Origin of the sequence: Microbacterium sp. NPDC019599, from assembly GCF_040632175.1 — a bacterium.
Classification (GTDB): domain Bacteria; phylum Actinomycetota; class Actinomycetes; order Actinomycetales; family Microbacteriaceae; genus Microbacterium.
This window is the reverse complement of record NZ_JBEYBL010000003.1, coordinates 1-56,557: the sequence shown is the minus strand read 5'-3', so window position 1 is coordinate 56,557 and position 56,557 is coordinate 1. Positions and strand designations below refer to the sequence as shown.

Sequence of the window (56,557 nt, the reverse complement as noted above, 5' to 3'; positions counted from 1 at the left end):
ACAGCATCCCGTCCCCCTCGATCTGCTCGACGGATGCTGTGCGCTCGTCGCGCAGGCCGCTCATGCGTCGCTCCGATCGCCGCGCGGCCGTCCCGGGCTTCGTCGCGTCTGCTTGGTCGGCATGGGGATGATGGGGGCGCCGCCGTCCGACCGCGACGACGCCGTCGGTTCAGGCTGGGCCGCGCCGCTCTGCGTCGCACCCGTGATGGCGGCCACGAGGGTCTCGCTCGTCGCGTCGACGGCGTTGAAGACGCCGTTGTTGCGGCCCAGTCGCAGGACGACGACGCGGTCGGCAACGGCCAGCACGTCGGCCATGTTGTGGCTGATGAGGATGACGCCGTGCCCGCGTTCGCGGAGGCGCTCGATGAGGTTGAGCACTTCGGCGGTCTGCGCGACGCCGAGCGCTGCGGTCGGCTCGTCGAGGATCACGATGCGCGGATCGCCGATGAGCGAGCGCGCGATCGCGACGGTCTGCCGTTGCCCACCGGAGAGGGAGGCCACCGGGATGCGCACCGACGGCACCTTCGCCGAGAGCTCGCGCAGGAGCGTCCACGTGCGCTGCTCCATCTCGACCTCGTCGAGGCCGCCGCTCGCGGTCAGCTCGCGCCCGAGCCAGAGGTTCGCGACGACGTCGAGGTTGTCGCACAGGGCGAGGTCCTGGAAGATCGTCTCGATCCCGAGCTCCTGCGAGTCCGCGGGACTCGCGATCACGACCTCCTCGTCGTCGAACTCGATCGTGCCCCCGTCGGGCGGGTGGACGCCCGCGAGGATCTTCACGAGCGTCGACTTGCCCGCGCCGTTGTCGCCGATCAGCGCCACGACCTCGCCCTCGTTGACCCAGAAGTCCACGTCGGTGAGCGCCTTGACGGCTCCGAAGTGCTTGCTGACCCGGCGCATCGTGAGGACGCGCTTGCGGTACGGCGGGGAGCTGACGGGGTTCGACATCGCCCTACAGGATGCCAGCCGATTCGCATGCCGCCGCGTAATCGGGCGTGCAGATGTCCTCGACCGTCCAGAATCCGTCCGCGACGACCGTCTCGAGGATGTTGTCGACCGTCACCGCGACGGGGTCGAGCAGCGTCGCGGGCGTCCCGTCGATGTCGAGCGCGCCGGTCACCTCCTGGCCGTGCACGAGGGCGACGGCGACGTCGGCGGCGCGCTCGGCCTGCGGCTTGATCGCCTTGTAGACCGTCATGTACTGGTCGCCCGTCACGATGCGCTGGAGAGCCGCGAGCTCGGCATCCTGTCCCGTCACGACCGGGAAGGGATCGACCGCCGCCGCCTTGAGCGCCGAGACGGCGCCGCCGGCCGTGCCGTCGTTGGCGGCGTACACGCCGGCGATCCGGTCGCCGTACTGCGCGATCTGGCCAGCGACCCATTCCTGCGCCTTGTCGGGGCTCCAGTCGGGGGTGTCGTACTCCGCGAGGATCTCGAGGCCGCTCAATTCCAGTACGGCGTCCGCGCCCCCGCGGAACGCCGCCGAGTTGCTGTCGGTCGGTGAGCCGTTGACCATCAGGATGCCGCCGCCCCGCGTCCCCCGCTCCTCGAGCGCCTCGACCAGGCCCGTCGCCTGGAGCTGCCCGACCTTCTCGTTGTCGAACGAGACGTAGTAGGCCAGGCCCCCGCCCGAGATGAGCCGGTCGTAGGACACGACCGGGACGCCCTGCGCGGCGGCGTCCGCGACGATCGTGGCGGCGGCCTTCGTGTCGACGGCGTCGAGCACGAGCACCTGCGCCCCGGCGGCGAGCGCCGACTCGGCCTGCTGCTGCTGCTTCGCGGCATCCTGATCGGCGTTGGAATAGAGCACGCGGTAGTCGCCGAGCTCGGCCACGCGCGCCTCGAAGAAGGGCCGGTCGAACGTCTCGTACCGCGCCGTCTTCACGTCGGGGAGGAGGAGGGCGATCGTCCCTTCCTCACCGGCCGCCGGCCCCCCTGGGGTGCACGCCGCGAGCGCGGCAGCCGCCAGCGCCGCGCCGACCGCCAGGGCGACCGCCCGGACGGGCGCCCTCGTACCTCCTCGCCGTGCGCGCGGCATGGTCTCACTCCCGGCTCACGCCGAGACGGGGATGACTTCCGCGTCGACGGTGACGTGGTCGAGGGCGATCGCGATGGCGCCGCGCGTCTCGGCCCACTCGCCGAACGAGGCGCCGACGATCTCGGGGAGGCCGCCGGCCGATGCGAGCGCCGACCGCTCGAGCGAGTGCCGCATGGGCGACATCAGGATCTCGCCAGCCTGCGCGAGCTCGCCGCCCACGACGATGAGCTCCGGGTCGAAGAGATTGCACAGGCTCGCCGCGGCGATGCCGATGTGGCGCCCGGCATCCGCGATGACCCGGCGCGAGCTGCCGTCGCCGTCCTCCGCCGCCTGCAGCAGGTCGCTGATGCGCTGCATGCCGGCGCTCGGCGGGAAGAGCGAGAGGAGCGCCGGTCCGCCCGCGTACGTCTCGAGGCAGCCGCGGTTGCTGCAGCGGCAGATGGGGCCGTTCTCGTCGATCGTGACGTGGCCGATCTGGCCCGCCTTGCCGTTGACGCCGCGGAAGAGATCGCCGCCCACGATGAGCCCCGCGCTGATGGTGTGGCCGATACGCAGGAACACCGACGACGACGCCGAGCGTCCGCTGCCCTCCCGCGCCTCGGCGAGTCCGCCGAGGTTGGCTTCGCTGTCGACGTAGACGGGGCGCGCGATGCGGCCCGAGAGGCTCGCGGCGACATCCACCCCCTCCCACCCCCGCAGCAGCCCGGGGGTCGAGACCATGCCGGTCTGCGGATCGATGGGCGCGGGCAGCGCGAGACCGACGGCGAGGAGGTCCTGCACCGAGCCGCCGAGCGACTCCATGAGCTCGCCGAGGAGGATCGCGAGCCGGTCGAGCTGCGCGTCGTGCCGGTGGTCCAGCGGGAGCGGGAGCGACGTCTGGCTCACGATCGTGCGGGTGACGTCCGCGATCGCGATGTGCAGCTGCCGGGACGTGTAGTGGACGCCCGCGACGAGGCCGAGCTGCCGCGCGAGCGAGACGAGCGTCGCCCGGCGACCGCTGCGGGACGTGATCGACGTGTGCAGGAGTCCGGCAGCTGTCAGCTCCTTGACGATGTTCGAGACCGTCGCGGGCGACAGCCCCGTGCTGCCGGCGAGCTCGACCTGTGTCAGCCGTCCGTGGCGCTTGAGGGACTCCACCAGGCGCGCCCGATTGGCCTCGCGGAGCGAGCTCTGCGAGCCGGGCGGGGACATGCGGCGCACCACATCGCTCACTGTACCTGACGGGTGTTTTCCCTGGTCGGCCCGGGATCGCCGGAATCCCGCGGCTCGAACGCCCATCGACAGGGAGTGGGATGCCGCGTCCCCGGGTCGTCCTAGGCTTGAACCCATGCGCCTGGCAACGTGGAACGTCAACTCGATCAGGGCCCGCGTCGACCGCATCGTCGACTTCGCGGTGCGAGAGAGCGTCGACGTGCTCGCGATGCAGGAGATCAAGTGCAAGGCCGAGCAGTTCCCCTTCGACGCGTTCGCCGAGGCGGGCTATCACGTCGAGGCGCACGGCTTCTCGCAGTGGAACGGCGTCGCCATCGCGAGCCGTGAGCCTCTCGCCGACGTGCGGACGTCGTTCCCCGGCATGCCCGGGTTCGCCTCCGGGAAGTTCGGCACCGACATCGCGCCCGAGGCGCGTGCGCTCGGCGCGACGGTCGGCGGCGTCGAGGTCTGGAGCCTCTACGTGCCCAACGGCCGCGCACTCGGCGACCCGCACTACGACTACAAGCTCGAATGGCTCGAGGCGCTGCGGGCCTACGTCGACACGACCCTCGGCGCGCGCCGCGACCTTCCGCTCGCGCTCGTCGGCGACTTCAACATCGCACCGACGGATGCCGACAACGGCGACCCCGCCGTCGTCCCGGGCTTCTCGACCCACGTGTCGCCGCTCGAGCGCGAGGCGTTCGCCGCGCTCGAGGCCGCGGGACTCGTCGACACCGTGCGGCCCCTCGTGCCGACCGGCTACACCTACTGGGACTACAAGCGGCTGCGCTTTCCGCGCAACGAGGGCATGCGGATCGACTTCATCCTCGGCTCGCACGCCTTCGCCGACGCGGTCGCCGGCGCCTCGATCCACCGGGACGAGCGCAAGGGCGAGGCGCCGAGCGACCACGTCCCCGTCGTCGTCGACCTGGACTTCACGAGCCCCGAGGACGACGACGATCGCCCGATGATCTGGTAGGGCTGCGTCGCACCCCGGACGGGTCAGACGCCCCGGTCGGGCTCCGACATGTCGCCCGTCGTGGGCTTGCCGTTCGGCGCGTAGCGCAGGAGCACGGCGCCGGACTCGCCGGTGACGGGCGGTGCGAGGAGCTTCAGGTTCGCCGGAGTCGCCCCGTCCGGGAAGACCTTCTTGCCCTGGCCGAGCACGACGGGGTAGACCCACAGCGCGAGCTCGTCGTACGCCTCCGCGGCCAGGAGCGTCTGGACGAAGTCGACGCTGCCGATCACCTGGATGCTCTCGTGCTTCTCGCGCAGCGCCGCGACCTCGGCTGCGGCATCCGGTCCCAGCTGGGTCGTGCCGCGCCACTGCGGATCGAGCGTCGTGCGCGAGGCCACGTACTTCGGGATCTCGTCGAACTTGCGCCCGATCATCCCGTCGCCGTCGCCCTCGGTGTGGTTCGGCCAGTACGACGCGAAGATGTCGTATGTGCGGCGTCCGAGGACGAGCGCGTCGATGTCGGCGATGCCCGCCCCGATCTGCTCGCCGACGACCGAGTCGAAGAGCGGCGCCTGCCACCCGCCGTACGGGAATCCGCCCTCGGGATCCTCCTCGGGTCCGCCGGGCGCCTGGGCGACGCCGTCGAGGGTCGTGAAGAGGACGATGGTGATGCGTCCGGTCATGGCCGGTCCTTTCGTTTCACGCCGCGAGAGACGGCGCAGCCGATTCGTCGATGTGGAAGGTCGCGGCGAAGCGGTCGAGCAGCGTCGCGTCGCCGTAGACGACCGCGATCACGTCCTGGTCGATCGCCGCACCGGGAGTGAGCTCGCCCGAGATGAGCCGACGGATGCCGGGCCCCGCCGCGAAGACGAGCTCGGGTTCGCCGACCGGGCGCCGCGCCGCGTCGCGCGGATCCACGGGCCGCCCGGACGGCGCGAGCTGCACGATCCGGAGGTCGGCGCCGTCGACGTGGACGCCGAGCACGATATCTCCGAGGTGGAGCTCGTAGGCGGCGGCGGGGAGCTCCGCGGCGACCTCGGGCTGGAAGGCAGTCCGCAGCGCCATCGTGAGCGAGTCGGCCGTCACGACGTCGTCCTCACCCGGCTCGCCCATCGCGGCGAAGCCCCACCGCCCGAGTGCGAGGACGATCGGCTCCAGCATCCGTCCGTACTCGGTGAGCTCGTACACGAGCCCGCAGTGCAGGAGCGGGACGCGCCGCACGACGCCGCCCTCCTGCAGCTCCTTGAGCCGCGTGGAGAGGATGTTCGTCGGGATCCTGGGCAGTCCCTGCTTGAGATCGGTGTACCGGCGAGGCCCGACGAGCAGATCTCGGACGATGAGCAGGGCCCACCGCTCGCCGATCAGCTCGACGGCCGTCGTCACTCCGCAGTACTGCCCGTAGCTGCGGGAGCCCACGTCAGGCCTGGGCCTGCTCCGCCATGTAGGCCTCGGGGCCCTTCGCGGCGGCCACCGGGTCCATGTAGAGGAACTGGATGCCGTAGCCGTCCGGGTCGATGAGGTCGCGGCTGTACATGAAGCCGTAGTCCTGGGGGTCGCCCGGCGCCGTGCCGCCGTTGGCGACGCCGGCCTCGACCGTCTTGTCGACGTCCTCGCGCGAGTCGCGGCTGATCGACAGCAGCACCTGCGCGTGCGTCCTCGGGTCGGCGAACTCCTTGTCGTTGAAGGTCGAGAAGTACTCCTTCGTGAGCGCCATGAAGTAGATCTCCTCACTCCACACGAGGCACGCGGCGTTGTCGTCGCTGAAGTTCGGGTTGAGCTCGCAGCCGAGGGCCGTGTAGTACGCCTTCGCGCGCTCGAGGTCGGTGGTCGCGATGTTGACGAAGATGCTGGTCATTGCCTTCTCCTGCCGGTCACCCGGGGCGTCCATCGCCCTGGCCCGCCTCGATACTTGCAAAAAGCAATCATGCTTGTCAATAGCAAGTACGGCGGATGCTTCGGACAGCGACGCGCAGTCACGTAGCTTGGAACCGGGGGATGCGGACAGGAGAACGGATGCTTCAGCTGGCCGGCGTCACGAAGGCCTACGGTGGACGGCTCGCCCTCGACGGCGTCTCGTTCAGCGTGCGCCCCGGGCGCCTCACGGGATTCGTCGGCGGCAACGGCGCCGGCAAGACGACGGCGATGCGCATCGTGCTGGGAGTGCTCTCGAAGGACGCCGGCACCGTGACGCTCGATGGTGCGGAGGTGACGGCATCCGATCGCCGTCGCTTCGGCTACATGCCGGAGGAACGCGGACTCTACCCGAAGATGAAGGTGCTCGAGCACATCGTGTACCTCTCGCGCCTGCACGGCTTCTCGAATGCGGATGCCACCGCCCGCGCCCGTGCGCTGCTCGACCAGCTCGGACTCGGAGAGCGCCTCGACGACAGGGTCGAGACCCTCTCGCTGGGCAATCAGCAGCGCGCGCAGATCGCCGCGGCCCTCGTACACGACCCCGAGGTCCTGATCCTCGACGAGCCCTTCTCGGGCCTCGATCCACTCGCCGTCGACGTCGTGGCGGGCGTGCTGCAGGAGCGCGCCGCGGCGGGAGCCGCCGTCCTCTTCTCGTCGCACCAGCTCGACGTCGTCGAGCGGCTGTGCGATGACCTCGTCATCATCGCGGCGGGCACGATCCGCGCCGCGGGCCCGCGCGACGAACTGCGCGCGACCCACTCCGCCCGTCGCTTCGAGCTCGTCGCCGCGAGCGACACGGCGTGGCTCGCCGGCCAGCCGGGCGTGACGGTCCTCCAGGCCGACGGCGGCTACGCCGTGTTCGACGTCGACAGCGACGACACGGCTCAGGCGGTGCTGCGGCGGGCCGTCGCACAGGGGGATGTCGCGAGCTTCGCGCCACAGCATCCGACCCTCGCCCAGATCTTCAAGGAGGTCATCCAGTGAGCGCCCAGCCCGCGGCGCGCGTCCCGTCGCCGCCCGCCGAGCCCTCCGCCGCGCGAAGCGTCTGGCTTGTGACGCAGCGCGAGCTCGGATCGAAGCTGCGCAGCAAGGCTTTCGTGATCTCGACCCTCATCCTCCTCGGCCTCGCGCTCGTCGGCGTCGTGTGGGGCGCCATCGCGGCCAGCAACGTGCAGGGGATGCCCGTCGCCGTGACGGCCGAGACCGCGAGCGTCGTCGAGGGCATGACCGGGATCGACGCGAAGCCCGCCGATTCGGTCGACGCGGCGCTCGCGATGGTCGAGGACGGCTCGGTCGACGCCGCGGTCGTGCCGGACGACGAGCCCGTCGGCCCGTACCCGTACAAGATCGTCGCGAAGGACTCCTACCCCGAGACGCTCGTCGCGATGCTGAGCGTGTCTCCGCGCGTCGAGCTCCTCGACTCGTCGCCGCAGGACTCGATCCTCCGCTACCTCGTCGCGGTCGGATTCGGCGTCGTGTTCCTCATGGCGGCGAGCATGTTCGGCGGCACGATCGCGCAGAGCGTCGTGGAGGAGAAGCAGACGAGGGTCGTCGAGCTGCTCATCGCCGCGATCCCCGTGCGTGTGCTCCTGGCGGGAAAGGTCATCGGCAACACGATCCTCGCGATGGCCCAGATCATCGCCCTCGCCGTCATCGCCGTGGCCGGCCTCGTCGTGGCCGGGCAGACGACTGCCGTCGAAGGGCTCGGCGGACCGCTCGTGTGGTTCTCGGTGTTCTTCCTGTTCGGGTTCGTGCTGCTCGCGGCGCTCTTCGCCGCGGCCGGCGCCATGGTCTCGCGGCAGGAGGACATCGGCTCGACGACGACGCCCCTCACGATGCTGATCCTCGCGCCCTACCTGCTCGTCATCTTCTTCAACGACAACCCCCTCGTGCTCGCGGTCATGTCGTACGTGCCGTTCAGCGCGCCGGTCGCGATGCCGCTGCGCATCTACCTGGGCCAGGTCGCGTGGTGGGAGCCGGTCCTCTCGCTCGTGATCCTCATCGCGACGTGCCTCGCCGCGATCCTCGTCGGATCGCGCGTGTACGAGAACTCGCTTCTTCGGATGGGCGCGCGGGTCAAGCTGCGGGAGGCCCTCGCGGGCTGACGGATGCTGTCGGCCCGGGCCTGCCCCGGCGTTCCCGCGAGCGGAGCGAAGCGGTGCCGAACTCCGGCTGAGTGGTGCGAGCACGCACCGCAGACCGCAGAATCACGCGGGAGTCGGTGAGAGGTCCGGCGATTCTGCCGGAGTTGCGCACGCAACGCGCCGAGCACACGTCCGGGACGGGCCCGGATCGGGCGTCGCCGTGCCTAAGGTGGACCATGACCGCGAGCATCCTGTCGATCGGCACGGCCGTTCCGCCCGCTCGCGTCTCGCAGTCGGCCGCTCGAGACGTCTTCGCGGCCCAGCCCGGACTGTCGCGGATCTCGCAGCGCCTCATCCACGCCGCCTTCGACGCGTCGGCGATCGACCACCGCAACACGGTGCTCGCCGACCTCGTCGCGGCGGCGAACGGCGACACCGATGCAGCGGGAGACGGGATGCCGGCAGCCGGCGCGGGAGGGACGATCCTCGTCCCTTCGACCGGCGAGCGCAACGACGCGTACATCCGGCTCGCGCCGCCCCTCTTCGCCGAGGCGTCCGCACGGGCGCTGGCCGAGGCATCCGTCCCTCCCGACGAGGTGACGCACGTCGTGACGGTCTCGTGCACCGGGATGTTCGCGCCCGGACCGGACTTCCGGCTCGTGAAGGACCTCGGCCTGCCGATCTCGGTCGAGCGGTACCACATCGGGTTCATGGGGTGCGCGGCGGCACTGCCCGGGCTGCGCGCGGCCGCGCGGATCTGCGCGGCACAGCCCGACGCCGTCGTGCTCGTCGCGGCGACGGAGCTCTGCACACTGCACATCCGCTCGTCGGAGGACCCGCAGCAGATCGTGTCGGCCTCCGTCTTCGCGGACGGGGCGGCCGCCGCCGTCGTGTCCGCGCGGGCCTTCCGAGACGGCCCGCGCCTGGACCTCGACCGCTTCGGCACGATCCTCACGAGCGAGGGCGAGTCCGACATGGTGTGGACGATCGGCGACGAGGGCTTCGACATGGTCCTGACCGCCGAGGTGCCTCGGATCATCGGCCGCGAGATCCGGGATGCCGTCGGGTCCTTCCTCGGCGAGGACGTTCCGGACATCTGGGCCGTGCATCCCGGCGGCCGGAGCGTCCTGGACCGCGTCGAATCCGGCCTCGCGCTCGAGCCCGAGGCGCTGGCCGCCTCTCGCGACGTGTTGCGGCGGCAGGGCAACATGTCCAGCGCGACGATCCTCTTCATCCTGCGCGACCTCCTGCTCGACGGCGAAGCCCCGGACGGTGAGCGGATCGCGGCGCTCGCCTTCGGGCCGGGCCTGACCGTCGAGTCGGCGCTGCTCACCCGGGCCGGCGCGGCGTGAACCTGAGCGTCCGCGACGCCGACGTCCTGGAGCTCATGGACGATCCGGACTGCGACCCCGACCGCCTCGCCGCGACGCTTCGGCGGTTCGACGCCGTCAACCGGCTGTGGAGCGGGTGGGGCGCGACCTATCGCCGCCGCCTGCGGCCCTTCCTCGCGTCGCTCGGTCGCCCCGCGCGCGTGTTGGACCTCGGCTCGGGCGGCGGCGATCTCGTCGTGCGGCTCGCGCGGCTCGCGCAGCGCGATGGGCTGGACGTGCGCTGGATCGGGGCCGACCCCGATCCGCGGGCCCACGCGATCGCCGCCGAGCGCGCGGCGCACGGCATCGAGTTCCGCCGGACGGATGCCGCGGAGCTCCTCGCCGAGGGCGCCCGGTTCGACGCCGTCGTCTCCAACCACGTGCTGCATCACCTGACGCCGGCCGGGCTCGCGTCCTTCGCGGCCGAGTCGCTGGACCTCGCCGACGGCATCGTCGTGCACTCCGACATCCGCCGCAGCCGCCTCGCGTACGGGCTGTACGCCGTCGGCGTCACGCCGCTCGCGCCCGGCACGTTCCTGCGGACGGACGGTCTGCGCTCGATCCGCCGCAGCTACCTGCCGGGCGAGCTCGCGGGAGCGCTCGGTCCGCGCTGGCGGGTCGAATCCGGCTCGCCGTTCCGTGTCGTCGCGGTGGGGCGGAAGGATGCCTGATTTCAGACTCCGGTCGTTGAGCGAGCGCAGCGAGACGAAACGCCCCGCACCCCCGCACACGTCGTGCCCCCGGTCGTTGAGCGAGCGCAGCGAGACGAAACGCGCCGGACCCGCGCGCACGTCGGGGTCGCGTTCGTCGAGGCGGCGTTTCGTCTCGTCGCTTCGCTCCTCCCTCAACGACCGGGCAGCGTGCGCGCTGCCGCGTCCGCGGTCCCGATGGGGCGGGTGCATGGGTGGCTGACGTCATCGTGGTCGGTGCAGGGCCGGTCGGCACGCTGGTCTCGGCCGAGCTCGCGCGACAGGGCGTCGACGTGGCGCTCCTCGAACGGCGCTCGGCACCCGGCGAGGGGACGCGCGCCATCGGCATCCACTCCCCCGTGCTCGCGGCGCTGGAGGGCTCGGGCGTGACGGAGCGGCTCCTCGCCTCGGCCGTCCGGGTCTCGCGAGGAGAGGCACGCGCCGAGGGACGGACGCTCGGCGTCGTGCGGTTCGACCGCCTCGACCGCCGGTTCCCGTTCGTCGCGGCGCTGCCCCAGGCCGGGACAGAGGCGGCCCTCGCGGCAGGGGCGCCGCCGGCGAAGCGCGAGGCGGAGGTGACCGCCGTCACACCGACGGGACGCGGCATCCGTGTGTCGCTCGCTCGGGGCGATGAGCTCGAGGCGCCGATCGTCGTGGTGGCGGCCGGCTGGCGCGCACGGAGCCTCGTGTACCGGCCGAGAACCGTGCGCGTGCAGCCCTACGCCGATCGATACCTCATGGCGGACGTGCACCGCAGCCGCGACGGCGACATCGCCGTCGTCAACGTCGACGCGTCGGGCGTCCTCGAGTCCTTCCCGCTGCCCGCTGGGCGGCGCCGATTCGTGGCGTGGGATGCCGCTCCCGGCGCACCCGGAAGTGCCGATCGCCTGCGGACCGCCCTGCGCGAGCGCGGCGAGCACGCGGCGGCGGGCGAGGTCGTCGAGGCGACCGCGTTCGAAGTGCGCCGCGCGGTCGCGCCTGCGCTGCGGCGCGGCGGTCTGTTCGTCATCGGCGACACAGCCCACGAGGTCAGCCCGATCGGCGGGCAGGGCATGAATCTGGGACTCCTGGATGCTGTCACCCTCGCCCCCCTCCTCTCCGCGTGGGTGCGCACGGGCGTCGAGCCGACGCTCGAGCTCCAGCGGTGGGAGCGCCGCCGGGTGGCCTCGGCCCGGACCGCCGCCGCGCTCGCGACGCTCAACACGTCGCTGGGCCGCCCGCTCGGACCCGCGGCGCACGCGGCGCGACGCGCCGCCCTGCGTCTCGCCCTGCTCCCGCCCGGCGCGCGCCTGCTCGCCCACGCCTACTCGATGGGCTTCGACCGCGACGCCTGACCCGGAGTCGGCCGGCGTCAGAGGCCGCGCGAGCACAACGTCGGCAATCCGTCGCGGCACAGCTCCGATCCGGCCTTTCCGTCGGCGTGCCGCCTCGATTTGGCGACGTTGTGCACGGTCGAGCCCGAGTCGCCGCGACCTCACGCCGCGACGGCGCCGCCGGTCGCCGCGAGCTGAGCCGCGAGGAGGAGGGCGGCGAGCATCACGAGCCGGAACAGCGTCCGGGTCGGCGGGCGGACGAGGGCGAGCACGGCCGTCGCGGCGGCGACCCCCACCACCGCCGCGAAGAACGCCCATCCGGCCGGCGAGACGGCGGTGAGCGCGCCGCCGGATGAGCCCAGCAGGACCGCGACGGCGCCCACGACGATCCCGACGGCCGCGAGGACGGCGGACGCGCGTGGTCCGAGCCGGTGCGGCAGTCCGCGCACGCCTGTGCGGCGGTCGTCCTCGAGGTCGGGCAGGACGTTCGTGAGGTGCACGGCGGCGCCGAGCGCGGCGCCCGCGATCCACCCCCACCACGCCGCGATGCGCGGCTCGGGCATGCTGAGCGTCGCGAGCGACGGGAAGATCCCGAAGCTCACGAGGAACGGGGCGATCGAGAACGGCGTCGCCTTCAGGCCCGCGTTGTACGCCCACGCCGACGCGAGGAAGACGGCGTGGGCTGCCAGCATCCCGAACCCGAGCGGTGCCGAGAGGAGAAGTGCCGCCGCGACGGCGCCGATCGCGCACGCCCAGGCCAGCCGCTCGCTCACGTCGCCGCGCGCGATGGGCTTGTCGCCTCGGCCGACCGCTCGATCCCTCGGCGCATCGATCGCGTCGTTGGAGAGGCCGATCGACACCTGCCCCGCGAACACCGCGACGGTCAGCAGGGCGAGACGCCACGGCTCGAGGCCGAGCGCGATCCCCAGCACGAGGGCGAGCGCCGTGACGACGAGCGTGGGACCGGGATGCGTCGACCCCCACAGCGCGCGGATGGCGTGCATGGGCCGTGTCATGCGACGGTGCGCGAACTGCCGAGCGCGGGCCCCGGCTCGGCCCCGGGCAGAGCGCGGCCGAGAAGGGAGACGAGACGGCCCATCCGCATGGTCCGACGGTAGCGGGCGGTCCCCGCGGGTCCAAGCACCACGCAGAGCTCGACGGCTCGGGAATTCTCGTCCGCTGCATGCAGTTGCATACATCTGGGCCGACGGCGTCCCGGCTTGTCGTCACAACCTCAAGGAGACGCCCATGTCCACCCTCACCGACCGCACCGCCGAGACCGCCGCGCCCATCATCGACGTCCTCGCCGAGCGCTGGAGCACCCGCATCTTCGACCGCGAGGCCGTCATCGACGAGGCGGCGCTGGCGAGCGCCCTCGAGGCGGCGCGCTGGGCCCCCACGGCCGCGAACACGCAGGCGTGGCGGATCATCGTCGCCCGCCGCGGCTCGGCCGCGCACGCGACGGTCCTCTCGTCGCTCGCAGGCTTCAACAGCGCCTGGGCCGGCGACGCCGGCGCACTCATCGTGTTCGTCGCGGAGACGACGCGCAACGGCGAGCCCCTTCGCTGGGCGCAGTACGACGCCGGCCAGGTCGCCGCGCACTTCACGGTGCAGGCCCACGCCGACGGCCTCTCGACCCACCAGATGGGCGGCTTCGATGTCGACGCGATCGCCGCCGGCTTCGGCCTCGGGCCTGAGTTCACGCCCGTCACGGTCATGGCCGTGGGTGAGCTCGGCGACATCCGCACCGCGTCGGCGGAGCTCCAGGCCCGCGAGAACGCGCCCCGCGTGCGCCGGCCGATCGCCGAGTCGGTGCTCGTCGACGACTGAGCCCTGACCGCGAGACGGATGCCTCGTCCCCTCGCGGGGACGAGGCATCCGTCGTCTCGGCCGATGGCAGGCGGGCAGACCCGCCGGGATGAGAGCTAGGACGCGGCCTGCCGCCCGCGGACGATCCCGACGATCGCGAGCACGAACGCCGCGAGGTAAGCGAGGCCGAGGACCACGGCCGTGCCGTAGAAGATCGCGGCGGACGTCTCGTACGACATCCCCGTCCACGTGCTGAGCGCCGAGTCGAGGTGGCCCGAGTCGCCGGAGTCCGGGACGGTCAGGGCGCCGACGAGGAGCGCGAGCCACAGGGCAATCGTCGCGATGTCATAACCCGCGCGCGTGCTGCGCTTCTTGCGGCCCTCGGGGTCGAAGAGCGTGAGCAGCGGCGGGACGAGCAGCAGCAGGATCGTGAAGATCCCGTAGACGATGCCGAGGACGCCGAGCCAGCCGACCTCCGCGCCGACCCATCCGCGGCCGAGGAAGAAGAAGACCGGCAGGAGCGCACCCAGCACCCACTGCGCGATGAAGACGAATCGGCCCGTGCCTGCGAAGCGCATGCTCCGACCGTAGCGTCAGGTGCGGCTGCGGTGCGGGACCCCGGCGCGGCGGCGCCCCGCCATGATGCTCATGATCGCCGTCACGACCTGAGCCAGGTATGCCGCGGCGATGACGCACACGGCGAAGACGAAGATGGGCGGGATCCGGCCGTACGCGATCCCCCAGGAGTTCATGAGCGCGGAGTCGCGCGCCTGGTTCGGATCGGGGTTGGGCAGCGTGAGCCCTCCGAACAGGATGGCGAACCACAGGACGAACGATGCGACGTCGTAGGCGACTCGCGTCGCACGTTCGCGGCGACCCTCGGCGTCCAGAAGAGTCAGCAGCGGCGGGATGATCAGGATCGGAATCGTCAGGAACGCGAACGGCGTCCGGACGAAGGGCTCCGACTTCGCCTCGAGCCAGGGTGCGGCGAAGAAGAAGACGGCCGGGAGCAGCGCCGCAGCGACCCACTGGGCGAAGAACACGAAGCTGCCGGACCGGGCGATCCGCATGCTCTGACGCTAGTGCGCCCGCCCCGCGGCGCCAAGGCCCACCACGGCAGCCCGCGAGTGCCGAATCGACCTCCACCATGGGCGGACGGGTCGATTCGGCACTCGCGAGATGCCGGGATCAGTCGTCGAGGAGCTCGGCCTCGATCACCTCGTCATCGGAGGAGGGTCCGGATGCCTCGGCCGGGCCGTCGCTCGTGAGCACGAGCTGCGTGCCGTCGGCGGCGACATCCACCCGCACGCCGTCGCCGTCGCGCACGTGGCCGGACAGGAGCGCCATCGCGAGGCGATCCTGGATCTCGGACTGCATGAGGCGGCGCAGCGGCCGGGCGCCGAACACGGGGTCGTAGCCGCGCTCGGCGAGCCACGTCCGCGCTTCGGGCGTCACCGCGAGCGTCAGGCGGCGATCACGCAGGCGCCTGTGCAGGGCGTCGACGGCGAGCTCGACGATCTGCGCGAGGTCGTCCTCGGTGAGCGCCTGGAACACGACGATGTCGTCGAGACGGTTCACGAACTCCGGCTTGAACGCCTGTCGCACGAGGGCCAGCACCTGCTCGCGCTTCTGGTCGGATGACAGCGTCGGGTCGATGAGGATCGGCGATCCGAGGTTCGACGTCAGGATCAGGATGACGTTCTTGAAGTCGACCGTGCGGCCCTGGCCGTCGGTCAGGCGGCCGTCGTCCATTACCTGCAGCAGGACGTCGAAGACCTCCGGGTGCGCCTTCTCCACCTCGTCGAGCAGCACGACGCTGTACGGACGCCGCCGCACGGCCTCGGTCAGCTGACCGCCCTGCTCGTAGCCGATATAGCCGGGAGGGGCGCCGACGAGCCGCGAGACGGAGTGCTTCTCGCCGTACTCCGACATGTCGATGCGCACCATGGCGTGCTCGTCGTCGAAGAGGAACTCGGCGAGCGCCTTCGCGAGCTCGGTCTTGCCGACGCCCGTGGGCCCGAGGAACAGGAACGAGCCCGTCGGGCGGTTCGGGTCGCTGATGCCGGCGCGCGACCGGCGCACGGCGTCGGACACCGCCTTGACAGCATCCTTCTGCCCGATGAGGCGCTTGCCGAGCTCGGACTCGAGGTGCAGGAGCTTCTCGGTCTCACCCTGCAGGAGTCGCCCTACGGGGATACCGGTCCACGCCGCGATGACGGCGGCGATGTCCTCGTCGGTGACCTGCTCGTTGACCATGCGCTCCTCGGTGCTGCTCGCCTCGGTGCGCTCCGCCTCTTCGATCTCGCGCTCCAGCCGCTTGATCGTCTCGTACTCGAGCTTGGACGCCCGCGTGTAATCCCCTTCCCGGAGGGCACGGTCCCGGTCTGTCACAGCCTGGTCGTACGCCTTCTTGAGGTCGCCGACGCGAGTGAGTCCCGCGCGCTCCCGCTCCCAGCGCTGCTCGAGCGCCTTCAGCTCGCCAGACGCCGCATCCATCTGCTCGCGCAGCTTCGCAAGCCGCTCCTTGGACGCGTCATCCTTCTCCTTCTTCAGCGCGAGTTCCTCGAGGTGCATGCGGTCGAGCCGGCGACGCAACTGATCGATCTCGACCGGGCTCGAGTCGATCTCCATCTTGAGGCGACTCATCGCCTCGTCGATCAGGTCGATCGCCTTGTCGGGGAGCTGGCGGCTCGGGATGTAACGCTGCGACAGGGATGCCGCCGCCACGAGCGCGCCGTCGCTGATCGTTACGCCGTGATGTGCCTCGTACCGCCCCTTGAGCCCGCGGAGGATCGCGACGGTGTCCTCGACGCTGGGCTCGCCGACGTACACCTGCTGGAACCGGCGCTCCAGCGCGGCATCCTTCTCGATGAACTCGCGGTACTCGTTGAGCGTCGTCGCGCCGATGAGGCGCAGCTCGCCGCGCGCGAGCATCGGCTTGAGCATGTTGGACGCCGCGACCGACCCCTCGCCCCCGCCCGCGCCCATGAGGACGTGCAGCTCGTCGATGAACGTGATGATGCGGCCGTCCGACTCCGTGATCTCCTTGAGCACAGCCTTGAGGCGCTCCTCGAACTGCCCGCGGTACATCGCGCCGGCGACGAGCGCCGAGATGTCGAGCGTCACGAGCTGCTTGTCCTTGAGGGACTCCGCGACATCGCCCGCGACGATGCGCTGGGCCAGGCCCTCGACGACGGCCGTCTTGCCGACGCCCGGCTCGCCGATGAGGACGGGGTTGTTCTTCGTGCGGCGGGTCAGCACCTGGCTGACGCGCCGGATCTCGGCATCCCGCCCGATGACGGGGTCGAGCTTGCCCTGCCGCGCGCGGTCGGTGAGGTTGATGCCGAACTGCTCCAGGGCGCTCCGCGACTCCTCCTGCCCCGGCTGCTGGGTGGCGTTCATGTGTCTCCTGAAATCCGTGGACCCGAAAGTTGAGTCGTTATGGCTCAAGTTTAGCAAGAGCCGGATGCTGTCGGCAATGCCGCCGCGTGTATCAGGCGCTTCCTGGCGCACTCCTTGACTGCAACACTCGACTCGAGCTGTGGAGTCCCGCCATGCCCTACCTCGCCCGCTTCCTGCCGTCGACGCACGGCCTGCACTTCGCGAACGCCTGGCCGCGCGGCGCGCCGGGGTTCGTCGCCGACGTCGCGCCGGTAGGGCGGCTGCGGTTCGGCGATGCGGGCAACGGACTGTGCGGCGGCATGGCGTTCACGGCGTCCGACCTGTATCTGGCCAAGCGCCGCCCGCCGGCCGATACGACGCCGCCGGGTGAGGACCACCCGCTCTTCCGCTACATCTCGAACCGGCTCATGGACAGCTTCGACATCCCGCTCGGCATCCTCAAGTACTACAGCTGGGCCAACACGCCGGACGCCGACACCGGCATCCCGCCCATCGTGTGGCGCGGCATCGCGAGCCGGACGATCCTCGACCAGCTGCCCAAGATCGCCCGCGAGATCGACGCGGGCCGTCCGGCCAACCTCGGGCTCGTCACGGTGCGCTCACTCGACCCCTCGGCACTCGGGCAGTGCCACCAGGTGGTCGCGTACGGATACTCGAAGCGCGCGAGGATCGCGACCGTGCGCGTCTACGATCCGAACCTGCCCGATCGCGACGACGTCACGATCAAGCTCGACACGTCGCATCCGTCCGAGGAGACGACGATCAGCTCGACGGTGGACTGCCGGCCGCTGCGCGGGTTCTTCGTCTCCTCGTACTCGCGGCGCGACCCCGCCGCGATCGCTGGGCCGCGCTGGCGGTGACGGTTTCCGGGCTCGGCGCGTTTCGTCTCGCTCCGCTCGCTCAACGACCGGGGGCTGCCGGTCGTTGAGCGAGGGAGCGAAGCGACCGAGAAGAAACGCCCCGGGCCTCCGGGCGACGTCGCGTCAGGCGACGGGCTCGAGCACCGCACCCTCGGGCGCGGTCATCGACTCGCCGTGGCACGTGAAGCGGGCCCGGTACGCCGTGGGCGTCGTGCCGAGGACGCGCGCGAAGTTCTGGCGCAGCACGGCCGCCGAGCCGAAACCGCTCTCGTCCGCGATGCGGTCCAGGCCCAGGTCGGTCTGCTCGAGGAGGCGCTGCGCGTGGATGATCCGCTGACGCGACAGCCATGCAGCGGGCGTCGCGCCGAAGTCGGCCTTGAAGCGCCGCGCGAAAGTGCGCGGCGACATGTGCGCCTTCGTCGCGAGCTGATCCACCGTGAGGTCCAGGCGCAGGTTGTCCAGCATCCAGTCCGTCACCGGCGCGAGCGAGAGGCTCTGCACGACCGGCAGCGGCTTGTCGATGAACTGCGCCTGCCCGCCGTCACGCTGCGGCGGAACGACCATGCGGCGCGCGATCTTGTTCGTGATCTCGGCGCCGAGCTCCTGACGCAGCAGGTGCAGGCATGCGTCGAGGCCGGCCGCGGTGCCGGCGCTCGTGATGATGCGCCCGTCCTGCACGTACAGCACGTCCGGATCGACGTCGATCGACGGGTACATGCGCTGCATCGTGTCGGCGTACATCCAGTGCGTCGTCGCGCGGCGGCCGTCCAGCACTCCGGATGCCGCGATCACGAACGACCCGCTGCACACGCTCAGCACCCACGCGCCGCGGTCGACGGCGCGGCGGACGATGTCGAGCACCTTCGGATCGACGCTGCCCCACGTGCGCCTGGGAATCGGCGTCACGACGACGAGGTCCGCCTCGTCCGCGAACGTCAGATCGTGCTCGACGTTGATCGAGAACGCGAGGTTCGACTTCACGGCCCCCGGCTCTGCGGTCACGATGCGGAAGTCGAAGCTCGGGATGCCGTCATCCGACCGGTCGAGGCCGAAGGCCTCGCAGGCGAGCCCGAACTCGAAGGGCGCGAAGCCCTCCTGGACGATGACGGCGACGCTGTGCATCGGGACCCCTCTCGGCGCACCGCCATGGGGGAACGACGGTGGCAGTTTTCCTCTGATTTGTGTCAATCCTGCCACTCGTGGCAGTTCGAGCGCAAGCGTAGCGTGACTGCCATGTTCATGGTGATTCTTCTCGCAGCACTCGCGATCCTCGCGATCGCCTCGACGATCGCCGCCCTCCGCACGGACGGCTACCGCCGCATGCCGACCGACTGGTCGCGCCTCCCCGACCGACCCGCCCAGATCTCCGAGCGTCAGCTCGCGAGCACCCTCCGGTAGACCTCGACCATCGCGGCCGTCCGCGACGACTGCCGGAACCGCTCGGCGATCGTCGCGTCCACGGGCGGCTGCGTACCGGCCTCGATGTCGGCCGCCGCTCGACGCAGCGCCTCGGCGAGCGCCTCGACCGAGGCGTCCGCGACGGGCCAGTAGCCGGACCCCAGCTCGGCCGCGATGTCGGGGTCGCTCACGACGGACGGCGTTCCGAGCGAAGCGGCCTCGAAGGGCGTCATGCCCTGCGTCTCGAAGCCGATCGAGGTCTGCACGAGGGCGTCGGCGCGCGCGAGCCTGCGCAGCGTCTCCGGGTACGGCATCCGCCCCGCGAACACGATCGAGGCTCTGGGCTGCAGCTTCTCGACGAGGCGCTGCGCCGCGCGCCGCTGTCCCCCGCCGCCGAGCACCTCAACCTCGGCGCCGATGCCGGACGCGGCGACCGCCTCGAGGAACGGGAGGAGCCGCTTCTCGGGGCTCATGCGCCCGAGCCACACGAAGCGCGGCGGACCCGGCTCGCGGGGAGGGCGCGTCGCGAGGACGGCGTCCAGGAGGTCGTCGTCGATGCCGTTCCAGACGACGTCGACCCGCCCGGGCTCGCGCGCGGGCAGGACGCCGTGCGCCTCGAGCCGCCGCGCGAAGTGCGACGACGGCGCCGTGACGGCGGCCGACAGCTCGGCGAAGGCGCGGAGGTAGTCCCAGCCGTCCGCACCGCGTTCCCCGCCCACGGCTGCCCGGCGCCACGCGTTGAGGACGCGGAGCACCGTGCCAGGGAAGGGCGCGGTCGCCCGGATGCCGACCTCGACGCGGTTGTGCATCGTGTGCACGACCGGCAGAGAGTGCCGCGCGGCGAACCGGTGGCCGATGAACGCGCCCCAGAAGTCGGCCTGGACGTGCACGACGTCGACCGGCGGGCGGTGCTCGAGCGCAGCATCCGTCCGCCTGTCGGTCCGCGCGCCCGGCCACGCGAGCGAGTACTCACGATCGAGCGTCACGGGGATCGAAGGCAGATCGACGTAGGCAGGGTCGGATGCCGCCGCCCGGCCGCGCGGGCCGTGCATGGCCGGCGCGACGACCGTGACGGTATGCCCGGCCTTCTCGAGGAACCGCCGCTGCAGCCGCATCGACACCTGCGCCCCGCCGAACGACTCGACGTGCTGGTCGCCGAACATCACGACGTGCACGGCGCGGCTACTCCGGCAGCGGTTCGTCGCGGTAGAGCGCCTCGAACGTGTCGAGCGTCCGGTGGATGTCGTGCACCACGACGCCGTCGAGCGAGGCCTGCTGCATGCGGAGGCGGTCCTCGGGAGCGGCGGTGAGCACATCGGTGAGGCGAGCGGTGAGCTGATCGATGTCGCCGGGCTCGAAGAGGTAGCCGTTCTCACCGTCGTGCACGAGGTGAGGCAGGGCGACGGCGTTGGCCGCGACGATCGGCAGGCCGGAGGCCATCGCCTCCATCGTCGCGATCGACTGCAGCTCGGCGATCGACGCGATCGCGAAGACGCTCGCGCGCGTGTACAGCGCCCGCAGCTCCTCCTCCGACGCGTGACCGTGGAACGTGACGCGGCCGTCGATGCCGAGCTCGTGCGTCAGCTGCTCGAGGTTCCGTCGCTGATCGCCGCCGCCGACGATGTCGAAGTGCACGTCGAGCGCGGGATCGAGCCTCTTGACGGCGCGCAGCACCTCGTCGATCCGCTTCTCGGTCGTGAGGCGTCCGACGAACAGGATCCGGTTGGCCGTGCGGGGCGTGAGGTCGGCCGTGTAGTTCGCGCGGTCGATGCCGCAGCTGACCGGGATGACGTTCTCGACGTCGATCGTGCGCTCGAGGAACTCGGCCGCCTTGCGCGTCGGGGTCGTGACGGCGCGGGTCATGCCGAACGTGCGCGCGGCATCCTCCCACGCCAGCTTGACGGCGTAGCGCGTCCAGGAGGCCGGCAGGATCGTGAAGTCGAGGACGTTCTCGGCCATGACGTGGTTCGTCGCGACGACGGGGATGCCGCGCTTGCGCGCGATGCGCGTGAGGCCGCGCCCGATGATGATGTGCGACTGGATGTGCACGACGTCGGGCTTGACCTCGGAGAGCACGCGGCGCGCGTAGAACTTCGACCGGAACGGCATGACGAAGCGCAGCCAGTCGTGCGGGTACCACCGCCAGGACGGAAGGCGGTGGAGCGTCATCTCCTCACCCTCGACGACCTCGCGGAAGCGGCCGCTCTTGAAGTGGGTGACGCTCGGGGCGACGACGTGCACGTCGTGGCCGCGGGCGACGAGCCCTGCGGCGAGGCGCTCGGCGAAGCGCGCGGCGCCGTTGACGTCGGGCGCGAACGTGTCGGCTCCGATGAGGACGGTGAGGGGACGCCCGGCGGGCTGGGGGGCGAGGGGTTCTTCAGTCGCGGGGGGAGTCACGGGATGGGTGGCTGCCTATCTCTGCGGCGCGCCAGGGGGGTGTCAGGGCGCCCGTCCACTCTACCCGAGGCGCCCCCGGCGGCCTTTCGGCCGCCCCGTGCGGCTAGATCTTGACGTCCTGCTTGGGGACGACGACTTCGCGGATTATCAGGAGGATGGATGCTGTGATCGGCAGCGCGATGAGCACTCCGAGCACGCCCATCAGGGTGCCGCCCACCATCGCCGCGATGAGCACGAGCGCCGCCGGGATCTCGACCGCCTTGTTCATGACGCGCGGGCTCAGGACGTACGACTCGATCTGGATGTAGACGAGATATGCGATGAAGAAGATCAGCGCCTGCTGCGGGCTGGAGAACAGCGCGATGATCGACGCCAGGATCCAGAAGATGACCGAGCCGAACAGCGGGATCAGCGTGATGATGAACGCGATGACCGCCATGAGCGCGGCGAACGGCAGGCCGATCACGAGGTGCAGCACGAACACGGCGAGGGCGTTGATCGACGAGAGGGTGACCGAGCCGATGAGGGCCGCGCCGACGGAGCTCGTGATGCGCTCCGTGAGGTCGGTGAGCTTCGGACGGTTGCGCGCCGGCGCGAGTGCGTAGAGGGCACCCTTCATGGCCCCGAGCGACGCGAGGAAGTACAGCGTGAGGGCGACGACGATGAAGCCGCCCGAGATGGCCGCGACGATGCCGGCGCCGACGGCAAGGACGCCGCCTCCGAGCGCCGCGAGGAACGCCGGGTCGGACAAGGTCTGGGCGAGCTGGTCGAGCGCCGTCCCCAGCCCGGCCTGCCATTCGGCGGGCAGCGCCTGGAACCACTCGGAATCCGGGATCTCATCGATCGCGGCAGGGAGGTCGGAGAAGAACTGACCGATCTGGGCGAGCACGGGCGGCAGGACGAAGATCAGGAACAGTGCCATGAGCAGCGCGAAGGCGCCGAACACGATGCCGATGCCGGCGCCGCGCTTGACCTTGTGCCGCTCGAGCAGGCGGACGATGGGGTCGAGCCCCAGCGCGAGGAACAGCGCGAGGACGATGTAGGCGAGGATCGTCGAGATCGAGAGCAGGGCCCCACCGATGAGGAGGGCCCCCAGCACGCCGAGGGTCGCGGCGAATCCCGCGATGAGCGGCCGGTCGAGGGTCGCGAGGATCCGCGCGCGCAGGCTGGTCTCGAGACTCAGCACGGCCGGCTCCGCGTGCGCCGGCAGCGGCACCGCCGGGGCGGTGGCGGTGGGCTCGGACCCCGTCGCCGGGGCGTCGGCCGACGAGGTCGAATCGCTCATGGCGCCACTCTAGGGCGCGAAGGCCCGGGCGACCCCGCGGGGCGCCGCGTGATCCTCACCCCGCCGGGGTGAGCGTGAAACGGCCCCGGACCGGTAGCGTTCCAGGACAGCGGCAGGGGAACCGCGCCCTGCCCCCGAGGTCGGGAGTAACTCGCCGTGGACTCTGCACTGACCGCGAACCTCATCTGGATCGCCGGCGTCGTGGTGAATCTCGCCATCATCCTGGCGGCCCTCATCATCCTTCCGAAGCGGCGCAAGCCGACGGCCGCGATGGCGTGGCTGCTGGCGATCTTCCTCCTCCCCTACATCGGCATCCTGCTGTTCCTGGTCATCGGCAGCATCAAGCTGCCGAAGTCGCGCGTCGAGGCGCAGGCGCAGATCGACGCGCGGATCCGCGAGCGCGTCGCCCTCGCGAAGCTCGATTCACCGCACGCTGACGAGCCCCGGTGGTTCCAGCGCGTGCTGGATCAGGCGGAGGAGCTGACCGGCATCCCGGCCCTCCACGGCAATGCGATGACGCTCAACGGCGATTACAACGGCTCGATCCTCGACATGGCGGCCGAGGTCGACAAGGCGCAGCGCTTCGTGCACGTCGAGTTCTTCATCATCGGCTTCGACGACACGACCCGGCCGTTCTTCACGGCTATGGAGAACGCCGTCAAGCGCGGCGTGACCGTGCGTCTGCTCGCCGACCACATCGCGACGCGCAAGGTGCAGAACTCCAAGGAGATGACCGCGGAGCTCGACCGCATCGGCGTCGAGTGGGCGTGGATGCTGCCGGTCGAGCCGTTCAAGGGCAAGTACCAGCGCCCCGACCTGCGCAACCACCGCAAGATCGTGGTCGTCGACGGCACTGTCGCGTTCACGGGATCGCAGAACCTCATCGACCGCAGCTACGACTCGCCCAAGAACATCAAGCGGGGCCTCAAGTGGCAGGAGCTCGTGACGCGCGTCGAGGGGCCCGCGGCATCCGCCCTCAACGTCGTCTTCCTGTCGGACTGGCTCATCGAGACCGGCCAGCAGCTCTCCGACGAGTACGTCGCCGTCGAGACCATGCCCGCGAAGGGCGACCTGCTGTGCCAGGTCCTGCCCAGCGGCCCGACGTACAGCACCGAGAACAACCTGCGCATCTTCCTCTCGCTCATCTACGGCGCGACCGAGAAGGTCATCCTGACGAGCCCCTACTTCGTGCCGGACGAGGCGATGGTCTACGCCATCACCTCGGCGTGCGAACGGGGACTCGAGGTGCAGCTGTTCGTCTCGGAGGTCGCCGACCAGTGGCTCGTGGGTCACGCGCAGCGCTCGTACTACAGCGTCCTGCTCGAGGCCGGCGTGCGCATCTTCCTGTACCCCGCGCCGTACATCCTGCACTCGAAGCACTTCTCGATCGACGACGACATCGCCGTCATCGGGTCGAGCAACATGGACATCCGCTCGTTCAGCCTCAACGCCGAGGTCTCGGTGCTCGTGCGCGGCGAGTCGTTCGTCGCGGGCATGCGCGAGGTCGAGGAGGGCTACCGGCAGGCCGGCCGCGAGCTGACGCTCGAGGAGTGGCGCCGCGAGCCTCGCTCGGCGACGTTCTACGACGGCGTCGCGCGCCTCACCTCCGCCCTGAACTGACGCTCGGGAAGCGCCCGGAGTGACCGCATAGCCTGGAGGCATGCCCACACTCCACGCCGACGCCGACGCCGCGCTCTGGGTGCCGGTGACCGATTCGCTCGGATTCAAGGGACGCCGCCACCGCAAGGCGGCGATCCGGATGCTGTTGACCCAGGCGAACCGTGCGATGGGCACGTCCGAGCGCCCCGGCAGTGGGGTCCTCGCGTGGGGCATGAGCCAGGCGGCGCCTTTCCTCATGCGGAAGGCCGCGGGCCGCGTGCTGGTGTGGGTGTGGAAGGCCGATCCCGAGCTCGTCGTCGTGATGGCCCAGGTGCAGGAGGCGACGTCGCAGCTGCGTGCGGCGCGCGCGATGATGCCGATGGAGTACGACGACACCGAGGACTTCCGCAGTCCGTACCTCGGGACCGGCGAGAAGCTTGCGATGCCGCTCCCCCGCGACCCGCGCACTCCGCCGTTCGCGACATACACGTGGGACACCGGCACGCACTTCGTGACGGTCACGGCCGTGTGCTCCGACCGCGAGCGCTTCGGCACGGTCATCGCCAGCATCGACGATGTGGCCCGCACCGTGCGCCTGGCCGAAGACCTCACGATCGGCGAATCGCCCACCATGATCGTGATCGAGCCGCCCAAGCCCTGATCACGGGCCCGGGCGACAGCATCCTGTCGTGTCCATGCGTCGGGGGCGGGCGCGGGTTCCGCACATCCCGCCTCTGGTTCGCAACTCAGGCTGAGAGCGGGGAAGCAGCGCGACACGCCGTGAATCGGGGCCGCTGCACGCACCCAGCCTGAGTTGCGAACCTGCTCAGGTTCGCGTCCGGCCGCCCGACTGGCGCGACGAGCTCAGTCGGCGGGCTCGGGTGCCTTGCCGTCGCGCAGCGGTGCCGCGTCGGGGTCGCCCGACAGCCAGCGCAGCCAGCGAGCGTTCGGGTCGCTCTCCAGGACGAGCGCGCGGACGAGGAGCGTCAGCGGGATCGAGAGGATCGCGCCCAGGGGACCGATGACGAAGGTCCAGAAGATGACGGAGAAGAAGCTCAGCGTGAGGCTGAGACTCACGGCGTCGCTGACGAACTTCGGCTGCACGAGCACCTGCAGCGTGACGTTGACGACGCAGTAGATCGCGACGACGGCGAGCATGAGCGGCCAGCCGCCCACGACGAGCGCCAGGAGCGCCGGCGGGATGAGTCCCAGGACGAACCCGATGTTCGGGATGAAATTCGTGACGAACGCGAGGATGGCCCATACGGCGGGAGCCGGCACGCCGAGCGCCCACAGCGCGAGGCCGTCGATGATCGCGACGATCGCGCCGAAGGTCGCGTTGACGACGTAGTAGCGGCGGACGCCGGAGTTGTACACCTGGAACCGGCGCACGGTCGGCCGCACCGAGCGCCCGAAGGACGCCTCGGCGCGCGTGTACCGCGCGCCGTCGGCGGCCATGAATATGACGTACGAGACGACGAAGAAGAACGCCGTGAGCACACCGACGACGGTGCCGCCGAGAGATGTCGCGAAGGAGAGCAGGGTCTGCGGCTGGAGGAGGGATGCCCCGGCATCCGCGGCCTCCGACTCGACGCCGAGCGACTCGAGCAGGTCGAGGACGCTCTGCGCAGACGCCTTGAGCTGGTCGGCGTAGTCGGCGACGAGCTGCGCGAACTGCACGCCCGCGTAGAAGAGCAGCGCCGCCATGACGCCCAGGATGAGGTAGCCGACGACGATGACGGCGGTCGTCGCGGCCCACCGCGGCCAGCCCCGGCGCTCGAGCGGGAATCGGACGGGGTGGCAGATGATCACAATGACGGCGCCCAGGGCGAGCGGCCCGACGAGCTCCCGCGCGAACGAGAGGCCCGCGAGCACGACGACGGCCGCCGCGAGCCCCACGAGGATCCGCAGCATGGGCGAGAGCGCGGGCGGCGCAGTCGGCGGCGCGGGCGTGGCGGGCGGGCGCGAGGGCTTCACGCGCGCAAGGGTAGCCGTGCGGCCCGGCGGGGCGAGCGGGGCGCGCCCTGCCGCGTCGCTATCGTGAGCCCGTGGACCTGAGTGCGCTGCTGCCGACCTCCGTCGAGTGGTGGCAGGTGCTGCTGGCGATCGTGCTCGTCATCGCCGGCTGGATCCTCTCGCGGCTCGCCCGCAAGGGCACGCTCGCGCTCCTGCGCAAGGCACCCACGGTGTCGGAGCTCGTCGCCGTGTTCATCGCCCGCTTCGTCGCGTACTCCGTCGTGCTGCTCGCGGTCGCCCTCGCCCTCGCGGTCCTCGGCGTCAACATGCAGCCGCTCCTCGCGCTCGCCGTCGTACTCGCGGTCGTCGCGGTCCTCGTGCTGCGCGGCGTCGCCGACAACTTCGCCGCGGGCGTCGTCATCCAGGCGAGCAAACCCGTCGAGCTCGGCGACGAGATCATGGTCGAGGGGCCGGACGGGACGCCCATCGTCGGGGTCGTGCGCGACCTCAACTCGCGCACCGTCGTGCTCGAGACCTACGACGGGCGCACGGTTCACGTGCCCAACGCCAAGATGGTCCAGGACACGATCGTCAACCACTCGTCTCGCGGGCTGCGCCGCAGCGAGGTCCAGGTGCGCACGAGCTATCTCGGCGCCGACACGGCCGACCTGCTCGATCGCCTCGCCGCCGCCGCGGCCTCCGTCCCGGGCGTCGATGGCGCCGAGCCGGCGCGCGCCGTCGCCGTCACGATCTCGCCCGAGCGCCTGACGGCGCGGATCCTGTTCTGGCACGCTCCCGCCGACGGGCTCGCAGCGACGTCGGGCGTCGTCGCCGCGGCATCCGCCGTCCTTCAGGAGACCGGGGTCGAGGGCACGGCGACGAGCAACCCCGGGCTGCCTCCGCTCGTGCCGCCGGACAGCGTCTGACTCAGGCCGCGGCCGCGGCCTTCTCGGGCTCCTTCGGGTGCACGACGAGCTCGGGCGCCTTCGTGACGATGAGCCACACCGGCAGGATGATGAGGCACAGCAGCGGGATCACCGTGACGTCGCCGCACAGCGCGACGCCGACGAAGATCGCGATCCAGCCGTCGCGGGTTGCGGCGAGGGTGATCCCGAGGACGCCGCACGCCACGGCGAGAGAGATCGGCATGTCGGGGATGAGCGCGTAGCCCAGCAGTCCGAAGGCCGTCCCGACGAAGACGGCGGGGAAGATGCGGCCGCCGCGGAAGCCCGCGCTCGCGGCGATGAGCAGCGCGACGACCTTGACCGCCGTGAACAGCGCGAGCTGCTGCGGTGTGTAGTCGTCGGGGTGCTCGAGCAGCTCGGCGGTCTGCTCGAGGCCCTTGAAGAGCGTGATGGGGCCGCCGATGATGCCGAGGACGCCGAGGATCATGCCGCCGAGGGTCGTGAAGACGAGCGGATTGCGCAGCGCGTGGAAGGCCCGGTGCAGGTACGGGAAGACGAACGCGGCGAGGACGCCGAGGATCGCGGAGACCGCGGCGACGGCGAAGCCCTGCAGCAGGAAGATCCACTCGTAGTCGCCGAGCGGCGCGAGCGTGAAGGAGATCGTCTCGCCCCCGAGCAGCAGCATCGTGACCGCGCCCGCACCCGCCGCGGCCAGCGGGAGGAAGAGCTTGTCCCACAGCGATCCCGGCATCGCCATCGCGCCGACCATGCCCGTGAAGACGAGCGCTGCGGCGACCGGTGTGCCGAACAGGGCGCCGATCGTGCCCGACACGGCGAGCATGACCAGCAGCGCGGGCGGGATCTTGGTCGAGAGCCGGCCGAACACGGCGACGGCGAGCGCCGAGTTGACCGCGATCGTCGGGTTCTCGGGGCCGAGGCTCACACCGCCCGCGAGGCCCAGGATCGACACGGCGAGGATCGTCGGGACGGCCATCAGCTTGGGCGGGGTTCCACCGAGCTCGGTCGTGGCCGAGTCGGGCCCGCCGTGGCCGGGGATGAGCCACACGATCGCCCCGACGGCCGCGCCGGTGAGCGTCAGGACGAGGAAGATCCACCACGGCGTGCTCTCCGAGGCGCCGAACAGCCCCGGCAGGTAGTCCCAGAGGAAGTGCATGAGCTGCTCCGACACCAGGTCGAGCGCCCGCAGCACGACGGCGGACCCGATGCCGATGAGCAGTGCGGGCACCGACATCAGCAGCAGCGTGCGGATGCCGGGGCTTGCAGGACTGGCGGTGCTCGGCTGGGTCATCGCGTTCTCCTTCTGATCGCGCACTCATCCTGCCCGAGGTCGCGGGGGCGCGGCATCTTCATTCCTGCGGACGCATGTCTTCTTGAAGCGCCGCGGCGCTGCGGATGAACAGGATGATCCACGTGAAGACGAGCGTGCCGGCGACGAGCTCGACCGCCGTGAGCGTGTAATAGCCGATCGCGTAGAAGACGCCCAGGCCCACCACGACCGCGAGGAACACCCAGCCGAGGTACACGAAGAATCTCGACATCCCGGGGATCCAGACGGGGAGCCGGATGACGAGCACGGCGTACACGACGGCCATGCCGGAGGCGAACGCCGTGTGGATCCAGAACCAGTCGTCGACGGGGAAGACGCCGACGAAGGCGAGGAAGACGCCGACGAGGATGAGGCACAGCCGCACGCGGGCGATGCCGTTCGGGTGCGAGGTGGGGATGCCGCGCGTCGCGGCGCGGGCGAGGGTCGTCACGAGGATGCCCGCGACGATGAGCGTGAGGTTGAACGCGAGCGACGAGAAGTCCTCGGTCACGCCGAGAGAGCTCAGGTGCTTCTGCCACCACAGGGGGTCGGATGCTGTCAGCATGCTCGCGACGATGCCCTCGACGAGGAACGTCGCAAGGATGACGGCGAGCAGCTGCAGATCGATGTGCGTGCCCGAGTAGAACGCGACGTACCCCGTGACGGCCGCGACGGCGCCGGAGAGGAGGATGACGGGGATCGCGAAGACCTCCGCGCCGATGAAGGCCTGCTCGAAGATGACCGAGACGAGCGTCCAGCTCAAGAGCGCGATGACGGCGTGCGCGAACGAGAGCGCCACCAGGTCGACGATGTCCAGGATGCCGGGCCGCACGCTGCCGGACAGCATCCGTCCGCCGGCGAAGGCGACGATCGCGACGATCGCCGACGTCACGGCGGAGAACTGCCCTACCGAGTCCGGACCGGCGATCGGCGCGGACTGGAAGCGGAACGCGATCACGGCGATGACCGCGACGAGGATGAAGGCGCCCACGCCGACGGCGAGGGCGATCGACTCGAGGGTGCGCTCGCTGGAGGCGCGCAGGCGAGGCGTTGCGGCTGCGGACGTCATGGCTTCTTCTCCCCGTCGGCGATGAGCTGTTTGAGTTCGGCGACCTGCTGCATGAGGCCGCGCACCTGGCCGCGCGTCGCGGCCTCGTCGTCGTCGCGACCGTGGGCCGCCTTCTCGATGACATATGACGACACCGTGGCAGTGACGGTGCCGACGATGGCGATGCCGCCGGCCATGAGGCCCACGGCCCAGATGCGCCCCAGGGCCGTGACAGGGTAGTAGTCCCCGTAGCCCACCGTCGCGACGGTCACGAACGCCCACCACATGGCGTCGCCGAACGTCACGATATTGGCATCGGGGGACCGGCGCTCGGCGTCGAGCACGGCGAGCGCGCACAGGTAGATCACGAGGAGGGACGCTCCCGCCCCGTAGATGGCGATGCGGCTGCGCAGCACCGTCCCCGCAGACTGCTTGCCGAACGTCACGACCGTGAGCACGCGCAGCAGCCGGAGCGCCCGGAGCATGGGGATCACGACGATCGCGAGATCGAGGAGGTGCCCACGGAACCATGGGCCGCGCGGGCGAGCGAGCGAGAGCCGCACGACGTAGTCGACGGCGAAGACGGCGTACGTGGCGATGATCACGGTCCACAGGACGATCTCCTCCGTGCCCTGCGAGTCGGCGATGACCTTCCACGAATAGGCGAGGAGCCACAGCAGCGACGCGATGATGAGCGGCCAGTGGGTGAGGCTCTCCCACCGCTGCATGGTCAGCCGTTCGCGCGCCATGGGTGCACTCTAAAGGCGACCCGCGCGCGGTCGACGGTGCACCGCCGAGGCCTCACCCGAGCCGTGTGACCGGTGGATGGGCGGCTCATCCGGGCCCATCGCCGTGCGCGCGAGCCGGTGGCATGATGTGCGCATGACCGAGCCGCATGTGTCCGCTCTGCCCTGGGAGCGCCCGACGACCGTCCAGGAGCGGATGGCTCTGGGCAAGGACGCGCGCAACGCGCTGTCACGCGGTGCGCTCGCGCACCTCACCCCGAAGGACCGCGATCCGCTCGGCATCCTCGATGCCCAGAACGCCACCCGTATCCCCGAGCTCGTGCCGTTGCGCATCGAGCGGATGTCGGCGAGCCCCTTCGCCTTCTATCGGGGGACCGCCGCCATCCAGGCGGCCGACCTCGCGGCCGACCGGCACAGCGGCATCCTCGTCGCATCCTGCGGCGACGCCCACGTGTCGAACTTCGGCTTCTTCGCCTCGCCGCAGCGCACCCTCATGTTCGATCTCAACGACTTCGACGAGGCGGCGTGGGCGCCGTGGGAGTGGGATCTGAAGCGCCTCGTCACGAGCATCGTCATCGCCGGTCAGGCGACCTCACGCGACGGCACGGTCGTCGAGGAGTCGGCGCTGGCCGCCGTGCGGACCTACGCGCGGTCGATGGCGGCCAACGCCGGGCGCAGCAGCCTCAACCGGTTCTTCGAGCACTTCGACGCCGAGTCGGGGCTCAAGGCGATGGACTCCGAGTCCCAGCGGACCATGCGCGCCGCCATCAAGGAGGCCGAGAAGCGGACGGGTGAGCGCGCCGCGCGCAAGCTCACGACCCTGGGCGAGGACGGGCGCCTCACCTTCGTGGAGCGACCTCCCACGATGACCCACACGACGGCGGAGATCGAGGGGCGCCTCCACGAGAACATGCAGAAGTACCAGGCGTCCGCGAACGTCGACGTCCGTCTCGTCCTCGCCCAGTACACCCTGTCGGACATCGCCCTCCGGGTCGTGGGGGTCGGCAGCGTCGGCACGCTGTGCGCGCTCGTGCTGCTGCAGGACGGCGACGCGAACGCGCTCCTTCTGCAGGGCAAGCAGGCGAACCGCAGCGTGCTCGAGGAGTACGGCGGCATCGAGCAGCCGCAGGCGCTCGTCGAATTCATCGCCGAGCACGGCGAGGGCGGCCGGGTGGTCGGCCTCCAGCGCATCCTCCAGGCCGTCTCCGACCCCTTCCTCGGACACCTTCGCGCGTTCGCGGGCGACTTCTACGTGCGCCAGTTCAACGACATGAAGGGCGGTGTCGACATGGACGAGCTCGAAGACCCCACCTTCCGCGAGTACGCGGAGTCGTGCGCCGCCGTCCTCGCCCGCGCGCACGCGCAGTCGCCGCGCGCTGCCGAGGTCGCGGGCTACATCGGCAACGGCCGGATGGTCGGCGAGGCGATCCTGGAGTGGGCCTACGCGTACGCCGACCTGTCGCGCGCCGACTTCGACGCCTTCGTCAAGGCGAACCCGCAGCCGGTGAGCGGCGCGCAGGCGGCAAAGGCTGCCGTCCGCGGCCTCGGCTGACCGGGCGCGCGGGGCTGGTCTGCGTGGGTGGCTCCGGCTCAGCCCGCCGCGGGCGGGTGCGCTGCGAGCCACTCCTTCGCCAGGCGCGCCGGTGCCTTGAGCAGCCATGAGTCGGTCACGACCTCGCGCAGGAAGTCCGGTTCGATCGCCTCCAGACGAACGAGCACGGCGGCGTACCCGTCGAAGTGCGGGATCGTGAAGAAGACCTCGGGATAGGACTGCAGGAGCGCTTCCTTGTCGTCGAGCCCGTCCGTGCGCACGCCCACGATCGGGCCGGCGGGCCAGGACCGGCCGAGCGTCGCGAGTCGGGCGAGGTCCGCCTTTCCCGCGGCCCGCTCCCACACGAAGAGCCCGTTCCTCGTGCGCCACGCGGCGCCGCCACGGTGCCCGTCGACGACCTCGCGCGTCTCGGGCAGTCCGAGCGCGATCGCGCGCACGTCGTCGAGGGTCGCCATGCCGTCCATCCTGCTCCCGATCTCGTGACAGCGGGGGCTGCCACGGATCGCCGGGCGGCCGGCTGTCCGGTTGTGGTTCACTGAACATGCCGGCTCCCCGGAATCCTCGGGTGCCACGGGTCGGCAGGAGGAGTGCCGCGCATGCCCCGTCTCGCCCGTCCTGCACGTCGCATCGTCGCCGGCCTCGCCGCCATACTGCTCGCCACGGCGGGCGTCGTCGCCGTCGAGGCGGCGACGACGGGGCCGGCGTCGGCTGCGTTCCCCGAGACGGTCAACCCGTTCTCGCTCGCGGGCGGGTTCACGGTATACGGGCGCGAGGACGTGCTGCTGCAGAACCAGGAGACGGAGGGCAGCATCGCCGCCGGCGGCACCGCGACTGTCGCCCCTGCCACGGCGAGCCAGTACGCGATCATCCACGTCGCCGCCGGGACGGGCGACTACGATCTCCCCGTCGTCGACGGAGATCCCACGCGGCTCCTCGTGGGCAGCTACAGCACCGCGAGCACCGGCATCCTGGCCATCACGAGCGCCGGCACGAGCAACCCCGATCTGTGGGGCGACCTCAAGATGGTGGAGCGCGACGGGCCGTGGCAGGCGTTCGCGAGGGCGGACTGGCTCCGGCTGAACCTCAACCCGGCCAACGTCGACCAGACGCCGCTCATCGATTCGACGCACCAGCAGTACCCGGCGCATGCCTCTCCCCCGGCAGGTGCGACGGGCAACGACAGCATCTACACGGTGAACACCGGCCCCACCGCCGTCGCCGACTACGTCGAGACGAACGCCGACGCGTCGTGGGCCGAGGCGCAGAGCTGCCTCGACGACATCGCGGATCCGACGAACGGAGTGGGCCACCCCGTCGGCGTGGCGGAGGATGCGGGCAGCCGGGTCGTGCTGGAGGAGCTGAGCGCCGACCAGCCGAACATCGTCGACTACGCCGACATCGCGGGCACGGCCCTCATCCAGTTCTCGCCGGGTCCGACCCCGGGCGTCGCGAACCCGCTCGTCATCCGGGTGCCCGAGGGGACCACGGAGGTCATCGGCGCGCGCGCCGACCCCCAGGGCGCCCACTCCCCGTACATCCTGTGGGATCTCTCGCAGCTCATCGGCGACGTCACCGTCAGGGCGGCGGAGGCGCGCATCGACGGTTCCATCTACGCTCCCGAGGCCTCGGTCACGGTGAACGCAGCCCCGCTGGACGGCCAGGTGATCGGCCGCAACGTCACGCTCCAGGGCGGTGAGGCGCACTCGTTCCTGTTCTCGGGCGAGATCACCTGCATCGCAGACAGCGGCACCTTCGCGGTCTCCAAGGCGCTGTCCGGTATCGAAGCCGACGATCTGCCGCCGGGGACGACCTTCACGGTCAACTACCTCGCGACGGACCCCGCATCGGGCGACGTCATCTCGACGGGCACGATCGAGGTGCCCGCCGACGGCACGCCGGTCGTGGCGGACGAGCAGCTCCCGCTCGGCACGCTCGTCGAGTTCGACGAGATCGCGCCGGAGAGCGTCCCCGGCTGGGAATGGGGGGAGCCGACGATCTCCCCCAATCCGCTCGAGATCGGCGCGGGCACCGCGCAGGTCGTCGTGACGAACACCGCCACTGCGCAGGCCGGCACCTTCTCGATCGCGAAGTCGATCGTCGACCTGACGGGCGGCACGCCCGGGGCACCCGTGGCGGCGTCCGTGCCCGTGCAGTGGACCGCGTTCTTCGGCGGCGAGCAGATCGGGCAGGGCACGGCCGACGTGCCGTTCGACGGCACCGTCGTCGTGATCGCGGAGGAGTTCCCGGTCGGCACGCGCATCGTTCTGACAGAGGATCTCGACGGCATCGACCCACCGGATGGCTACGAGTGGGCGGGCGCGCACTGGACGCCGGGGCGCACGTTCGTCATCGGCGACACCGAGACGGTAGCCGTCGAGCTCACCAACGGCGTCGTGCCGGTCGACGAGGAGCGGACCGTCACGATCGTGAAGTCGGCGACGGGCGCGGCATCCGACCCCGCCTACGAGTACACCGTGAGCTACAACACCGACCCCCCGGGGACGGGTGCTCGGACCGCTCGCGTCCTGCCGGTGGGCGACCCGCAGCTGCTCGACGACGTCGAGACGGATGCCGAGTTCCTCCAGCTGGCCGAGCAGCTTCCGACCCTCGACGGCACGGCCGTCGACCCCGCCGACTGGACGGTCCCCGTCTTCCGCGTCACGGCCGAGGACGGCACTGTGACGGAGTACCAGCCGGAGAACTTCGAGGGCGCCGGACCGCTCGAGACGGCCATCGTCGACATCCCCCTTCCCCCGACAGGCGATGTCTCGATCGAGGTCGCGAACGAGCTGCGGATGGGCGCGTTCGAGGTGTCGAAGGCGTTCACGGGCTTCCCGGACGGCACTCCGGTGCCGGACGACCTCGACTTCACGGTGGCCTGGACCGCGACGCTGCCCACCGGCGACGTGAATCGCGGCATCCTGCGCGTCCCCGGAGACGGCACCTCCGTGAGTCCTCTGGACGATGCAGGAGAGCCGCGGACGTTCCCGTACGGCACCGTCGTCACGTTCGTCGAGCTCGGCGCACCGACCCGGCACGCCGTCTCGTGGGAGGCCTCGTCGTTCGATCCCGCCCAGCTCGTGATCGGGGACGGCGGCGAAGCCCTCGTGCACACGACGCTCACGAATGACGCATCGCTCATCACCGGGACGTTCCAGGTGGTCAAGAGCCTCGTCGGCGTGGACCCGGAGGACCTGCTCACCGACTCGTTCACGGTCGTCTACGTCGTGCACCTGCCGACTCTGGATCAGCTGGTCGGGACCTTCGAGCTCCCCGCCGACGGGACGCCGGCGGGCCCGGTCGATGAGAACGGCGATCCCCTCGAGTTCCCGATCGGCACGACGGTAGACCTGTCGGAGACCGAGCCGGACGACGCCGATCTGCCGGAGGGCTACGAGTGGGGCGAGACCGTCTGGAGTCCGTCCAGCTCCGTCGAGATCGGACTCGGCGAGACGCCGCAGCTCGAAGTGACGAACACGGCGGTCGAGATGACACGGTGGTCCGTCGTGAAGATCGTGGACGGGGATGCTGCATCCGCCGTCCCGGCCGGCACGACGTTCCCGATGGACTGGTGGTGGGACGACGTTGCTCAGACCCGAGTGGAGCTCGAGCCGAATGTGGCCGTCACCTCGCCGTACTTCCCGGTGGGATCGATCCTCGAGGTGCGCGAGGGCGAGGTGCCCTCGATTCCGGGCGTCGACTGGGGCACGCCGACGTGGAGCGTGAACGGGGAGGTGCTGACGCCCGCGGATGACGGTCGAGTCGTCCTGCCCATCGCCGTGACGGGCGACCGCGCACCCGCTGAGCTCACCCTCACGAACACGGGCTCGACGCGTCCGCTGCCTGCGACCGGCGGCGGCGGTCTCTCGCCGCTCATCCCGCTCGGCGGGCTCGCCCTGATCCTCGTCGGCGCGGGTCTCGTGGCGGCGCGCACGCGAAGGGCCTGACCTCAGCCGCGAGAGGGCACGAATGTGCGCGACACGCCGTGTCGAACGCGCATGTCTGCCCTCTCGCGAACGGGGCCGAGGCGTCAGGGCTCGGGCGGCGCGTCCTCGGTGGGAGCAGCATCCGTCTCGGGCTGCTCGAGTCCGCGTCGCGGCTGCCAAAGGACGACCTCTGTCGCGCGCCGGATGCGCGTGCCGGACCGCAGCGTCACGACGGCACCCGTCGCACCGGCGGCGAAGACGCGGGCGCCCGGCCGGCGGGCGAGTTCGGTGCGCATGCGCTCCTCGAGGTCGCGGACGCGCACGTGCAGCTCGCGGACGCGGTCCTCGAGCTCGAGGATGCGGGCGATCGCGGGAAGCCCCATGCCGTCGGACGACATGCGGGCCACTTCGCGGAGCTGCTGGACGTGGCGCAGCGAGTAGCGCCGCGAGCCGCCCTGGGTCCGGGCCGGGACAACGAGCCCGAGGCGGTCGTACTGCCGCAGCGTCTGGGGATGCATCCCGGACAGCTCCGCGGCGATCGCGATCGCGAAGATCGGGGCGTCCTCGTCGATGTCGTGCTGCTCAGCCACTCCGCTCACCTCCTGCTCACCGGTCGTTGAGCGAGGGAGCGAAGCGACCGAGCCGAAACGCCTCGAGCCGTCGAAGAATCGTCGGTCCGGGACGTTTCGTCTCGCTTCGCTCGCTCAACGAACGCTCCTTTCCTAGCCCCTGGCCTTGGCCATGAGGTCGCCGCGCGGGTTCTCCTTCGGCTCGAGGGCCTGGAACCGCTCGAGCGCTTCGCGGGCGGCGTCGTCGAGATGCGACGGCACCGCGACCTGGACCTCGGCGAGCAGGTCGCCCGTACCCTTCGCGGTCTCGACACCGCGGCCCTTGACGCGCAGGACGCGACCGGACGGGGTACCGGGCGCGACGCGGAGCTTGACCGGCTCGCCGCCGAGCGTCGGCACCTCGATCGTCGCGCCGAGCACCGCCTCCGTGAAGGTGATCGGCACGGTGACGCGCAGGTTCAGCCCCTCCCGCGTGAAGACGGGATGCGGGCGCACCGTGACCGCCACGACGATGTCGCCGTGCTCGCCGCCGTCCGGCGACGGGCGGCCACGTCCGCGCAGGCGGATCTTCTGGCCGTCCGAGACCCCCGCGGGGATCTTGACCTTGAACGGCTTGCCGTCCTCGCCCTGCAGCGTGATCGTCTCGCCCCGCGTCGCCGTGAGGAAGTCGATCGTCGTGCGCGCCGTGACGTCCGCGCCGCGCGTCGGTCCGCCGTAGCCGCGGAACCCGCCCGTCGGCTGGCCGAAGCGGCCCGAGCCGAAACTTCCGCCCTGCTGCTCGTTGAACATCCGGAAGATGTCGTCGAAGTCGGCCGTCGACTGGGAGCGGGTCCCGCGGCCCTGCCCGAACATGGAGAAGACGTCCTCGAAGCCGCCCGCACCCTGCCCGCCGGCCGTGAAGCGCGCACCGCCCGCGCCCATCGCGCGGATCTGGTCGTACTCCTTGCGCTGCTCGGGGTCGGAGAGCACCGAGTAGGCCTCGCTGATCTCCTTGAACTTCGCCTCGGCTGCCGCATCGCCCTGGTTCGAATCCGGGTGATACGTGCGCGCGAGCTTGCGGTACGTCTTCTTCAGGTCGGCGTCACCGATGTCCTTCGAGACGCCGAGGACCTTGTAGAAGTCCTTGTCCAACCAGTCCTGGCTCGCCATGCATGTTCCTCTCGGGCGTCAGGCCGTCACTCCGCCGGGACGGCGACGACGACCTTGGCGGGCCGCAGCTCGACCGAGCCGAGGCGGTAGCCGACCTCGACGACCTCGAGCACCGTCGGCACTTCGACGCCCGGGGTGGGCGCCTGGAAGATCGCCTCGTGCTGCTGCGGGTCGAACACCTCGCCCGCCTCGCCGTACGCCGACACGCCGATGCGCTCGGCCACGGACCGCAGCTTCTCGGCGATCTGCGCGAAGGGCGTGCCCTCCTCGAGATCGCCGTGCTTGGCGGCGCGGTCGAGGTCGTCGAGCACGGGGAGGAGGCCCTTGGCCACCTCGCCCTTCGCGCGCTCGATCTCGCGCTCGCGCTGCTCCTCGGTGCGGCGGCGGTAGTTCGCGTACTCCGCCTGCAGGCGCTTGAGGTCGTTCAGGAGCGCCGACTCGAGGTCGGCGATCTTCGCGTCCTCCGCTGCCGCGTCGGCGTTCTGCTGCGTGCCGAGGATGTCGTCGACCGTCAGCTCCTCGCCGTTCTCGGCATCCGTCCCCTCCTGCGGAGCGGGGCCGGCGGCCTCAGCCGCCGACCCCTCCTCGCCGGGGACCTCGTTCTCTTCGAAGTCCTTGTCCGTCATGGTTACTTCTTCTCGTCTTCCTCGTCCACGACCTCGGCGTCGACGACGTCCTCGTCGGGGGCCTGCGACGGCTGCTCGCCCTCGTCGCCGGCGGCCGAGGCATCCGGACCCGTCTGCGAAGCCTGCGACGACGCGTAGATCGCCTCGCCGATCTTGCCCTGCGACGCGTTGAGCTTGTCGAACGCGGCCTTGACCGCGTCGTCGTCGTCGCCTGCGAGCGCCGCCTTGAGGGCGTCGACGTCGGCCTGCACGTCGGACTTCACGTCCGCCGGCAGCTTGTCGTCGTTGTCCTTGATGAGCTTGTCGATCGAGTACGCGAGCGTCTCGGCCTGGTTGCGCACCTCGGCGGCCTCGCGACGCTTCTTGTCCTCGGCGGCGTGCTCCTCGGCCTCGCGGACCATGCGCTCGATGTCGTCCTTGGGCAGCGACGAGCCGCCCGTGATCGTCATCGACTGCTCCTTGCCCGTGCCCTTGTCCTTGGCCGAGACGTGCACGATGCCGTTCGCGTCGATGTCGAAGGTGACCTCGATCTGCGGGATGCCGCGCGGCGCCGGCGCGATGCCGGTCAGCTCGAACGTGCCCAGCGGCTTGTTGTCGCGCGTGAAGTCGCGCTCGCCCTGGAAGACCTGGATCGCGACCGACGGCTGGTTGTCGTCGGCGGTCGTGAAGGTCTCGCTCCGCTTGGTCGGGATGGCGGTGTTGCGCTCGATGAGCTTCGTCATGATGCCGCCCTTGGTCTCGATGCCGAGGCTCAGGGGGGTCACGTCGATGAGGAGGACGTCCTTGCGCTCGCCCTTGAGGACACCGGCCTGCAGGGCGGCGCCGACGGCGACGACCTCGTCCGGGTTCACGCCCTTGTTGGGCTCCTTGCCGGCCTCGCGCTTGACGAGCTCCGAGACGGCGGGCATGCGGGTCGAGCCGCCGACGAGCACGACGTGGTCGATGTCGGCGACCTTGATGTTCGCCTCGCGGATGACGTCCTCGAACGGCTTCTTCGTGCGGTCGAGGAGGTCCTTCGTGAGGTCCTCGAACTTGGCGCGCGTGAGGGTCTCGCTGAGCGACACGGGGCCGTTCTCGGTCAGCGACAGGTAGGGCAGGTTGATGCTCGTCGAGGTCGACGACGAGAGCTCCTTCTTCGCCTGCTCAGCGGCCTCCTTGAGGCGCTGCAGCGCGATCTTGTCGCCCGAGACGTCGACGCCGGTCTGGTCCTTGAACTGCTTGATGAGGTAGTCGACGACACGCTGATCCCAGTCATCGCCGCCGAGGCGGTTGTCACCCGCGGTCGCGCGGACCTGGATCGTCGAGAAGTCGTCGTCCTTGCCCACCTCGAGGAGCGAGACGTCGAACGTTCCGCCACCGAGGTCGAAGACGAGGATGAGCTCGTCCTCCTTGCCCTTGTCCAGACCGTACGCGAGCGCGGCGGCCGTGGGCTCGTTGATGATGCGCAGGACGTTGAGGCCGGAGATCTCGCCGGCCTCCTTCGTCGCCTGACGCTCGGCGTCGTTGAAGTACGCGGGCACCGTGATGACGGCATCCGTCACGGTGTCGCCGAGGTACTGCTCGGCGTCGCGCTTGAGCTTCTGGAGGATACGGGCCGAGATCTCCTGCGGCGTCCACTTCTTGCCGTCGACGCCGAAGTTCCAGTCCGTACCCATGTGGCGCTTGACGGACGAGACTGTGCGGTCGACGTTCGTGACGGCCTGGCGCTTGGCGGTCTCGCCGACGAGCACCTCGCCGTCCTTCGTGAAGGCGACGACCGACGGGGTCGTGCGGAACCCCTCGGCGTTCGCGATGACCTTGGGCTCACCGCCCTCCAGGACGCTCACGACCGAGTTGGTCGTACCGAGGTCGATTCCAACAGCACGTGCCATGTGTTTCTCTCCTTCATGCGGGGCGAGCGGATGCTGCGCCCCAGGGTCTTGCCGAAGTCCACTCGCGCCCAACCGAGGGTTGAGCCGCGATGACTCAAGCGTATCCGGGGGTGCGGATCGCGTCAAATGGAGTTGAGTCGACTCATATCAACTTTTCAGCGAATGCAGTAGCGCTCCCGCGCGCGACGCTGCGTCCGGGGAGTTTCGTCCCGCCTCGCTCGCTCAACGACCGTGGGGATCTGCCGACCGCGTCGATGCGGTGACGGTGAAGGTGCTGTTCCGCGCGATCTGGCGCGTCGGGCCGACCAGGCGATCGAGGTCGGGGCGGTAGCGCAGGTGGGAGTTCCACACGGTCCAGAGCTCGCCGCCGGGCGCGAGCACCCGACCCGCGTCCGCGAAGAGCTTGAGTGCGATCCCGCGGTGCACGACGTGCCCGATGTGGAAGGGCGGGTTGAGCACGATGAGCCCGGCGCTGCCGTCGGCTCGGGCGGAGAGCGCGTCGTCCCTGACCACCTCGACCTGTTCCCCGACCCCGTTCGCGGCAGCGGTCGCGCGCGCGGAGGCGACAGCGGCGGCGGACTGGTCCGTCGCGACGACGTGGAGGCCGGGCCGTTGGCGCGCGAGCCACGTCGCGATGACGCCTGTGCCGCAGCCGAGGTCGATCGCCTCGTCGACGCGGGGAGCGGCATCCAGGTGCTCGAGCAGGAGGCGCGTCCCGATGTCGACCGTCGTCCCCGCGAAGGCGGCGCCGCGGGCCACGACGACGAGGCCGGTCTCGGCATCCGTCTCCCGCCTGGGCCAGCTCACCTCGACGGCGGGGAGCGGCTCGGCCGCGATGAGGGCCCGTGCCTTCTGCCGCGCCCGCGTCACGTCGAGCCGGCCGAAGCTCCCGCGCAGCACGTCGTTCATCGACACGGCCATGTGCTTGACCATGCCCGCGGCGAACACCCGGACGCCCGGCGCGCAGTGCCGCGCGATCGTCTGGCAGATGTCGCTCAGCGCGTCGAGCGACCGCGGCAGCCGCACGAGGACGACCTCGGCATTCCGTGTCAGGTCGGCGTCGAGGTCATGGTGCGTCCACGTCGGCGGGATGCCGAGCCGCTCGGCGTTCGCGGCGAGCGCGCGCTCGCCCGACAGCGCGTCCTGGTGCACCCGGATGCTGTGCGCCCCGTGCCGTGCGACGGCACCGAGCGTGAGCGCCCCGTAGCCGTCGCCGATCACGACGACGGCGCCCGGCGCCGCGGCGGACAGCGCACCGGCGGCCTCGTCGAGAAGGAGCCGGTCGGCGGCGTCGGACGCGAACAGCTCGGGCGCCGCCACATCGGGCTGCCGCGACAGCGCGCCGAGATCGAAGTCCACCACTCCACGGTACGGCCGCGATGCTGGTGGCACGGGGCTTGGGTGGGACTTCCGAGCGCTGCGCGCCTGCGCCGGTCAGGAGGAGGCCGCGGCGACCCGTGCCCGACGATCCGCCTGGACGCGCTTGGCCCACCTCGCGAACCGCTTGGTGTCCGGGATCCGCGAGACGAGCGGCCCCGCGACGATAGTGATGAGGACGTAGGCGGTCGCGAGAGCCGCGAGGGACCGGTCCAGTCCTCCGGCGACGGCCAGGCCCGCGATGACGATGGAGAACTCGCCCCGCGGCGTGATCGCGAAACCTGCGCGCCAGCGTCCCGCCTCGCCGATCCCCGCGCTGCGCGCCGCGAGATAACCCGTCAGGACCTTCGTCGCCATCGTGACGAGCGCGAGCCCGACGGCCGGGATCAGCATCGGGACGAGTTCGCGCGGATCTGTCGAGAGTCCGAAGAAGAGGAAGAACACCGAGGCGAAGAGGTCTCGCAGCGGCGTGAGCACGCGCTCGGCGTGCTCGGCGACGGGCCCGGAGATCGCGATGCCCACGAGGAACGCCCCGACCGCAGCCGAGACGTGCGCCTGAACGGCCAGGCCGGCGACGAGGAGCGCGAGGCCCAGCACCGACAGCAGGAGCACCTCGGCGCTCTTGGACCACACGAGCCTGGACACCGTGGCGCTGTGGCGGAGCGCGACGAACAGGATGACGGATACGACGGCGAGCGCGATCAGGACGCTCAGGGTCCCGCCGCCCAGGTCCATGCGCACGAGCAGCGCCGTGAGGACCGGGAGGTAGAACGCCATCGCGAGATCCTCGATGACGACGATCGAGAGGACGACCGGCGTCTCGCGGTTGGTGAGGCGCCCCAGGTCGTGGAGCATCTTGGCGGCGATGCCGGACGACGTGACCCACGTGATCCCGGCCAGGGCCACGGCGCCCACCGGTCCCCAGCCGAGCGCGAGCGCGAGGATCGCACCCGGCACGGCATTGAGGAGCATGTCGATCAGTCCCGTCATGCGGGAACGGCGGAGGCTCCCCACCAGTTCGTCCGGGCTGTATTCGATGCCCAGCAGCAGGAGAAGCAGGATGACGCCGATCTCGGCGCCGATCTCGATGAACTCGCCGCCCTGCGTGATCGGCAGGATGCCGCCCTCGCCGAAGGCGAGTCCGCCGATCAGGATGAACGGGATCGGCGAGATGCCCAGGCGCGCGGCGAGCCGCGCGAGCAGTCCGATGCCGAACAGGAGCGCGCCGATTTCGATGAGGACGAGGGCGCCGTCGTCCATCGGGATCAGCTCCCGTTGATGATGCGGACGAGCTTGTCGAGGCCCTCGCGCGTGCCGACGACGACGAGCGAGTCGCCGGCGCTGAAGACGTCATCGGGCGACGGCGAGGGGAGCACCCCGTCGTCGCGTACGATCGCGACGATCGAGCAGCGGGTGAGCGTCCTGGCCTTCGTGTCGCCGAGGGGCCGCCCGACATAGGGGGAATCGGCGCGGACCGGGACCTGCTCCATGAACAGGCCCGCGAGCTGGTCGCGCAGCCCCGCCATCTGGGTCAGGATGAGCGATCCGCCGAGAACCTCCGAGAGGGCGGTGGCCTCGTCATCCGTCAGCGCGACCGTCTCCTCGGCGCGGTCGGGATCGTCCTCGTCCGAGATCGCGAGCTCGCGGCTGCCGTCGCGGAAGTTGATGACCGAGAGACGTCGGCCCGCCTCCGTGTTTATGTCGTGCCGAACGCCGATTCCGGGCAGCTCGGCCCGTTCCACATGGGCTGGCATACGCCCATCATGGCACCGGGACGGCCCCGTGAGTGGCCGCCAGGACCAGGGCCGCGGAGGGTCTCGCGCGGGCGCGGCGCAGCGCCGACTAGGGTGGGCCTGCATCGCGATGGCGCTGTGCACGCGCCGGCGGCACCCGGCGTTCACCGGAGGACCATACCGTGGCCGACATGAGCTCATCCGAACCCGAGGAACCCGAGCACCCGAGCATCCACGAGCCCGTCCTGTCCGTGGGCGAGATCCGCACCACCGACCTCGACGACACGCCCGTCCCGCGGCGCCAGGTCTTCTCGTGGGCGCTGTGGGACTGGGCGACGCAGCCGTTCAACTCCGTCATCCTGACGTTCGTCTTCGTCTCGCTGTACCTCATCTCCGACAGCTTCCTGCCCGCCGAGATAGCGGCGCAGAACGCCGACGGAGAGCTCGTCTGCTCACGGGGTGCCGACGCGGCGACCGAGTACTGCCAGGGCCTGTCGGATCTGTCGGAGTGGTACGGCTGGGTCACATTCGCCGCCGGCATCCTGATCCTGCTGCTCGCACCCGTGCTGGGTCAGCGGGCCGACGCCGTCGGCGCCAAGAAGAAGTGGGTCGTGGGGGCGACGGCGGTCCTGGCGCTCCTGCAGTTCGCGCTCTTCTTCGTGTACGCGGAGCCCGCCTTCTTCTGGTACGGCGCGATCATCGTCGCCCTCGGGTCGATCGTGTCGGAGATCGCCGGCGTCAACTACAACGCGATGCTCGTCCAGGTCTCGACCCCGCGCACGATCGGGCGCGTGAGCGGCCTCGGCTGGGGCCTCGGCTACATCGGAGGCATCCTCGCGCTCGTCATCGTCGTCGTGCTCAACCAGCTCGACTGGTTCGGCCTGGACGTCTCGGACGGCCTCGCATACCGCCTCATCGCGGTGGGTGCGGCCGTGTGGACGGTCGTCTTCGCGCTGCCGTTCGTCTTCAACGTCCCCGAGTCGCCCGCCCGCGACGACCGCGAGCGTGTGCCGTTCTTCCGCTCGTACGTGATCCTCGTCAAGGACATCGCGGACCTGTACCGCGAGCACCGCCCCACGTTCTGGTTCCTCATCGCGAGCGCCGTCTACCGCGACGGCCTGGCGGGCGTCTTCGCGTTCGGCGGCGTGCTCGCCGCCGTCTCGTTCGGCTTCTCCGCGACCGAAGTCATCCTCTTCGGCATCGCGCTGAACCTCGTGGCGGGCGTCTCGACCATCGCGGCGGGCTGGCTCGACGACCGCTTCGGCGCGCGGGCCGTCATCGTCGCCGCGCTGTCGGTCCTCATCGCGAGCGCCCTCTTCGTGTTCTTCTTCCGCGAGGACGGGAAGCTCATCTTCTGGATCGGCGGGATCATCCTCTCCGCCGCTGTGGGTCCCGCCCAGGCGTCGAGCCGTGCGCTCCTGGCCCGGCTGACACCGGCGGGCATGCAGGGTGAGATCTTCGGCCTCTACGCCACGACGGGCCGCGTCATGAGCTTCTTGTCACCGCTGCTGTGGGCCAGCTTCATCGGGTGGTTCGGCGCGACGCATTTCGGCATCCTGGGCATCGTCATCGTGCTCGCCGCAGGGCTCGTGCTGCTGCTTCTGGTGAAGCTGCCCAAGCACCAGCGGGTCTGACCCCGGGCAGACCCGCGGCGCGCTCGGTCGTGCGTCAAGCCCTTCTCGATCCGTCAGAAGCCGCGCCGGCTCGGCATGCTGCTGAGCGCGGGGAGCTCAGTTGAGAGCCGACTTCTCGGCTTCGTACAGCGCGAGGACATTCGCGGCCGTCAGAGCGCCGTTCCAGACGCGAAGCCTCGCGATGACTCCCGCGTGCAGGTTGAGCGGTGCACCGTTGCGAAGGCTGGCGCCGACCACGAAATCGCTCGGTGCGGGGTTGATGCCGGCCGTGAAGGCGTAGGGGTTCTTGCTGTAGGTGGCGCCCGCGCTGTCGGTGTAGCTCGGGTAGGGCTGGGCGGTGCCGTTTAGATAGGCGATGGCGTGCGCGCCGTCGTACGTCCCGACGTGCAACTGCCAGCTGCCTCGCGATATCCGGCGCGGGTCTGCCGCGTAGTCGCGGGAGCTCGGGTAACCGGCGGTCGCACCGCCGGTCTTCGAGACGTTCATGCACACGCGGTCGTCGCCGCCGTACGTCGGCAGATCGTTGAAGAGCGCGTACGCGCGGTCGCCGCCCGATGTGGACTCCTGCCAGCATCCCGCGATCATGGCGCTGTTGGCGTCTGTGCTGCAGACCCACGCTGCGATCGTCACTGCGCCGGTCGTCGCCCCGATGTTAAGGGGACCGAGCTGATCGCGCGCGATGCGGAGGTGGTCCTTGACTCCGTCGAACTGCACGCCCGCGCCGAAGGAAGTCGCGACTGGGCGGGCGGCCGAGCCCGGGCCCTGTGCGAGAGCGGCCACGCCCGAGACGGTCGACGCGAATGGCGCGGCCGACTCGGCGAAGTCCCACTGTGCGACCAGCCGTGGCGCGGTCGGCTGCTCCGAGCGGCTCGCCTGGTCCATCCAGCGGGTGAAGGTCGCCTGCGCGTCGGGGTCCGCGAAACTCGGGGTCGTGTGCCCGGCGGCATGCGTGCGCGCAGAAGCCTCGGTCGCGTACGGCCCGGCAGTCGCGAGGAGTGCCTTGGCATGCGCCGGTGGCGGCACTGCAGCATCGGACGAGTCGGGCTGCGAGTACACCACGCGGATGCGCCTGCCGATCCACGCAGCTCCCGGGTGGCGCGCCGGATTGCGCGCCGCCATGAGCTCCATGTCGTAGCCGTAGGCCTGCCCGACCGCCTCCTGCTGCGACGGGGTGCCGTGCCTGAAGAGGTCCACGACGTCATACACGCCGTTGACGACGTATGCGCCGACGACACTCGGCATGAGAGCGCTGACGAGCACCTCGGTCGCCAACGCACCGCCGTGGGACGTCGCGCGAAGGATGTTGCGATCGATCCCGTAGATCCCCGAGAGATAGCTCCAGCCGTTCATCTGGTGGGTGCGGGCGGCATCGCTGGTGTACAGCGTTCCGCCCAGGTTCTGGCAGATCGCGATCATCCCGAGGTCGACGGCTCGTTCACCGATATCCCGGAATCCGCTGATCAGGGCGTCATGACTGCCGCCCGAGGCGTGGTAGAGCCAGAGGACCGGAACCCCGGATGCGCCCGGGACGATCCCCTGCGGCACGAACAGCCTCGCCTGGTCGCCGGCGATCGAGACCCGGATGTGATCGAAGACGGTCCCGCCATATCGAGTCACGAGATTGTTCTGCCGGCCCTGCTCGCCGGGCAGCCGGGGGCTGACGGCTGCGCGCGCGTACGGGGCGGGCCCCGCCACGACGCCGCCGACCGCGATTGCCGCGGAGGACGCGCCCAGGAGAAGGGCATCTCGCCGGCTGACCAGGGCTTGATTCCGCAGAGACCGAGGAGCGTTCACGTCGGCCGCCTTTCCGAGCGATCAGTCGATGTTGCGCGGTGATGGCCTCAACCCAGGGCGACTCGTTCGCCCTCATAGAGCGAGCGGATCTGAGCCGGCGTGAGCGCGACATCCCACACCCGCAGCCCGGCGATCCGCCCCTTGTGCTGGTTGATGATCTGGGAGTCGCGGATGACCGCGCCCACGATGAACTCGACCGGCGTCGCGTTCAGTCCGTCCGGGTACTGGTACGGGTTCTTCGCGTAGGTCGCGCCCTGGTTGTCGGTGTAGGTCGGATAGGACGTCCATGCGCCGTTCAGGTAGGCGATCGCCTGAGAGCCGTCGTAGGTGCCGGTGTAGAACTGCCACACTCCGCGAGTCAGCCTCCGCGGCTCGGCTGCGTAGTCGATCGAGTACGGATAGCCCGGGGTCGCGTCGCCCAGCTTCGAGACCTCCATGCAGACCATGTCGTCCCCGCCGTACACCGGCAGGTCGTTGAACAGGGCGTAGGAGCGGCAGGGATCGGATCGCGATTCCTGCCAGCAGCCCGCGATGTTCGCCCGATCCGCATCGGTGCTGTAGACCCAGGCCGCGACCGTGACGGCGTTCGTCGTCGCGCCCACGTTGAGTCGCCCGATCTCGTTCTCGGGGATCCGCAGGTAGTCGTTGCTTCCGTTGAACTCGACCCCGCCCCCGAAGGGAGTCGACACGCGGCGGGATGTCGAACCCGGGCCCTGACGCAGGGACGGCGACCCGGGGACCGAGGACGCGTACGGCGGCGCTGCCTCGCTGAAGCTCCAGCTTGCGACGGGCGTCGGCATCTCGAGCGCTGCGCGCTCGGAGTCATACAGTTCCCACACCTCAGCGGCGGTCAAGGCTCGGTTCCACACGCGCAGGCGCGCGATCTCGCCGCGATGGAAGTTGATGGCCGAGCCATCGCGCAGGCTGGCTCCCACGAGGAAGTCGCCGGCCGTCGGGTTGATCCCGTCCCCGAAGACGTAGGGGTTCTTCGAGTAGCTTGCGCCGGTCTTGTCGGTGAACGAGGCGAAGGAGGTCGCCGTGCCGTTCAGGTAGGCGATCGCTCGCGCGCCGTCGTAGGTGCCGACGTGGAGCTGCCACACGCCGCGTGCGAGACCTCGGCCGTCAGCGGCGTAGTGGATGGAATGCGGGTAGCCCGGGGTGATGCCGCCCGTCCGTGAGACATGGAGGCACACCCGGTCGTCTCCACCGTAGGTGGGCAGGTCGTTGAAGAGCGCGTAGGAGCGGCGCCCTCCCCCCGCCGACGTCTCATGCCAGCACCCGGCGATCAGCGCTGTGTTCGTGTCGGTGCTGTAGACCCATGCCGCGACGGTGACGGCGTTCGTGGATGCGCCGACGTTGAGGCCCCCCACCTGTGCGGCGGGGATCCGCAGATAGTCGGTCGTGCCGTTGAACCGGACGCCGCCGCCGAACGGGGTCGACACTTTCACGGCCGATGACCCCGGCCCCTGCACCAGCGCAGCGATTCCGGGCGTCGATGCCGCGAACGGCGCAGTCGAGGCGGCGAAGTCCCAGCGGGCGATCGGGGCCGGGACCGAGGCCGGCTCCGCGGCGAGAGCCCACGGATGCCTCGTTCCCGGGCGCGCTCCGGGCGCCGCGTGCGCGTACGACGGGACGCCCACGAGGACCGCCCCCGCGGCGAGCGCCGACCTGGCGCCGGCCAGGAGTGCTTGGCGTCGTGTGAACTGGTGAGGCGAGGGGAGCGAAGCCGAGTTCATCTCGTGGGCCCTTCCCGGGTCGCAGGTGGTGTCCCGCGTGAAGCTCCGGGCTGTCACTCGCTAGGGCCGGAATCCTATCCGGCGCGATTCGGAGAGCACCACCGCCACCGAGCTGGAAGCCGCGGTCGCCGGGACTCAGCGAGGCCAGGCGTCGGCGAGCTTCGTCAGCAGTCGCGCGAGCTCGGCGCGCTCGTCGTCGGAGAACGCGGCGAGCGCGGAGCCGACAGCATCCCGCCGCTCGCCCCGGAAGCCCGTGACGATCGAGCGTCCCTGCTCGGTCAGCGCGATGCGCGTCCGCCGGGCGTCGTCGGGGTCGGCCTCGCGACGGACGAGACCCATCTCGACGGCCTGCTGGACGAGCCGCGACGCGCGCGGCTGATCCACGCCGACCGCCTCGCCGAGCTCGCTCACGGACAGCGGTCCGGATGCCGAGGCCAGCGCCTCGAGCAGCCGCAGGCGCGCGGGACCGCCGAAGCGGCCGCCCCCTGCCCACGGTGGCGGCCCGAACGGCCCTCCGCGATGACCGCCATGGTCGTGCATCCAGCCGGGATCGCCGTGACCGTGACCGTGCCGATGCGGCGGTCCGTCCCACGGCGGGGGCGGCATCCGTCGTCCTCGAAGCCGTGCGAGCGCGGCAGCGATCGCCTCGACGGGATCCGGTGAGCTCATGCTCCCAATTTACATGTGACTTGACATGCTTCTGGATTACATGTCACACTGCATGTACATGCACTTCGACATGTAATCTCGTCGGTCACGAGCCGACGGCCACGAAAGGACTTCTCATGGATCACATCGATGACGAGATCCCCGGCGCCGGGACAGAAGGCGCCACCCCGACCGACCGCCGCCCGCTGGGCTTCTGGCTGCGCGCGGTCGACGCCCTCCTCACGCGTGAGTTCGCGACCGCACTCGCCGACGAGGGAGTCACCCGACGTGACTGGATGCTGCTGAACGCGGTCGCCGGCGACGTCGACGTCCCCGAGCGCGCCCAGCGCATCGTCCGCAAGGGCAAGCGCCTCGCGGGCCTCGAGCGCCGGGGCTGGGTCGACCAGTCCGGCGACGGCACCTGGAGCCTCACGGACGAGGGCCGCGCAGCCAAGGAGCGTCTCGCCGGCACCGTGGCCGCGATCCGCGCCCGCGTCTCCGGCGCCGTAGCCCCGGAGGAGTACGCGACCACGATGGCCTCGCTCGAGGCGATCGCGCGCGAGCTCGGCTGGACCGAGGACGACTCACGCGCGGGCTGGGGCTTCGGTCGCGGCTTCCGGCCGGGACGCGAGTTCGGGCAGGGCCGCGGGTTCGGTGCCGGATTCGAGCCGGGCTTCCGGCCTGGATTCGGCCCCGGGTTCCGTCCGGGGTTCGGGCCGGGCCACGGCTTCGGGCCGGGCCACGGCTTTGGGCCGGGCCACGGCGAGCACAGCGAGTGGCACGGCTACGCGCACGAGCACGGCTTCGCGCCCTGGCACGGTGCCGGGCACGGCCACGGGCACGGGTGCCAGCACGCGCGCGACGAGTGGCCCGGCGGTCACGGCGAGCACGCCCACCGCCGGCACCACCGCGGACACGGACACGGTCACGACCACGAGTCGCAGCACGCGTACGAGCGCGGCTTCGACGCGGGCTACGCGCGCGGCAACGCCGAGCGCGACTGACGTGCACCTCGGGCGGTCCCATCGGCTTCGGCCGGCGGGACCGCCTTCCAGTCCTGGTCCCGCCTGTGCGCTGCGCTCGCGCGTTTCGTCTCGGTCGCTTCGCTCCCTCGCTCAACGACCGAGGCTCTCGCCTGCCGGTCGTTGAGCGAGCGGAGCGAGACGAAACGCGCGAGCCTCGGGGGAGAATGGACGGATGCTGCAGCCCGCACTCCTCGCGATCTCGCACGGCACCTCATCCCCCGAGGGGCAGGCGGCAGTCGCCGCGCTCGTCGACGCGGTCGCAGCGCGGCTGCCCGAGACCGCGGTGCGGCTCGGCCACGTCGACGTGCAGCAGCCGGATGTCGCGGCATCCCTGCACGCTCTTCCCGAGGAGCAGCCGGTCGTCATCGTGCCGCTCCTGCTGTCGGCGGGCTATCACGTGCGCGTCGACCTCGCGCAGCAGTCGGCGGGTCGCGACGGCGTCGTCATCGCGCCCGCCCTCGGACCGGACGGACGGCTCGTCGAGGCGTTGGCGGCGCGGCTCGAGCCGCTTGCCCCCGCCGCCGAGGATGAGATCGTCCTCGCGGTCGCGGGGTCCAGCGACGATCGCGCCAACGAGGACTGCCGCACGATCGCCCGCATGCTCGGCGACCAGCTCGGCCGCGAGATCTCCGTCGGGTTCCTCGCCGCCGCCGACCCCCGCCTCGGCGAGGCCGTCGCGACGGCGCGGGGAGCAGCATCCGGTCGGATCATCGTCGCGAACTACCTGCTGGCGCCCGGCTTCTTCCACGACCTCGCCGTGCGCCTGGCCCATGAAGCGCCGGTCGCGCGACCGCTGCTGGATGATGACGAGCCCGCAACGGCGCTCGTCGACCTCGTCGTGGACCGGTATCTCGCCGCGGTGCCGTCCTGACGCGTTGAGCGGGCTCGAGGCGTTTCGTCTCGGTCGCTTCGCTCCCTCGCTCAACGACCGGGGTGGGATGTCCGGTCGTTGAGCGAGCGAAGCGAGACGAAACGCCCGAGCCCGGCGCACACCTCAGGGTCCGTGTTCCCCGGCTCCGTCGGAAACAACCGGCCCGGCGCAAACTGTGTGACGCAGGGTTACGCAACTTAACGCCTCTTGACGCGCGGATAGGTCATCGACCCGGGCGCTCCTAACCTCACGGGAGTGGACTCGCTAGAGTCTGCGCCCGGGGCATGCCCCGGGGTGACCCGGAGGCCAACCGTGAGCATCAGCGAGACCGACACTCCGCGCAGCGGAGCGGCGCGCCCCGAAGGCGCCCGCGCCCGGCCGCCCCGACCGTCGTCCCGGCCCAACGGGCAGTGGAAGATCGACGGCAGCACCCCGCTCAACGGCAACGAGGAGTGGAAGCAGGTCGACAACGGCCTGAGCGTCCGCGAGCGCATCGAGAACACCTACGCCAAGGGCGGCTTCGCCTCGATCGACCCGACCGACCTGCACGGCCGGTTCCGCGTGTGGGGCCTCTACACGCAGCGCAAGCCCGGGATCGACGGCGGCCGCACGGCCACCCTGACCCCCGAGGAGCTCGAGGACGAGTACTTCATGCTCCGCGTCCGCATCGACGGCGGGCAGCTCACGACCGAGCAGCTCCGGGTCGTCGCGGGCATCTCGACGGAGTTCGGCCGGGACACCGCCGATCTCACCGACCGGCAGAACATCCAGCTGCACTGGATCAGCGTCGAGGACATCCCCGAGATCTGGCGCCGCCTCGAGGCGGTCGGGCTGCAGACGACCGAGGCGTGCGGCGACGTTCCGCGCGTCATCCTCGGCTCGCCCGTCGCCGGGATCTCGGCCGACGAGCTCATCGACCCCACGCCGCAGATCGACGAGATCACGTCGAGGTTCATCGGCGACGAGTCGCTCGCGAATCTGCCCCGCAAGTTCAAGTCCGCGATCACCGGCCACCCCAGCCAGGACGTCGTGCACGAGATCAACGACGTCGCCTTCGTGGCCGTCGCGCACCCCGAGCTCGGCATCGGCTACGACCTGTGGGTCGGCGGTGGTCTGTCGACGACTCCCGCGCTCGCGGTGCGCCTCGGCGTCTTCGTCTCTCCCGAGCGGGTGGCGGATGTCTGGCACGGCGTCACGCAGATCTTCCGCGACTACGGCTACCGGCGGCTGCGCAACAAGGCGCGCCTGAAGTTCCTCGTCGCCGAGTGGGGCGCCGAGAAGTTCCGCCAGGTGCTGCAGGACGAGTACCTCGGGTACACCCTCCCGGACGGCCCCGCGGCTCCCAAGCCCAAGACGGCAGGCGACCACGTCGGCGTCCACAAGCAGAAGGACGGCCGCTTCTACGTCGGCGCGACGCCCATCGTGGGGCGCGTCTCGGGCCCGAACCTCGCGAAGCTCGCCGACCTCATCGAGGCGCACGGCTCGACGCGGCTGCGCACGACGCCGCACCAGAAGATCGTCATCCTCGACATCCCCGAAGACCGCGTCGAGTCGCTCGTCGCGGGTCTCGACGAGCTCGGCCTCCAGGCCCGTCCGAGCCTCATCCGCCGCGGGACGATCGCGTGCACGGGCATCGAGTTCTGCAAGCTCGCGATCGTCGAGACGAAGGCCTACGCGACCGCCGCGGTCCTCGACCTCGAGAAGCGTCTCGAGCAGTTCGACCTCCCGCATCCCATCGCCCTGCATGTCAACGGCTGCCCCAACTCCTGCGCGCGCATCCAGACGGCCGACATCGGCCTGAAGGGCCAGCTCGTCACGATCGACGGCGAGCAGGTTCCCGGCTACCAGGTGCACCTCGGCGGCGGGCTCGCGTCGCAGGACCGCGACGAGGCCGGCCTCGGCCGCACCGTCCGCGGCCTCAAGGTCGCCGCGGACGGGATCGCCGACTACGTCGAGCGGGTCGTGACGCGATTCCTCGCGGACCGGGATGCCGCGTCCGACGAGACCTTCGCCGAATGGGCGCACCGCGCCGAGGAGGAGCAGCTGCAATGAGCGACTCCTCCCGTACCCCCGTCGTCGCGAGACTGCATCGGAGCGCCGAGACTGCAATGGCCGGCCGCTGTCTCGGAGCCCCACTGCTGACTCGCGGAAAGGGGATGGGGCTGTGACCGTCTCGCTCGCACCCCGCATCGCCGCCAAGCGCTCGGCCGACGAGCTGCGCGCCCTCGCCGAGGAGGCGAACCTCGCCCTCGGCAGCCTCACCGACCACGAGGCATCCCCCGCCGAGGTCGTGCGCTGGGTCGCCGAGAACTTCGCACCCGAGGCGACCGCCGTCGCGTGCTCGATGGCGGATGCCGCGCTGCCGCACCTCGTGGCCGAGCAGCTGCCTGGCGTCGACGTGCTGTTCCTCGACACGGGGTACCACTTCGCCGAGACCTACGCGACCCGCGACGAGGTGCAGCGCGCGCTCGACGTCCGGATCGTCGACATCACGCCCGAGCAGACGGTCGCCGAGCAGGATGCCGAATTCGGCGCGAAGCTCTTCGAGCGCGACCCCGGCCTGTGCTGCGCGCGCCGCAAGGTCGCGCCGCTGCAGGAGGCCCTCACGGGGTACGAACTGTGGTTCACGGGCGTCCGGCGGGACGAGGCGCCGACGCGCACCAACACTCCCCTCGTGACATGGGACGAGCGCAACGGTCTCATCAAGGTGAACCCCGTCGCCTCCTGGAGCTTCGACGACCTCATGGAGTACGCCGCCGACCACAAGGCGCCGGTGAACCTCCTCGTCGGTTTCGGCTACCCCTCTATCGGCTGCGAGCCGTGCACGAAGCCCGTCGCGCCGGGCGAAGACCCCCGCTCGGGCCGCTGGGCCGGGCTCTCGAAGACGGAATGCGGGCTCCACGAATGACCGACGCCGACACCATCGCACCAGCCCGGCTGAGCACGCTCGACCTGCTCGAGGCCGAGGCGATCCACATCATCCGCGAGGTCGTGGCCGAGTTCGAGCGCCCCGTCCTGCTCTTCTCGGGCGGCAAGGACTCCGTCGTCGTGCTCCACCTGGCGACGAAGGCGTTCTTCCCCGGCAAGGTCCCGTTCCCCGTGCTGCACGTCGACACGGGTCACAACTTCCCCGAGGTCATCGCCTTCCGCGACGAGACCGTCGAGCGCCTCGGCATCCGTCTCGAGGTCGCCCGCGTGCAGGACTACATCGACGACGGCCGCCTGCAGGAGCGCGCCGACGGCACGCGCAACCCGCTGCAGACGCTGCCCCTCCTGGACGCGATCGCGGCGGGAAGGCACGACGCCGTCTTCGGCGGCGCCCGCCGCGACGAGGACAAGGCCCGCGCCAAGGAGCGCATCATCTCGCTGCGCGACGAGTTCGGGCAGTGGGATCCGCGCAATCAGCGCCCCGAGCTGTGGAGCCTCTACAACGGACGCCACACGCCCGGACAGCACGTCCGGGCCTTCCCGATCTCGAACTGGACCGAGCTCGACGTCTGGCGCTACATCGAGCGCGAGGGCATCCCGCTGCCGCCGCTGTACTTCGCGCACGAGCGCGAGGTCTTCGCCCGCGACGGCATGTGGCGCGCGGTGGGCGAGTTCTCGCCGCCCCGCGCCGACGAGCAGACCGAGCTGCGCACCGTCCGCTACCGCACCGTGGGCGACATGAGCTGCACGGGCGCGGTCGAGTCGGATGCCGCGGACCTGGAGTCCATCGTCTCGGAGGTCGCCCGCACGACGCTCACCGAGCGCGGGGCGACCCGCGCCGACGACCGGATCTCGGAGGCCGCCATGGAGGACCGCAAGAAGGACGGGTACTTCTGACCATGACTTCTCTCGAAACTCAGGGCGTTTCGTCTCGCTTCGCTCGCTCAACGACCGATGCTCCGGTCGTTGAGCGAGGAGCGCAGCGACGAGACGAAACGCGCGAGCCCACGCTCGCCGCCGGCACGCTGTTCCGCTTCGCGACGGCCGGCTCGGTCGACGACGGCAAGTCGACGCTCGTCGGCCGGCTCCTGCACGACTCGAAGGCGATCCTCGCCGACCAGCTCGAGCAGGTGGCCCGCACGTCGGCGGAGCGCGGCTTCGCACACGGCGAGTTCGACTTCGCGCTGCTGACCGACGGCCTGCGCGCCGAGCGCGAGCAGGGCATCACGATCGACGTCGCCTACCGCTACTTCTCGACGGGCGCGCGCAGCTTCATCCTCGCCGACTGTCCCGGCCACGTGCAGTACACGCGCAACATGGTCACGGGCGCGACGACGGCGGATGCTGTCGTGGTCCTGATCGACGGACGCAAGGGCGTCCTCGAGCAGACGCGGCGCCACCTGGCGGTCGTCGCCCTCCTGCGCGTCCCGCACGTCATCGTCGCCGTCAACAAGATCGACCTGCTCGGCTACGCGGAAGAGGCGTACGCGCCGGTCGCGGAGCAGGTGCACAGCGTCACGGCCGAGCTCGGCATCCCAGGCGTGCACGTCCTGCCGGTGTCGGCGCTGGAGGGCGACAACATCGTCAGCCGCTCCGAGCGCACGCCCTGGTACGACGGTCCCGCGCTGCTCGAGCTGCTCGAGCAGCTGCCCGCCGCCGAGGAGCTGGCGTCTCGATACGCTCCTTCGTCGCTACTCGACGACCGGGCTTATGAGGAGTTCCGCCTGCCCGTGCAGCTCGTGCTGCGCCCGCAGGGCGGGCTGTCGCCGGAGCTCGCCGCCGATCCCGGCCTCACCGAGCGCTACCGCGACTACCGCGCCTTCGCGGGACGCGTCTCGTCCGGCTCGATCCGGGTCGGAGACCCGGTCACGGTCTTCCCGAGCGGCATCGAGACCGTCGTGACGGGCATCGAGGTCGCAGGTGCCGAGGCCTTCGAGGCGCACGCGCCGCAGTCGGTCGCGCTCCAGCTCGCCGCCGAGGTCGACGCGGCGCGCGGCGCCGTCATCGCCGCTGCAGGCACGCTCCCGGAAGGCCGACGCGAGGTCTCGGCCGAGCTGTTCCAGCTCGACGGTCGCGCGCTGCGCCCCGGCGCTCGCGTGCTCGTCAAGCACGGCACTCAGACGGTGCAGGCGCTCGTCTCGACGATCGACGCCCGCCGCGACCTCGACACGCTCGCCTACGAGCCGGCCGAGTCGCTCGAGACGAACGACATCGGCCACGCGACGCTCCGGCTCGCGTCCGACCTGCCGCTCGAGTCCTACGAGGCGAACCGCGCGAGCGGCTCGTTCCTCGTCATCCATCCGTCCGACGGCGCAACCCTGGCCGCCGGCATCGTTCGGGACTGATCCGGTCCCGAACATCTTTCAACACAATCCCTTGCACGCCGAAAGAAGGAGGCGAACCGTGAACACCATACGCACCGCAACGACGATCACCACTCTGGGACTTGTCGCGATGATGATGGCGGGCTGCGCCTCCGGTGCCGGCACGGCCTCCGCCGAGAACGGCGGCGAGGTCACTGAGTTGCGCCTCGGCTACTTCGCGAACGTGACGCATGCTCCGGCGCTGGTCGGCCTGGAGGAGGGGTTCTTCCAGGACGCGCTCGGCGACGTCGACGTGACGACCTCGGTGTTCAACGCCGGCCCCGCGGCCATCGAGGCGCTCACCGCGGGCGCGATCGACGCGACCTACATCGGCCCGAACCCGTCGATCAACACGTTCATCCAGTCCGGCGGAAAGTCCGCGCACATCATCGCCGGCGCCGCCACCGGCGGTGCCGCGCTCGTCGTCGCGGACGGCATCGACAGCCCCGCCGACCTGGCCGGCACCACC

Annotated in this window: 52 protein-coding genes (1 of these 52 cut by a window edge); 22 read left to right on the top strand and 30 right to left on the bottom strand. The window is 70.7% G+C overall.

The genetic code is table 11. From position 1 onward, the window contains the following. The 4 genes in view from ABZ477_RS07015 to ABZ477_RS07000 are tightly spaced (at most 53 nt apart) and all read right to left on the bottom strand, a layout consistent with a single transcriptional unit that may run on beyond the window. Positions 1-7, bottom strand: partial view of a sugar ABC transporter permease gene (locus ABZ477_RS07015; protein WP_360131067.1) — the 5' portion only. It extends 1,190 nt beyond the left edge of the window; only the first 7 of its 1,197 coding nucleotides appear in the window; it begins with the start codon at positions 5-7; the stop codon falls past the left edge of the window. 53 nt (positions 8-60) lie between these two features. Continuing rightward, positions 61-945 (bottom strand): ATP-binding cassette domain-containing protein, encoded by an 885-nt coding sequence (locus ABZ477_RS07010; RefSeq protein WP_360130005.1) that lies wholly within the window; start codon positions 943-945, stop codon positions 61-63. A gap of 4 nt (positions 946-949) precedes the next feature. Then, positions 950-2,035 carry a substrate-binding domain-containing protein gene (locus ABZ477_RS07005; protein ID WP_360130002.1) on the bottom strand — a complete coding sequence of 362 codons (1,086 nt, stop codon included), beginning with the start codon at positions 2,033-2,035 and terminating at the stop codon, positions 950-952. 15 nt (positions 2,036-2,050) lie between these two features. After that, positions 2,051-3,226, bottom strand: coding sequence for an ROK family transcriptional regulator (locus ABZ477_RS07000; protein ID WP_360131064.1), 1,176 nt, complete (start codon positions 3,224-3,226; stop codon positions 2,051-2,053). 136 nt (positions 3,227-3,362) lie between these two features. Here ABZ477_RS07000 and ABZ477_RS06995 point away from each other — a divergent pair, with 136 nt between their 5' ends. Continuing rightward, positions 3,363-4,205, top strand: coding sequence for an exodeoxyribonuclease III (locus ABZ477_RS06995; protein WP_360129999.1), 843 nt, complete (start codon positions 3,363-3,365; stop codon positions 4,203-4,205). Between the two features lie 23 nt (positions 4,206-4,228). On the opposite strand, the gene ABZ477_RS06990 is transcribed toward ABZ477_RS06995, so the two are convergent. From ABZ477_RS06990 to ABZ477_RS06980, 3 genes are read right to left on the bottom strand one after another with little or no spacing between them, the layout of a single operon-like run. After that, the gene (locus ABZ477_RS06990) at positions 4,229-4,867 is read right to left on the bottom strand and encodes a dihydrofolate reductase family protein (protein WP_360129996.1); all 639 of its coding nucleotides are present in this window, start codon (positions 4,865-4,867) and stop codon (positions 4,229-4,231) included. A gap of 16 nt (positions 4,868-4,883) precedes the next feature. Then, complete coding sequence (locus ABZ477_RS06985) at positions 4,884-5,600, bottom strand: helix-turn-helix domain-containing protein (RefSeq protein ID WP_360129993.1); 717 nt, start codon at positions 5,598-5,600, stop codon at positions 4,884-4,886. Position 5,601: 1 nt separating this feature from the next. Next, positions 5,602-6,039 (bottom strand): VOC family protein, encoded by a 438-nt coding sequence (locus ABZ477_RS06980; protein WP_360129990.1) that lies wholly within the window; start codon positions 6,037-6,039, stop codon positions 5,602-5,604. 158 nt (positions 6,040-6,197) lie between these two features. Here ABZ477_RS06980 and ABZ477_RS06975 point away from each other — a divergent pair, with 158 nt between their 5' ends. The 5 genes from ABZ477_RS06975 to ABZ477_RS06955 all read left to right on the top strand — a co-directional run bounded on the left by ABZ477_RS06975 (position 6,198) and on the right by ABZ477_RS06955 (position 11,575). After that, positions 6,198-7,082, top strand: a complete 885-nt coding sequence (locus ABZ477_RS06975) for an ATP-binding cassette domain-containing protein (RefSeq protein WP_360129987.1) — start codon at positions 6,198-6,200, stop codon at positions 7,080-7,082. Then, entirely contained in the window at positions 7,079-8,203 is a 1,125-nt protein-coding gene (locus ABZ477_RS06970; RefSeq protein WP_360129984.1) for an ABC transporter permease, read from the top strand. The genes ABZ477_RS06975 and ABZ477_RS06970 overlap by 4 nt, the downstream gene beginning before the upstream one ends. A 215-nt stretch (positions 8,204-8,418) precedes the next feature. Next, positions 8,419-9,534, top strand: coding sequence for a type III polyketide synthase (locus ABZ477_RS06965; RefSeq protein ID WP_360129981.1), 1,116 nt, complete (start codon positions 8,419-8,421; stop codon positions 9,532-9,534). After that, positions 9,531-10,223 (top strand): methyltransferase domain-containing protein, encoded by a 693-nt coding sequence (locus ABZ477_RS06960; RefSeq protein ID WP_360129978.1) that lies wholly within the window; start codon positions 9,531-9,533, stop codon positions 10,221-10,223. The genes ABZ477_RS06965 and ABZ477_RS06960 overlap by 4 nt, the downstream gene beginning before the upstream one ends. 233 nt (positions 10,224-10,456) lie before the next feature. Further along, positions 10,457-11,575 carry an NAD(P)/FAD-dependent oxidoreductase gene (locus tag ABZ477_RS06955; protein ID WP_360129975.1) on the top strand — a complete coding sequence of 373 codons (1,119 nt, stop codon included), beginning with the start codon at positions 10,457-10,459 and terminating at the stop codon, positions 11,573-11,575. Between the two features lie 140 nt (positions 11,576-11,715). On the opposite strand, the gene ABZ477_RS06950 is transcribed toward ABZ477_RS06955, so the two are convergent. Then, positions 11,716-12,558: a UbiA family prenyltransferase gene (locus ABZ477_RS06950; protein ID WP_360129972.1), complete on the bottom strand. Its 843-nt coding sequence runs from the start codon at positions 12,556-12,558 to the stop codon at positions 11,716-11,718. 244 nt (positions 12,559-12,802) lie between these two features. On the opposite strand from ABZ477_RS06950, the gene ABZ477_RS06945 reads away from it, so the two are divergent. Further along, positions 12,803-13,384: a nitroreductase family protein gene (locus tag ABZ477_RS06945; RefSeq protein ID WP_360129969.1), complete on the top strand. Its 582-nt coding sequence runs from the start codon at positions 12,803-12,805 to the stop codon at positions 13,382-13,384. A gap of 95 nt (positions 13,385-13,479) precedes the next feature. Here ABZ477_RS06945 and ABZ477_RS06940 read toward each other — a convergent pair whose 3' ends face one another. The 3 genes from ABZ477_RS06940 to ABZ477_RS06930 form a co-directional block, all read right to left on the bottom strand. Next, positions 13,480-13,941 (bottom strand): hypothetical protein, encoded by a 462-nt coding sequence (locus ABZ477_RS06940; RefSeq protein ID WP_360129966.1) that lies wholly within the window; start codon positions 13,939-13,941, stop codon positions 13,480-13,482. A gap of 15 nt (positions 13,942-13,956) precedes the next feature. Then, positions 13,957-14,433 carry a hypothetical protein gene (locus ABZ477_RS06935; RefSeq protein ID WP_360129963.1) on the bottom strand — a complete coding sequence of 159 codons (477 nt, stop codon included), beginning with the start codon at positions 14,431-14,433 and terminating at the stop codon, positions 13,957-13,959. Between the two features lie 118 nt (positions 14,434-14,551). After that, complete coding sequence (locus ABZ477_RS06930; RefSeq protein WP_360129960.1) at positions 14,552-16,765, bottom strand: AAA family ATPase; 2,214 nt, start codon at positions 16,763-16,765, stop codon at positions 14,552-14,554. Between the two features lie 152 nt (positions 16,766-16,917). Between ABZ477_RS06930 and ABZ477_RS06925 the strand changes: the two genes are divergently transcribed. Continuing rightward, the gene (locus tag ABZ477_RS06925; protein ID WP_360129957.1) at positions 16,918-17,625 is read left to right on the top strand and encodes a hypothetical protein; all 708 of its coding nucleotides are present in this window, start codon (positions 16,918-16,920) and stop codon (positions 17,623-17,625) included. A gap of 123 nt (positions 17,626-17,748) precedes the next feature. Here ABZ477_RS06925 and ABZ477_RS06920 read toward each other — a convergent pair whose 3' ends face one another. Next, the gene (locus ABZ477_RS06920; protein ID WP_360129953.1) at positions 17,749-18,747 is read right to left on the bottom strand and encodes a helix-turn-helix domain-containing protein; all 999 of its coding nucleotides are present in this window, start codon (positions 18,745-18,747) and stop codon (positions 17,749-17,751) included. A 111-nt stretch (positions 18,748-18,858) separates the two neighbouring features. Here ABZ477_RS06920 and ABZ477_RS06915 point away from each other — a divergent pair, with 111 nt between their 5' ends. Further along, on the top strand, positions 18,859-19,023 hold the full coding sequence (locus ABZ477_RS06915; RefSeq protein WP_360129950.1) for a hypothetical protein: 165 nt from the start codon (positions 18,859-18,861) through the stop codon (positions 19,021-19,023). Here the strand turns inward: ABZ477_RS06915 and ABZ477_RS06910 are convergent. From ABZ477_RS06910 to ABZ477_RS06900, 3 genes are all read right to left on the bottom strand, one after another. After that, positions 18,999-20,198: a glycosyltransferase gene (locus ABZ477_RS06910; RefSeq protein WP_360129947.1), complete on the bottom strand. Its 1,200-nt coding sequence runs from the start codon at positions 20,196-20,198 to the stop codon at positions 18,999-19,001. The genes ABZ477_RS06915 and ABZ477_RS06910 overlap by 25 nt on opposite strands. A 7-nt stretch (positions 20,199-20,205) precedes the next feature. Continuing rightward, complete coding sequence (locus ABZ477_RS06905; RefSeq protein WP_360129944.1) at positions 20,206-21,420, bottom strand: glycosyltransferase; 1,215 nt, start codon at positions 21,418-21,420, stop codon at positions 20,206-20,208. 103 nt (positions 21,421-21,523) lie between these two features. Then, the gene (locus ABZ477_RS06900; protein ID WP_360129941.1) at positions 21,524-22,705 is read right to left on the bottom strand and encodes an AI-2E family transporter; all 1,182 of its coding nucleotides are present in this window, start codon (positions 22,703-22,705) and stop codon (positions 21,524-21,526) included. A gap of 156 nt (positions 22,706-22,861) precedes the next feature. Between ABZ477_RS06900 and cls the strand changes: the two genes are divergently transcribed. Together cls and ABZ477_RS06890 are read left to right on the top strand one after the other, a co-directional pair. Beyond that, positions 22,862-24,325 (top strand): cardiolipin synthase, encoded by a 1,464-nt coding sequence (gene cls, locus ABZ477_RS06895; RefSeq protein ID WP_360129938.1) that lies wholly within the window; start codon positions 22,862-22,864, stop codon positions 24,323-24,325. A gap of 40 nt (positions 24,326-24,365) precedes the next feature. Next, complete coding sequence (locus ABZ477_RS06890) at positions 24,366-24,965, top strand: hypothetical protein (RefSeq protein WP_360129935.1); 600 nt, start codon at positions 24,366-24,368, stop codon at positions 24,963-24,965. A 203-nt stretch (positions 24,966-25,168) separates the two neighbouring features. On the opposite strand, the gene ABZ477_RS06885 is transcribed toward ABZ477_RS06890, so the two are convergent. Beyond that, positions 25,169-26,281: an AI-2E family transporter gene (locus ABZ477_RS06885; protein WP_360129932.1), complete on the bottom strand. Its 1,113-nt coding sequence runs from the start codon at positions 26,279-26,281 to the stop codon at positions 25,169-25,171. A gap of 71 nt (positions 26,282-26,352) precedes the next feature. Here ABZ477_RS06885 and ABZ477_RS06880 point away from each other — a divergent pair, with 71 nt between their 5' ends. Beyond that, the gene (locus tag ABZ477_RS06880; RefSeq protein ID WP_360129929.1) at positions 26,353-27,186 is read left to right on the top strand and encodes a mechanosensitive ion channel family protein; all 834 of its coding nucleotides are present in this window, start codon (positions 26,353-26,355) and stop codon (positions 27,184-27,186) included. Position 27,187: 1 nt separating this feature from the next. On the opposite strand, the gene ABZ477_RS06875 is transcribed toward ABZ477_RS06880, so the two are convergent. Genes ABZ477_RS06875 through ABZ477_RS06865 form a run of 3 tightly spaced genes read right to left on the bottom strand, consistent with a single transcriptional unit; the run spans position 27,188 to position 30,289 of the window. Then, positions 27,188-28,474 carry an ion channel protein gene (locus ABZ477_RS06875; RefSeq protein ID WP_360129926.1) on the bottom strand — a complete coding sequence of 429 codons (1,287 nt, stop codon included), beginning with the start codon at positions 28,472-28,474 and terminating at the stop codon, positions 27,188-27,190. Positions 28,475-28,532: 58 nt separating this feature from the next. Further along, on the bottom strand, positions 28,533-29,561 hold the full coding sequence (locus tag ABZ477_RS06870) for a hypothetical protein (RefSeq protein WP_360129923.1): 1,029 nt from the start codon (positions 29,559-29,561) through the stop codon (positions 28,533-28,535). Further along, positions 29,558-30,289 carry an ion channel gene (locus tag ABZ477_RS06865; RefSeq protein ID WP_360129920.1) on the bottom strand — a complete coding sequence of 244 codons (732 nt, stop codon included), beginning with the start codon at positions 30,287-30,289 and terminating at the stop codon, positions 29,558-29,560. Before ABZ477_RS06865 ends, ABZ477_RS06870 begins: the two co-directional genes overlap by 4 nt. 133 nt (positions 30,290-30,422) lie before the next feature. Here ABZ477_RS06865 and ABZ477_RS06860 point away from each other — a divergent pair, with 133 nt between their 5' ends. Then, positions 30,423-31,838, top strand: coding sequence for a DUF2252 domain-containing protein (locus ABZ477_RS06860; protein ID WP_360129917.1), 1,416 nt, complete (start codon positions 30,423-30,425; stop codon positions 31,836-31,838). 38 nt (positions 31,839-31,876) lie between these two features. Here the strand turns inward: ABZ477_RS06860 and ABZ477_RS06855 are convergent, their stop codons facing one another. After that, the gene (locus tag ABZ477_RS06855) at positions 31,877-32,293 is read right to left on the bottom strand and encodes an MmcQ/YjbR family DNA-binding protein (RefSeq protein WP_360129915.1); all 417 of its coding nucleotides are present in this window, start codon (positions 32,291-32,293) and stop codon (positions 31,877-31,879) included. A gap of 141 nt (positions 32,294-32,434) precedes the next feature. Between ABZ477_RS06855 and ABZ477_RS06850 the strand changes: the two genes are divergently transcribed. Continuing rightward, complete coding sequence (locus ABZ477_RS06850; RefSeq protein WP_360129912.1) at positions 32,435-35,785, top strand: DUF5979 domain-containing protein; 3,351 nt, start codon at positions 32,435-32,437, stop codon at positions 35,783-35,785. An 83-nt stretch (positions 35,786-35,868) separates the two neighbouring features. Here the strand turns inward: ABZ477_RS06850 and ABZ477_RS06845 are convergent, their stop codons facing one another. The 7 genes from ABZ477_RS06845 to ABZ477_RS06815 all read right to left on the bottom strand — a co-directional run bounded on the left by ABZ477_RS06845 (position 35,869) and on the right by ABZ477_RS06815 (position 43,110). Further along, positions 35,869-36,354 carry a MerR family transcriptional regulator gene (locus ABZ477_RS06845; RefSeq protein ID WP_360129909.1) on the bottom strand — a complete coding sequence of 162 codons (486 nt, stop codon included), beginning with the start codon at positions 36,352-36,354 and terminating at the stop codon, positions 35,869-35,871. Between the two features lie 132 nt (positions 36,355-36,486). After that, positions 36,487-37,482 carry a DnaJ C-terminal domain-containing protein gene (locus ABZ477_RS06840; protein ID WP_360129906.1) on the bottom strand — a complete coding sequence of 332 codons (996 nt, stop codon included), beginning with the start codon at positions 37,480-37,482 and terminating at the stop codon, positions 36,487-36,489. A gap of 26 nt (positions 37,483-37,508) precedes the next feature. Next, positions 37,509-38,108, bottom strand: coding sequence for a nucleotide exchange factor GrpE (locus tag ABZ477_RS06835; protein WP_360129903.1), 600 nt, complete (start codon positions 38,106-38,108; stop codon positions 37,509-37,511). 2 nt (positions 38,109-38,110) lie between these two features. Continuing rightward, positions 38,111-39,979 (bottom strand): molecular chaperone DnaK, encoded by a 1,869-nt coding sequence (dnaK, locus tag ABZ477_RS06830; RefSeq protein WP_360129900.1) that lies wholly within the window; start codon positions 39,977-39,979, stop codon positions 38,111-38,113. Positions 39,980-40,201: 222 nt separating this feature from the next. Then, positions 40,202-41,338, bottom strand: a complete 1,137-nt coding sequence (locus tag ABZ477_RS06825) for a methyltransferase (protein WP_360129897.1) — start codon at positions 41,336-41,338, stop codon at positions 40,202-40,204. 75 nt (positions 41,339-41,413) lie between these two features. Beyond that, on the bottom strand, positions 41,414-42,616 hold the full coding sequence (locus tag ABZ477_RS06820; protein WP_360129894.1) for a cation:proton antiporter: 1,203 nt from the start codon (positions 42,614-42,616) through the stop codon (positions 41,414-41,416). 5 nt (positions 42,617-42,621) lie between these two features. Further along, on the bottom strand, positions 42,622-43,110 hold the full coding sequence (locus ABZ477_RS06815; RefSeq protein ID WP_360129891.1) for a cation:proton antiporter regulatory subunit: 489 nt from the start codon (positions 43,108-43,110) through the stop codon (positions 42,622-42,624). A 170-nt stretch (positions 43,111-43,280) separates the two neighbouring features. Here ABZ477_RS06815 and ABZ477_RS06810 point away from each other — a divergent pair, with 170 nt between their 5' ends. Then, positions 43,281-44,723, top strand: coding sequence for an MFS transporter (locus ABZ477_RS06810; protein WP_360129888.1), 1,443 nt, complete (start codon positions 43,281-43,283; stop codon positions 44,721-44,723). 96 nt (positions 44,724-44,819) lie between these two features. Here the strand turns inward: ABZ477_RS06810 and ABZ477_RS06805 are convergent, their stop codons facing one another. The 3 genes from ABZ477_RS06805 to ABZ477_RS06795 all read right to left on the bottom strand — a co-directional run bounded on the left by ABZ477_RS06805 (position 44,820) and on the right by ABZ477_RS06795 (position 48,922). After that, positions 44,820-46,418, bottom strand: coding sequence for a LamG-like jellyroll fold domain-containing protein (locus tag ABZ477_RS06805; RefSeq protein WP_360129885.1), 1,599 nt, complete (start codon positions 46,416-46,418; stop codon positions 44,820-44,822). Between the two features lie 146 nt (positions 46,419-46,564). Further along, entirely contained in the window at positions 46,565-48,253 is a 1,689-nt protein-coding gene (locus ABZ477_RS06800) for a LamG-like jellyroll fold domain-containing protein (protein ID WP_360129882.1), read from the bottom strand. Positions 48,254-48,388: 135 nt separating this feature from the next. Next, positions 48,389-48,922 carry a MarR family winged helix-turn-helix transcriptional regulator gene (locus ABZ477_RS06795; RefSeq protein WP_360129879.1) on the bottom strand — a complete coding sequence of 178 codons (534 nt, stop codon included), beginning with the start codon at positions 48,920-48,922 and terminating at the stop codon, positions 48,389-48,391. Between the two features lie 116 nt (positions 48,923-49,038). On the opposite strand from ABZ477_RS06795, the gene ABZ477_RS06790 reads away from it, so the two are divergent. From ABZ477_RS06790 to ABZ477_RS06760, 7 genes are all read left to right on the top strand, one after another. Continuing rightward, positions 49,039-49,905: a hypothetical protein gene (locus ABZ477_RS06790; RefSeq protein WP_360129876.1), complete on the top strand. Its 867-nt coding sequence runs from the start codon at positions 49,039-49,041 to the stop codon at positions 49,903-49,905. 193 nt (positions 49,906-50,098) lie between these two features. Next, positions 50,099-50,797 (top strand): CbiX/SirB N-terminal domain-containing protein, encoded by a 699-nt coding sequence (locus ABZ477_RS06785; protein ID WP_360129873.1) that lies wholly within the window; start codon positions 50,099-50,101, stop codon positions 50,795-50,797. Positions 50,798-51,109: 312 nt separating this feature from the next. After that, the gene (locus tag ABZ477_RS06780) at positions 51,110-52,849 is read left to right on the top strand and encodes a nitrite/sulfite reductase (protein WP_360129870.1); all 1,740 of its coding nucleotides are present in this window, start codon (positions 51,110-51,112) and stop codon (positions 52,847-52,849) included. Positions 52,850-52,961: 112 nt separating this feature from the next. Further along, entirely contained in the window at positions 52,962-53,705 is a 744-nt protein-coding gene (locus tag ABZ477_RS06775) for a phosphoadenylyl-sulfate reductase (RefSeq protein ID WP_360129867.1), read from the top strand. Next, entirely contained in the window at positions 53,702-54,622 is a 921-nt protein-coding gene (gene cysD, locus ABZ477_RS06770; protein ID WP_360129864.1) for a sulfate adenylyltransferase subunit CysD, read from the top strand. Before ABZ477_RS06775 ends, cysD begins: the two co-directional genes overlap by 4 nt. Positions 54,623-54,624: 2 nt before the next feature. Then, positions 54,625-56,070 carry a GTP-binding protein gene (locus tag ABZ477_RS06765; RefSeq protein WP_360129861.1) on the top strand — a complete coding sequence of 482 codons (1,446 nt, stop codon included), beginning with the start codon at positions 54,625-54,627 and terminating at the stop codon, positions 56,068-56,070. A 115-nt stretch (positions 56,071-56,185) separates the two neighbouring features. After that, on the top strand, positions 56,186-56,557 hold a 372-nt coding region (locus ABZ477_RS06760; RefSeq protein WP_360131061.1), incomplete at its 3' end, for an ABC transporter substrate-binding protein.

Coding starts and splice junctions, on each gene's coding strand:
- ABZ477_RS06790 (WP_360129876.1), top strand. CDS start 49,039: ATGGATCACATCGATGACGAGATCCCCGGCGCCGGGACAGAAGGCGCC.
- ABZ477_RS07005 (WP_360130002.1), bottom strand. CDS start 2,035: ATGCCGCGCGCACGGCGAGGAGGTACGAGGGCGCCCGTCCGGGCGGTC.
- ABZ477_RS06875 (WP_360129926.1), bottom strand. CDS start 28,474: ATGACCCAGCCGAGCACCGCCAGTCCTGCAAGCCCCGGCATCCGCACG.
- ABZ477_RS06900 (WP_360129941.1), bottom strand. CDS start 22,705: ATGAGCGATTCGACCTCGTCGGCCGACGCCCCGGCGACGGGGTCCGAG.
- ABZ477_RS06800 (WP_360129882.1), bottom strand. CDS start 48,253: ATGAACTCGGCTTCGCTCCCCTCGCCTCACCAGTTCACACGACGCCAA.
- ABZ477_RS06835 (WP_360129903.1), bottom strand. CDS start 38,108: ATGACGGACAAGGACTTCGAAGAGAACGAGGTCCCCGGCGAGGAGGGG.
- ABZ477_RS06940 (WP_360129966.1), bottom strand. CDS start 13,941: ATGCGCTTCGCAGGCACGGGCCGATTCGTCTTCATCGCGCAGTGGGTG.
- ABZ477_RS06995 (WP_360129999.1), top strand. CDS start 3,363: ATGCGCCTGGCAACGTGGAACGTCAACTCGATCAGGGCCCGCGTCGAC.
- cysD (WP_360129864.1), top strand. CDS start 53,702: ATGACCGACGCCGACACCATCGCACCAGCCCGGCTGAGCACGCTCGAC.
- ABZ477_RS06850 (WP_360129912.1), top strand. CDS start 32,435: ATGCCCCGTCTCGCCCGTCCTGCACGTCGCATCGTCGCCGGCCTCGCC.
- ABZ477_RS06855 (WP_360129915.1), bottom strand. CDS start 32,293: ATGGCGACCCTCGACGACGTGCGCGCGATCGCGCTCGGACTGCCCGAG.
- ABZ477_RS06980 (WP_360129990.1), bottom strand. CDS start 6,039: ATGACCAGCATCTTCGTCAACATCGCGACCACCGACCTCGAGCGCGCG.
- ABZ477_RS06890 (WP_360129935.1), top strand. CDS start 24,366: ATGCCCACACTCCACGCCGACGCCGACGCCGCGCTCTGGGTGCCGGTG.
- ABZ477_RS06860 (WP_360129917.1), top strand. CDS start 30,423: ATGACCGAGCCGCATGTGTCCGCTCTGCCCTGGGAGCGCCCGACGACC.
- ABZ477_RS06820 (WP_360129894.1), bottom strand. CDS start 42,616: ATGGACGACGGCGCCCTCGTCCTCATCGAAATCGGCGCGCTCCTGTTC.
- ABZ477_RS06965 (WP_360129981.1), top strand. CDS start 8,419: ATGACCGCGAGCATCCTGTCGATCGGCACGGCCGTTCCGCCCGCTCGC.
- ABZ477_RS06950 (WP_360129972.1), bottom strand. CDS start 12,558: ATGCACGCCATCCGCGCGCTGTGGGGGTCGACGCATCCCGGTCCCACG.
- ABZ477_RS06795 (WP_360129879.1), bottom strand. CDS start 48,922: ATGAGCTCACCGGATCCCGTCGAGGCGATCGCTGCCGCGCTCGCACGG.
- ABZ477_RS06920 (WP_360129953.1), bottom strand. CDS start 18,747: ATGCACAGCGTCGCCGTCATCGTCCAGGAGGGCTTCGCGCCCTTCGAG.
- ABZ477_RS06810 (WP_360129888.1), top strand. CDS start 43,281: ATGAGCTCATCCGAACCCGAGGAACCCGAGCACCCGAGCATCCACGAG.
- ABZ477_RS06840 (WP_360129906.1), bottom strand. CDS start 37,482: ATGGCGAGCCAGGACTGGTTGGACAAGGACTTCTACAAGGTCCTCGGC.
- ABZ477_RS06870 (WP_360129923.1), bottom strand. CDS start 29,561: ATGACGTCCGCAGCCGCAACGCCTCGCCTGCGCGCCTCCAGCGAGCGC.
- ABZ477_RS06930 (WP_360129960.1), bottom strand. CDS start 16,765: ATGAACGCCACCCAGCAGCCGGGGCAGGAGGAGTCGCGGAGCGCCCTG.
- ABZ477_RS06815 (WP_360129891.1), bottom strand. CDS start 43,110: ATGCCAGCCCATGTGGAACGGGCCGAGCTGCCCGGAATCGGCGTTCGG.
- ABZ477_RS06785 (WP_360129873.1), top strand. CDS start 50,099: ATGCTGCAGCCCGCACTCCTCGCGATCTCGCACGGCACCTCATCCCCC.
- ABZ477_RS06945 (WP_360129969.1), top strand. CDS start 12,803: ATGTCCACCCTCACCGACCGCACCGCCGAGACCGCCGCGCCCATCATC.
- ABZ477_RS06925 (WP_360129957.1), top strand. CDS start 16,918: ATGCCCTACCTCGCCCGCTTCCTGCCGTCGACGCACGGCCTGCACTTC.
- ABZ477_RS06915 (WP_360129950.1), top strand. CDS start 18,859: ATGTTCATGGTGATTCTTCTCGCAGCACTCGCGATCCTCGCGATCGCC.
- ABZ477_RS06765 (WP_360129861.1), top strand. CDS start 54,625: ATGACTTCTCTCGAAACTCAGGGCGTTTCGTCTCGCTTCGCTCGCTCA.
- ABZ477_RS06865 (WP_360129920.1), bottom strand. CDS start 30,289: ATGGCGCGCGAACGGCTGACCATGCAGCGGTGGGAGAGCCTCACCCAC.
- dnaK (WP_360129900.1), bottom strand. CDS start 39,979: ATGGCACGTGCTGTTGGAATCGACCTCGGTACGACCAACTCGGTCGTG.
- ABZ477_RS06935 (WP_360129963.1), bottom strand. CDS start 14,433: ATGCGGATCGCCCGGTCCGGCAGCTTCGTGTTCTTCGCCCAGTGGGTC.
- ABZ477_RS07010 (WP_360130005.1), bottom strand. CDS start 945: ATGTCGAACCCCGTCAGCTCCCCGCCGTACCGCAAGCGCGTCCTCACG.
- ABZ477_RS06990 (WP_360129996.1), bottom strand. CDS start 4,867: ATGACCGGACGCATCACCATCGTCCTCTTCACGACCCTCGACGGCGTC.
- ABZ477_RS06975 (WP_360129987.1), top strand. CDS start 6,198: ATGCTTCAGCTGGCCGGCGTCACGAAGGCCTACGGTGGACGGCTCGCC.
- ABZ477_RS07000 (WP_360131064.1), bottom strand. CDS start 3,226: ATGTCCCCGCCCGGCTCGCAGAGCTCGCTCCGCGAGGCCAATCGGGCG.